Origin of the sequence: Idiomarina sp. 28-8, from assembly GCF_000320945.2 — a bacterium.
GTDB lineage: Bacteria > Pseudomonadota > Gammaproteobacteria > Enterobacterales > Alteromonadaceae > Idiomarina > Idiomarina loihiensis.
In genome coordinates this window covers 55,553-113,223 of the sequence record NZ_DF266793.1, presented here as the reverse complement: position 1 = coordinate 113,223, position 57,671 = coordinate 55,553, and the positions used below count along the sequence as shown (strand labels likewise).

The window sequence follows — 57,671 nt, the reverse complement described above, 5'->3', positions numbered from 1 at the left end:
TTGGTTAAACTTTGTGGTAACCGGTAAAGCCCGGGCTAAAATTCGCCAGTACCTGAAAAGTCAGGAAGCTGACGAAGCGCAACAGTTGGGTGAGCGCTTACTTCGCTCAGCACTCGGGCAGGTCAGTTACGATGAAATTCCAGAGTCGGAATTTAAGCGGGTATTGCAGGAAACAAAAATTGATAGCCGCGAGAATTTGCTGAAACAAATTGGGCTGGGCAATATGATGTCGGTGGCCATTGCGAAGCGGCTTTTAGGCGACTTACAGCCGATAAAAGATGACAACGCATCACAGAAAAGCCTCTCAATTAAAGGCGCAGAAGGTCTGCTGGTCAGTTTTGCCAAATGCTGTCGCCCCATTCCGGGCGACGATATCATTGCCCATGTGAGTCCGGGTAAAGGTTTGGTTATTCATCGTCGTGAGTGTAAAAACGTTCGTGGCCATGAAGATGACCCGGGGCGTTACTTCCCGGTTGAGTGGGATAACAAACCCGAAGCCGAGTTTATTTCTGAAATTCGCATTGAAATTGTCAATAATCAGGGCGTGCTGGCTAAGTTAACATCGGCTATTGCAACCACGGGCTGTAATATTGATGGTCTGCAGACCGAAGAAATTGATGCCAACATTTATTTCATTGATGTGGCTTTAACGATAAAAAACCGTAAGCATTTAGCGGATGTGATCCGTCATATTCGCAAGATGCCGGATGTTCAGCGCGTGACGCGCTTAAGGAAGTAATATGTCTAAAGTGATTATTTCAACGGATAAAGCGCCAGCAGCTATCGGCACTTATTCGCAGGCGGTAAAAATTGGTACGACAGTATACCTTTCCGGACAAATTCCTCTGGTTCCTGAAAGTATGGAGCTCGTTAGCGAAGACTTCACGGCCCAGGCCGAGCAGGTGTTTAAAAACCTGACGGCTGTTTGTGAGGCATCCGGCGGCGAACTGCAGGACATGATAAAGGTACAGATTTACCTGACCGATCTGGGGCAGTTTGCCATTGTAAATGAAGTCATGGCGAAGCATTTCAGAGAACCGTATCCGGCTCGCGCGGCTATCGGCGTAAAGCAGTTGCCGAAAGGCGCGCAAATCGAAATTGACGGCATTATGGAACTGCCCAGTACCTATTAATTAAGCTGTTTCTGGTGTCGGCTCTCTGTCTTCCAGAGGGCGGCGCCAGATGATAATGGCAATAGCCACGGCTGCCAGAATAAAGCAATACCCCGTATGCAGACTGACCGATAGTGGCGATATTTTAAAGCTGGCTCCCATCAACAGTGCCTGTGCCCCGTAAGGCAAAGCTCCCTGCACAACGCAGGCAAAAATATCCAATAAGCTGGCGCTTTGGCGCGGTGCTAAATTGCCCACTTTGGCCAGACGTTTACTAACTTCGCCGGCCAGTAAGATACTGACGGTGTTGTTGGCGACGCATAGATTTGTCAGAGCGGTCAGGGCCGCCACGCCAATAGCTGATGCCCGCTGCTTGTGTTTACTGACTTTATTCGCTGCGCTTTCGACAAAACCCGCTAAGAAAGCCAATCCCCCTTGCTGACGAATTAACGCCGACAAGCCGCCAATGAGCAGCGACAGCAGGAAGATTTCCTGCATACTGCCAAAACCTTCGTAGATATCCTGACTAAAAGCCACCCATTCGTAGTCGACAGTGAACATGCCAAAAGCGGCTGCTAATACAATGCCAAGCCCGAGTACGGCAAAAACATTAAGCCCCATAACCGCTAAAACAATAATGATGAAATAAGGTAATGACAGCCACAAGTTGGCTTCCGGAATTTCTAAAGGCACCTGGCTGGTGTCGTAAGTGACTAACCAAATTACGGTAAAGATAGCCGCGGGTATGGCAATTTTTAAGTTCGCGCGGAATTTGTCCCGCATGGTACAGCCCTGTGTACGAGTTGCTGCAATGGTGGTGTCTGAAATAATGGATAAGTTATCGCCAAACATGGCACCGCTAACAAGTACCCCGGCCAGCAGCGGCAAGCTAATATCGGTTGCTTCACCAATGCCCAGAACCACCGGAGCCAGCGCCGCCAGTGTGCCCATAGAGGTGCCCATAGCGGTAGAGATAACCCCGGCAATAATAAACAACCCGGGCAGCAGGAAAGAAGCCGGAATAACATTTAGCCCAAGCGCCACCATCGCGTCGACCCCACCGGTTGCCTCTGCCACCGTCGAAAACGCACCCGCCAGCAAGTAAATGAGACACATGGTAATAATGTTGTTGTCGCCAACGCCGCCAACGAAGGTTTCGATGCGCTCTTCAAATGCCTGCTTACTGAGTAAAATACCAAGGACTATGGCCGGCAGAATCGCAACCGGGCTGGGTAATTGGTAAAACGCGTATTCGACCCCTTCGCTTTGAAAATACAATCCGGTTCCTAAGAACAGGATCAAGAATAATGCGAGAGGTAATAGCGCTTTAGCGCTAGCCGGTTGTGGCGAAGCATTGGTCATGTGTCAGCCTTCTTATTTTTATTTGGACGTCCAGAAGTTTATACAGCTAATTATCCTGATGCAACCTTATTCCAATTACGTGTAGACTGTCGGTAAAGTTGTTTTAGATCAGGATAAAGATAATGAGCCCCGATGAACTGCATTTGCAAATACGAAATTTGCGGCTGGAAGATTACGAACAGTTAAAAGAATTAATGGATGCTGTCTACACAGACATAGGTGGCTCCTGGAGCCAGTTCACCATAGAAAAGCTGATAAAGGATTTTTCTGAAGGTCAGTTTTGTCTGGAGGATAATGGCCGCATTGTTGGTGTCGCCTTAACGGTTAAGGTGGCCTACACCAAGTTTTCCAACCCTCACGCCTATGACGATTTAATTGGCCACAGAGAGGCCATTCTTAACAATAAAAAAGGTGACGCGCTTTATGGGCTGGATGTCTTAATTCATCCGGAGTATCGCGGTTATCGTCTGGGGCGTCGCTTGTACGACGCACGTAAAGAGTTGTGCCGGCAGGCCAATCTGCGCGCCATTCTGGCTGGTGGTCGTATTGTCAATTACCACAAATATGCAAATGAGCTGACGCCAAGTCAGTATCTGGACAAAGTGCAGCGGCGTGAAATTTATGACCCCATTCTGACCTTTCAGCTGGCGAATGACTTTAGCGTAAAGCGCCTGTTGGGTAAGTATCTTCCGGAGGATAAAAAGTCACGCGGCTTTGCCACATTGCTGGAGTGGAATAACTTCCTGTACGAGCCTTCAGACAATATTCTGACAACTCGTATTCAGAACGTCCGTGTAGGCGCGGTGCAGTGGCAAATGCGCTCGGTGGAGTCGGTAGAAGAGTTGCTGAAGCAGGTGGAGTACTTTGTTGATGCGCTGTCGGGTTATCAAAGCGACTTTGCCGTCTTTCCGGAGTTTTTCAATGCGCCGTTAATGGGGCTAACTGACCAGAGTCAGCAAATGGACGCAATTCGTTTTCTGGCTGGGTACACCGATCTGTTTAAGCGTGAAATGTCGCAAATGGCAGTCAGCTATAACGTCAATATTATTACCGGGTCGATGCCGGTGCAGGACGGAGATAGTATTTATAACGTCTCGTATTTGTGTCGTCGCGATGGCTCGGTAGAAGAGCAGTACAAATTGCATATTACCCCGCACGAAAAGCGCGACTGGGTCATTGAAGGCGGCAACGAAGTTAAAGTGTTCGATACCGACGCCGGACGCATTGGCATTTTAATTTGCTATGACGTGGAGTTCCCTGAACTGGGCCGCATAATGGCGGACGAAGGATTAGAAATTCTGTTTGTACCGTTCTGGACCGATACCCGTAACGCCTACCTGCGTGTACGACATTGCGCTCAGGCCCGTGCGGTAGAGAACGAGTGTTATGTGGTGATTTGCGGTAGCGTGGGCAACTTGCCTGAAGTGGAAAGTCTGGATGTGCAATATGCGCAGTCGGCAGTATTCTCTCCTTCGGATTTCGCCTTCCCGCATGACGCGATCATGTCGGAGACCACGCCGAACACGGAAATGCTAATGTTCTCAGACTTAAATCTGGATGAGCTGCGTTATTTGCACCATGAAGGTTCAGTGACCAATAAAAAGGATCGTCGTACGGATATCTATGAAGTATCTCGTAAACGGATGAGCTAGGGCATTTAGAATAGGGCTAAACGGCACCACTGGCTGGCATCGATATAAAGCTGGCCAATATCGGTGCCGTTCAATTTTTGTTTTAGCGGGTGCTTATCCAGAGCTTTCCACTCGCCGCGCTCATAAAGCTCGGTCATTTGCAGCAGATACCCCCATACACCCTCGCGGTTTTTCAATGCTTTTGTAATTTCTGAAGACAACGGAAGCTGTCTAAGCACCTCCTGCATAGATACGCCCAAAATGATATCCAGTAATGACAGCATGCCTGTTAAAAAAGCACTGGAACGGTGCTTTTCGTTAAGAATTTCAACCGTAACCAATTCCATAAAGCGCGCTCGGGTGACCGATTTAATGGTCAACTCTTCAGGCTGCCCTGCTGACACATTAGCTAAAACAATCAGAGTGATAAAACGGCGAATTTCGGTAGTACCCAAATAGACCAGGGCATGCTGGATGTTTTCAATCTTCTTGCGGCCGCCGTATAGTGCGCTGTTGACCAGTTTAAGCAAGCTGTAAGTGAGTGATAAGTCCTGCTCAATGGCCTGTCGTATGGTATCTAAGTCGAGCTCTTTTTTATGCGCCTCAGACAACAATGTCAGCATACTAATGCGGTTAGGCGCGAGCGATTTTTGCTGGACTATTTGCGGCTTTTCGAAGAAAAAGCCCTGAAAATAATCAAAGCCTAACTCCAGGCAACGCTCGAACTCGTCCCGGGTTTCAACCCGCTCGGCGAGCAGTGGAACGCCCTTTTCTTTAAAGAAGCGAATTTTTTCATCAAGCTCTAAACCTTGCTCCTGGATATCAACTTTCACCATATTGATCATAGGAATGAGAGGTTCCCATTGCCCGGCAAAATCATGATCATCCAATGCAATTCGGTAACCTTTGGCGCGAGTGGCACTGCATGCTTCTAATAAAGGCGCATCAACCCCCACGGTTTCCAGAAGCTCTACCCACACGGTGCGGGCGTTGAGGAAAGAAGGGAAGTCATTTAGCAAAGTACGGGCATGAAAATTGATAAATGCCTGCTTTCCCATACAAAGCGTCTGAATGTCACCCAGTAAATGTTGCTGCAAAAGCAGTTTAGAGGTGGCCTCGTTAGGATCAATATTCGGAAAACTGTTTTCAGTACTGTTGCGGAACAGCAGTTCATAACCAAAAACTTTTTGGTCTCTGGTTAAAATAGGTTGCCGCGCAATGTAGGAGTACGACATTGTTATTCTTATTATCCTGAGTGGAGCATAGGGTTAGTTCTGACCGAATCTCTCGGGTATACTGCTTATATCTAGTCCTATTTTCATAAAAAAGCAATGAGTCCTGAACGATATCAACGAATTAACCAAATGTTGGACAAACGTCAGCCAGACCTTACCGTTGTCATGGAGAACGTGCATAAAAACCATAACTTGTCTGCGGTGGTTCGCTCAGCAGATGCGATAGGTGTACATGAAATGCACGCCATATGGCTGACCAAAAAGGCGCGTTTGTCGGGTGGTACTGCGCTTGGCAGTCAAAACTGGGTGAAAATACATAATCATAAAACGGTTGGTGAAGCGCTGGAGGCAACTCAAGGTCGGGGCATGCAAGTGGTGGTGACTCACCTTTCGGAACACTCGGTGGATTTTCGTGAAGTGGACTACACCAAACCAACCGCAATTCTGCTGGGGCAGGAAAAGTATGGCGTTACCGATGAAGCTTTGGATATTGCTGATTATCACGTAATGATTCCTATGGTAGGCATGGTACAGTCACTGAATGTCTCTGTTGCTGGCGCGGTGATGCTGTATGAAGCGCAGCGACAACGAGAGCAAGCTGGCTTATACGATAAAACACATATCAGCGCCGAAGAGCGGCACAGGGTGTTATTTGAAGGTGGTCATCCAATTTATGCAAAGGCGTGTAAACGTAAGAATATGCCTTACCCGGAGCTGGATGAAAATGGACAAATTGTCGCTGATGAAGCCTGGTGGCTGGCGATGCGCGCAAGATAAGGAGCAAAGGTGGCGGTAAAAGGACTGCAGCACATTCCACTGACGGTACTTAAAGGTGTGGGCGAAAAGGTTGCGGTTAAGCTGCGCAAGCTTGGCTTAGCCTCTGTCAGTGATGCACTGTTGCATCTGCCGTTGCGGTACGAGGATCGTACTCAGGTAACTGACGTTGCAAATTTACGTGCGGGTGTGGCGACCAATGTTTTGGTCACGGTGCGGCACGCCGATATCAAGTACGGTCGTAAGCGTATGCTGATTTGTCAGGCCAGCGACGAAACCGGCAGTATCAGTCTGCGGTTTTTTCAATTTAGCGCGGCTCAGCTAAAGCAATTCGCACAAGGCACGCAGTTACTAGCCTTTGGCGAAGTGCGTCGGGGCATGACCGGCTGGGAGATGGTTCACCCCGAGTACCGAATGGTCAAAGCTGGCGAGCCATTGAATATGCAGGAAACTCTGACGCCGGTCTACCCCATGACAGAAGGCGTGACTCAGGGAATTTTGCGCAAGATCATCGAGCAGGCACTGACGTACCTTCAGCCCGGCTCTTTACCTGAACTGCTGCCTGAAAATTTAAGACCCCATCAACTTTCTTTAGAGCAGGCTATTTTGACTCTGCACCGGCCGCCGGTGGATGTTCCCCTGGCACTGCTGGAGCAAGGCGAGCATCCCGCGCAGCAGCGCCTGGCATCGGAAGAACTTATTGCTCACCAGTTAAGTTTGCTGCAGTTACGCCAGGCTCGACAGGCTCAGGCGGGCTTTACCATAAAAGGCAATGGTGCGTTACAAGAGGCATTTTTAAAGCAGTTGCCGTTTTCACCCACTGGCGCGCAGACAAGAGTGGTGAAAGAAATTACCAGCGATATGGCGCAAGGTCAGCCAATGATGCGACTGGTGCAGGGTGATGTCGGCTCAGGCAAAACTCTGGTTGCTGCGCTCAGCGCTCTGGCAGCCATTGAAGCTGGATATCAGGTGGCTTTAATGGCGCCGACCGAGCTTTTGTCTGAACAGCACGCCATTACTTTTAGCCAGTGGCTGATGCCCCTGGGTATTAATGTCGCTTGGTTGAGCGGCAAATCCAAAGGTAAGTCCCGTCGGGAATTGCTGGCACAGTTAAAGCAGGGAGATATTCATTTACTGGTTGGTACCCACGCGTTGTTTCAGGCGGATGTTGAGTATCGGCGCCTGGCATTGGTGATTATTGACGAACAGCACCGTTTTGGTGTGCACCAGCGGTTACAATTACGCGAAAAAGGCGTTCAGGCCGGCGTGCATCCTCACCAGTTAATTATGACTGCAACACCCATCCCGCGAACTTTGGCTATGACAGCGTATGCGGATTTAGCCACATCAGTTATTGATGAATTGCCGCCCGGACGCACACCGGTAACCACGGTTGCCATTCCGGATACCCGTCGGGAACAAATTGTGGAGCGTGTGCGGGAGGTCTGTGCCACTGAAGGCCGTCAGGCGTATTGGGTTTGTACCCTTATTGAAGAGTCCGATGTACTTGAATGTCAGGCGGCAGAAGACACCGCCAATGACTTGCAGGAGCAATTGCCGGGCTTGAGTATTGGCCTGGTGCATGGCCGGCTTAAACATGAGCAGAAAGAACAGGTGATGCAGGCGTTTAAAGCGGGTGATATTGACTTATTGGTCGCAACGACGGTCATAGAGGTTGGGGTGGATGTTCCCAACGCGTCGCTCATGATTATTGAAAACCCGGAACGGCTGGGCTTAGCTCAGTTACACCAGTTGCGCGGCCGCGTTGGCCGGGGCTCTGTAGCCAGTCATTGCGTGCTGCTGTATCACAGTCCGTTATCGCAAACTGCACAGCAGAGGCTGGGCGTTTTACGCGAAAGTAACGACGGTTTTGTGATTGCACAGCGCGATCTGGAAATTCGTGGGCCGGGTGAATTGCTAGGCCACCGGCAGACAGGGTTAGCTGAATTAAAAGTGGCTGACTTAGAGCGCGATGAAGCGTTAATACCAGAAGCCCAAAATATTGCTCAGCACGTATTAGAGCATTATCCGCAAAGCGCAGAAGCGCTAATTGAGCGTTGGTTACCGCGTCGTGACCACTATGCTCAGGTGTGATCATCAAGTACACTAGTACAAAATCAGTTCGGGATAGTTGAATGAACGATAAAAACGAAGAATCCATTGATTTTGGGTATCAAAAAGTCGCCCGTAATCAGAAAAAAAACCTGGTCGCTGATGTCTTTCAGTCGGTAGCGGCAAAATATGATGTTATGAACGACTTAATGTCGTTTGGTATTCATCGTTTATGGAAGCGTTATACCATTGACTGCAGTGGTGTTCGCCGTGGTATGAAAGTATTGGATATTGCCGGCGGAACTGGCGACTTAACGGCTCAGTTCTCACGCCGTGTTGGTGCTGAGGGCGAAGTTGTGCTGGCCGATATTAACGACGCTATGCTGAAAGTGGGTCGTGACAAGCTGCGTGACAGAGGCATTATTGGCAATGTTCGTTACGTGCAGGCTGACGCGGAAGAACTTCCGTTTGATGACAATACCTTTGATGTTATTACCATTGCTTTTGGTTTGCGCAATGTCACCGACAAAGACAAAGCTCTTCGCTCTATGTTGCGGGTACTGAAACCTGGCGGTCGGGTATTAATTCTTGAATTTTCTAAGCCGGTATCGGCTACCTTGAATCAGGTGTACGACTTTTATTCGTTCAACATTTTGCCAAAAATGGGGCAGGTTGTTGCTAACGACTCTGACAGCTATCAGTATTTGGCGGAATCTATCCGTATGCACCCGGACCAGGAAACACTGAAGTCAATGATGGAAGCAGCTGGTTACGAAAAAGTCGACTACCAGAACATGACTGGTGGCGTGGTTGCACTGCACCGAGGGTATAAGTTCTGATGACGTTATTACCGCTTATTCCAATCTTGTTGGTCGAGAAGTTAGCAAACAATGTGCTGCACCGTGACCCGGAATCGGCGGAACGTTTGCGGCGGCTGGACGGTAAGCGCCTGCGTTTTCATCTGAAGGAACTGCCCTTTGAAGTCACTGTGAGTGTCGATGCCCATGGTGTTCAGCTTAGTACCTCTGATGACAGCGAAGTAGATTGCCGTATTGCAACAGAAATGGGTGTATTGCCGGAGTTGCAGGATACCGCTAACCTCACGCGGCTGATAAAAGCGGACTTACTGGATATTGATGGTGACCCCATGCTGGCGCAACAAGTGGTTAGCTTGTTTAAGTCGCTGAACGTTGACTGGGAAGCTGAGCTCGCGAAAACCGTTGGTGACGCGCCTGCCTACTGGCTGGGAAAGCTGTGGCGACGTAGCCGTGAGCAGGTAAAAACACATTGGCAACAGCAGCAGCGCTGGGTGCATGGTGTGTTGACCGAAGAGAAGAAATTATTACCGGTAAGAGCTGAATTTGACCAGTTTAAAACCGATTTACAACAGCTGCGGGCTCAAATCGAGCGCCTTGAACGCCAGTGTCGTGAGAAGAAGGGTTAATGATGCGGACGCGCCGCTTTTACAAAATCACCAAAACACTACTGAGTTACGGGTTAGATGATCTTATCCCTGCGGGTTGGTTGCCCTGGACTATCCGTTTAGGCCGCCATGCTTTTTTCTGGTTGCCTAATAAGCATAAAGACAAGCCTGCCGGTGTGCGTTTAAGACTGGCACTGGAAGAGCTGGGCCCGGTGTGGGTCAAGTTCGGGCAAATGCTCTCAACCCGCCGCGACTTATTACCGCCTGATATTGCAATTGAACTGGCACGCCTGCAGGACAAAGTTCCTCCTTTCGATGGTCATGCCGCACAGCGTATTATCGAAAAGTCCTTAGGCTTGCAGAGCATCCATGACTGTTTTTCAGATTTTGACACAACGCCTTTAGCGTCAGCGTCAATTGCTCAGGTGCACACCGGGAAACTGAAGACCAGAGACGGTGAGTTAACGGATATTGTCATAAAAGTTATTCGCCCGGATATTCGCGAGACCATTAATGCGGATTTAGAATTGATGGAAACCCTGGCTTCGGTAGCTGCACACCATTTGCCCGACGGGCGGCGTTTAAAACCTAAAGAAGTGGTTAAAGAGTATCGCAAAACCCTGCTGGATGAGCTGGACTTAATGCGCGAAGCCGGTAACGCGATACAGCTGAAGCGCAACTTTGAAAACTCCGACATGTTATACATTCCGGTGGTTTACAGCGACTACAGCCGCCACAACGTGATGGTAATGGAACGCATTGATGGCATTCCGGTGAGTGATATTGCCACCCTGAAAGCCCGCGGCGTAGATATGAAAAAACTGGCTGAGCGGGGTGTTGAAGTCTTTTTCACTCAGGTATTCCGCGACAGTTTTTTCCATGCCGATATGCACCCTGGCAACATTTTTGTGGCGAAAGATGACCCATTGAATCCGCGCTACATTGGTATTGATTTTGGTATTGTCGGAACTCTGAACCGCGACGACAAACGTTATTTAGCTGAAAACTTTTTGGCATTTTTTAACCGCGATTACCGCAAAGTTGCGGAGCTGCATGTTGATTCAGGCTGGGTACCCAAACACACCAATATTGAAGAGTTTGAGTCTGCCATAAGAACGGTTTGTGAACCTATTTTTGAGAAGCCGTTGGCGGAAATTTCATTCGGGCATGTGCTGATTAACTTATTTAATACGGCGCGACGCTTTGAGATGGAAGTTCAGCCGCAGCTGGTATTACTGCAGAAAACCCTGTTGTACATTGAAGGTTTGGGGCGTCAGTTGTACCCGGAGCTGGATTTATGGAAAACGGCAAAACCCTTCCTTGAACGCTGGATGAAGGAACAGCTGGGCTGGCGGGCGATTGTGCGGTCGGTAAAAGAGAACGCGCCGTACTGGGCGGAAAAACTGCCGGAAATGCCAATGATGTTGTATGAAAACCTTCGTCAACAACATAATATTGATGAGCGCGAGCGAGAGTTACGTAAGCAGCAGTTATTAACACAAAGACAAGCATCGACGTCGCTGTTCTGGACTGTGTTAACCGGCAGCGGCTTAATTTGTACGACTCTGCTCTGGAACCAGACTGAGCTTTCAGAAGTGACGATTGGAGCGGGTATTGTCACTGTACTGCTGGGCCTTATGGCCTGGCGCACTCGCCCGAAAACAAAGAATAGTGAATTTGTTTAACTTAAACGGTAGGAAATAACATGGGTGTATCACCTTGGCAGTTACTCATCTTGTTGGTCATTGTTGTATTGCTGTTTGGCACCAAGCGTCTGCGTAGCCTGGGTTCAGACTTAGGTAATGCGGTAAAAGGCTTTAAAAAGTCTATGGGCGACGAAGATGACAGCAAAGATAAAGACGACTCTTTGCAGCACAAAGAAGAACATGACGATAAGTCCAATTCGGATAAATCCGGGAAATCTTAAATGTTCGATATTGGTTTCTGGGAGTTATTGCTGATTGTGATAGTCGGCTTGCTGGTGCTTGGTCCCGAGCGCCTGCCTTCGGCTATTCGTGGCTTTCAGAGAACCTTGTCGAGTATTAAGCAGTACTCTCAAAAAGTACAGAATGAGCTTGACCATGAACTGCGTATTAAAGAGCTGCACGAACATTTGAAACAAGCTGAGAGTCAGGACCTTGAAAATTTAAGTCCGGAACTGCAACGCTCGCTAGTCGAATTAAGAAGTGCGGCAGAAGAGGTTCAGCGACCCTATTCTAAGCCAGATTCCGAACCCAAAGAAAAACCCGGAACCGATGTGGGTAAAGGTAATGAGTGACTCCCCTTTATTAAATCATTTGCTGGAGCTCAGAAGCCGACTATTACGCTCGGTATTGGTTATTCTGGTTGTGTTCGCTGCGCTCGCTTACTTTGCCAATGATATTTATCATTTTGTCGCCCAGCCCCTGCTGATGAACATGCCGGTTGGTTCGCAAATGATCGCCACAGACGTTGCGGCGCCGTTCTTTACCCCTTTTAAATTAACTTTGGTCGTGGCTCTGGCTCTTACCGTCCCTTATTTACTGTGGCAAATATGGGGCTTTATAGCGCCGGGCTTGTATGGTCGAGAGAAGCGCTTAGTAATTCCGCTTTTGGCTACCAGCACTTTGCTGTTTTATGCCGGTATTGCCTTTGCCTATTTTGTGGTTCTGCCTCTTGCCATGGCATTTTTCAGCAGTGCAGCGCCGGAGGGGGTCACGGTTGCCACCGACATCTCCCGTTATCTGGACTTTATTCTGGCTATTTTTGTTGCTTTTGGTATTGCCTTTGAAACGCCGGTTGCCATTATGCTGTTGATCTGGACCGGTACCTGTACCCGTGAGTCACTGGCTAAAAAACGGCCTTACATTATTGTTGGTGCGTTTGCTATTGGTATGTTGCTAACCCCACCCGATGTTATTTCCCAAACGTTATTGGCAATACCTATGTGGTTGTTGTTTGAGTTAGGCTTACAAGTTAGCCGTTGGTATACACCCACCCAGCAGGAAGACGACGATGTGGTTTGATGCCGGAGTGAATTTAACCAACAAAAGGTTGTTGAGCGATCTGGACGGGGTTATGGCTCGTGCAGAGCAGGACAATGTGAAAAAGCAGCTGATTATATCGACCTCTATTGAAGAGGCTGAGCAAGCCGTTAAATTGTGTCAGCAGTTTCCTGAGAAGTTGCTGATGACCGTGGGTATTCACCCACACGACGCCGGCGAGGCGCCAGCAAATTACAAAGAGCAGTTACGGGAATTGGCCGGGTTGCCTTATGTTGTGGCTATTGGCGAATGTGGTCTGGATTTCAACCGGAACTTTTCTCCCCGCGATGTTCAGGAAGAAGTATTCGTTGCTCAAATTGAGCTGGCTAACGAGCTAAGCCTTCCGCTGTATTTGCACGAACGCGATGCAATCGACCTTCAAATAGAGCTGTTAAACCAGTATTGTAATGACTCAACACCCTGCTTAACTCATTGCTTTACCGGTGGCGTTGAAGCTCTGAACCGTTATGCCGAGCGAGGCCATTGGTTTGGCATTACCGGTTGGGTATGTGATGAGCGACGTAACCAGGAACTGGTGTCAGCTTTGCCGTATTTGCCTCTGAACAGGTTGGTACTTGAAACGGATGCACCGTTTTTATTACCGCGGGGGCTGAAGCCGCGTCCTAAAATGAATGAGCCTGCGCTTTTACCAGTAGTTGGAGAAGCTCTGGCTCATTATCTTGACGTGTCGGTAAAGCATTTAGCCGAGCTGACCTATGCTAATACGGAACGGTTTTTCGGGCTGGGAGAGAACAGTGACTAAAACTTCCGGAGTAAGTGCACTGCTGTGGCTATTTTTAGCTCTAGTGGCTCTGCTTTTTTCTGCATCCGCTGCGGCAGCGCAAATACTTCCTGAGAGCCAGTCAGAACTGTCAATTGAATACACTAACAGTCAGCAAAAGCTGGACTTAGAAACCGCAAAAAGCTTACCTCCAACTGACTGGCGTAAGCTGGATACAGACCGGGCCTCCTTTGGTTACACCACGGATGAATATTGGTTTCGCTTTAAACTCGAGGCTAAGCCTTACGACCGTATTCTGCATATTGCCTACCCTTTGCTCGATGAGCTGACCATTTATATCATGAGTCCGGAAGGGGTAAGAACTTATCGAATGGGTGACACTTTGCCTTTCGACGAGCGTCCAATACCAACGTCAGAATTTGCGGTTCCTTTACCCAACGACATCGGCGGTGAAATCTATATCAAGACCAATACGCAAAGTTCAATGCGTTTGCCTATTGCCGTGCGTACCGAAGTTGGTTTTTTTGAGACACAAATGAATCGTCGTATTGCCGAAGGAATTTACTTTGGCGTACTGCTTTGTATGGCGGTTTATAACCTTTTCGGTTTTATTGCATCGCGCGAGCCCGAATTTGGTGTGTATTCGCTTTACACGTTATTTTTTGCCGGATTGATGCTGTCATTAGAGGGGCTTGGCTTTCATTATTTATGGCCTGACTCTCTGTATTTGCAGGATAAGGGAATTCCTATATTTGGTAGTCTAACCTTTCTGACCGCTGCCTTGTTTGCTTATCAGCTCCTTGAACTAAAACGTTATCGATACACTTGGGGCAGAGGGTTAATGGTGATGGCATTCCTTGCTGGTTTGAGTCTGCTAATTGCTATTTTTGCCAACTATCGAGTTAGCATTCATGTGTTGTTGAGTTTAGCTGTACCTGGTTGTTTATTCCTGCTGGTTGTGGGCGTATATATGTGGCGTAAGGGTTTTGTTTACGCCCGCATTTTCACCTTAGCCTGGTGTAGCTTGCTCGTTTCTGTAGTTGTGAATTCTCTCGGGTATCTGGGCATCATCGACAGCATGTTCATTCAGCGTCATGCCATTATGATAGGTTCAGGTATTGAAATTCTGCTGTTGTCCTGGGTTCTGGCCGTACGCTACAGCGAGCAACGTAAAGAGCGGCTGCAGGCCGAGCAACGTCATAACCGCGAGCTGGAAGAAAGTGTTGATGAACGTACGTTCGAGCTACAAGTTGCTCTGCGCGAGCTCCAGGACGTTAACACAGAGCTGGAACAGAAGAATACGGAAGATCCGTTGACCGGTTTGTATAACCGCCGTTATTTCCAACAGCATCTGGAACGTGAACTGCGGCGCACATTACGCCGCGAGTTACCGCTTGCATTACTGATGGTCGACGTCGACCATTTTAAACCAGTTAACGATACCTATGGTCATCTTGCCGGAGACCAGATTCTGCAGCAGTTGGCAAAATTGATGCAGCAGCACGCTAAACGAGCCGCTGATATTGTCTGCCGTTATGGTGGTGAAGAGTTTGCCATTATTTTGCCGGAAACCGACCTTCAGGAGGCTGAAGCTTTTGCCAGTCAGTTACTGGAAAAGGTTCGTAATACCGAATTTAAAACCGATGCTGGTTTGCTTAAGATCACGCTAAGTATTGGTGTGATCTCCACTAGCGTACGTATTTTTGATAATGTAGATGAGCTTTTTAAAGCCGCCGACGACGCGCTATATGCGGCTAAACATGAAGGCCGTGACAGATTAGCGGTGCAGTAATCAATCAGGAGTCAAGAATGACAAATCAGGGTGCTTTCCCGGGCAGACGCCTAAGACGTTTACGCCGCCATGACTTTAGCCGCCGGCTGGTGGCAGAAAACCAATTAAGCGTGGACGATTTAATTTACCCTATGTTTGTTCTCGAAGGTGAGAATCAGCGTGAGCAGGTCAGTTCAATGCCCGGCGTTGACCGTGTGAGCATTGACCTGTTGTTGCAAGAGTGCGCTCGGTTGGTTGAGTTAGGTATTCCTATGGTCGCTTTATTCCCGGTGACTCCTGCTTCGGCTAAGTCGGAGATGGCTGAGGCGGCTTATGACGATAACGGTCTGGCTCAGCGTGCAGTCAAAGCCATAAAAGCTGACTTTCCGGAGCTAGGAGTAATGACCGATGTTGCTTTGGATCCTTTTACCATCCATGGTCAGGACGGCATTCTTGATAACAGCGGGTATGTAGTCAATGACATTACCACTGAGGTTCTGGTAAAGCAGGCGGTGTCTCACGCGCGTGCCGGAGTAGATGTTGTGGCTCCGTCGGACATGATGGACGGGCGTATTGGCGCTATTCGTTCAGCACTGGAAGCCGAAGGCTTTATCAACACTCAAATTATGGCGTATTCGGCTAAATATGCCAGCGCGTTTTACGGCCCATTCCGCGACGCGGTCGGCTCTGCCGGCAATCTGAAGGGAGCTGACAAAAAGACCTATCAGATGGACCCGGCTAATTCAGACGAAGCTCTGCAGGAAATTGCACTGGATATTCAGGAGGGCGCTGACATGGTGATGGTGAAGCCGGGCATGCCTTATTTAGACATTGTGCGCCGTGCAAAAGATACCTTTGGCGTGCCGACTTTTGCGTACCAGGTCAGTGGTGAATACGCCATGCTCCAGGCGGCCATTAAAAATGGCTGGCTGGGTCAGGACGTTATTGAAGAAAGTTTGCTGGGTTTCAAGCGGGCAGGTGCTGACGGCATTCTTACCTACTTTGCAAAATCGGTAGCTGAACGTCTGGCAACGAAGAAAGGCTAAGCTGTTATTTCATTGGCAAGTTGCGCGAGTAGCCCCTCGCGTAACGCGCCTGTAGTCACCTCAAAATCGTCCACACTAAGTGCTTTCAGTGCCGCCAAAAGTATAGTGATTCCGCCCATTAGAACAGTGCGGCGGTCATCACGTAATCCGGCAAAATTCAGACACTCAACTTGCCCCTGCCGGATACAACGCTGAATCAGTTCACTTAACCAGATTTGAGTAAGCCCCGGTTGTTTCTCTGCCGCCGCTATTTCAGTAAGTGCACGAAAAGTACCTGAGGCGCCAAGAACTCGTAGCCATCCATGCTGCTGATAATCAGCGATGTAGGGCCTAATAAGTTTGGTAGCGGCCTGAATGGCCAGCTCTACATTATCCGGGTTAATTTCTCCACCTTTAAAGAAACGGTTTTGAAACACCACACAGCCCATATCCAGACTATGAAGCACATTGGCCTGAGTTCCATTACCGGCTACAACCTCAGTACTGGCACCACCAATATCAATAACCAGAACTTTATCCCGGCATTGTGACGCACTACAAACCCCGGCATAAATAAATTCAGCTTCACTCTCTCCGGTAATAACTTCAATGGGGAAGCCTAATGTCGACTCAAAGCGTGCAAGAAGTTCTTTCTGATTACTGGCTTTGCGCAGCGCCGCAGTTGCTACCGCTTTTACTGCAAAAGGCTGGAAGCGCTTAAGCTCTTCGGCAAACAGAGTAAGGCAATCTATGCCACGGGAAATGGCAGCGTCGTCTATGCTGTCATTGTCGTTCAAGCCGTCGGCTAAACGAACTTTCTGCTTATGCTGGGAAAGAATCCGGGGTTTAGGAAAGAACCCCGTCATTGAAACTTCTGCCATCAACAGGTGAAAACTGTTGGATCCCATGTCGATGGCAGCAAGTTTGCGCTTTTTGGCTGGCATATTATGACGCGTTGCGCGGAGGTCCCGAGCGACGGCCGCGAGGTTTGCCCTTGCCTCCGCCTGAGTTATGACGACGACGGCGCTGAATTGGACGCGGACGTCGTAAATCAGAAAGCAAAGCATCGCCATCGTATTTGGTGACCGGAATGGTGTGACCAATATAGTCTTCAATAGCCGGTAAGTTGTATACGTACTCTTCGCACGCCAGGCTTATTGCAGCGCCACTGGCGCCTGCGCGACCTGTGCGGCCTATACGGTGAACATAGTCTTCGCAGTCATCCGGTAAGTCGAAATTATATACATGGGTTACTTCAGGAATGTGCAGACCACGTGCTGCGACATCGGTAGCAACTAAAAAGTCGAGCTTTCCTTCGGCAAAGTCTTCCAAAATGCGTAAACGCTTTTTCTGCGGAACATCACCGGTTAACAGACCCGCACGGTGCTCGTTCGCGACCAGCCAGCCATGCACTTTCTCGCAACCGTGCTTGGTGTTGGCGAAAACAATGGCTTTATCCGGCCAGTCTTCTTCTATTAATGTCAGTAGCAACGGAAACTTTTCGGGTTTAGAAGGATAAAACAGTTCTTCAGTTACCCGTGTGGCCGTTTTTTGTAACGGTTCTACTTCGAGCTTGGTCGGTGCATTCATGTGTTCGTACGCCAGTTCCTGCACACGATAAGACAAGGTTGCAGAGAACAGCAGATTCAGACGTTTGGATGGATCCGGCATTTTCTGTAACAGGTAACGAATGTCATCAATAAAGCCCAGATCGAACATGCGGTCGGCTTCGTCCAGCACCACAACTTCAATATCTTTAAGGCTAAATAGATCCTGCTTATAAAAGTCTATAAGACGACCCGTGGTGCCGACCAGTATGTCTGGTTGTGCAGCCAGTTGTTCTTTTTGACCTTCGTAGCCTTCGCCGCCGTAAATTACGCCCATTTTCAAACCGCAATGCTCAATGAGGGCATCCGCGTCGTGAGCTATCTGAATAGCGAGCTCCCGAGTCGGTGCCATAATCAGCGCGCGTGGGCCCGATTCGGTTTTTTCGGACGATTCGTTCTGCATTAAGCGGTTGAAAGTAGCCAGCAGAAATGCCAAGGTTTTGCCTGTACCTGTCTGAGCCTGACCAGCAACATCGCGGTTAGACAGAGCAACGGGCAGACTTAACGCCTGAATTGGAGTACAATACTCAAATCCGGCACTGGATATTGCTTGCTGGATTTTGGGGTGAAGCGCCAAATCAGCAAAGCGAGTTTCTGTAAGATGTTTTTTAGTCATAAGTTATAAGCATATCAGTTTGCGCTTGTATTCAAAAACAGAAATAATACTATTCTAATATTTCCACGCGAAGAAAGTAGCGGAGAGTACCATGAGTGACGTAATAGTTCAGCTAAGTGATGACAGTTTTGATGCTGATGTCATAAATTCCGATAAACCCGTATTAGTCGACTTTTGGGCTGAGTGGTGTGGACCATGTAAAATGGTAGCGCCTATTCTTGATGACATTGCCAGCGAGTACGCTGATAAATTAGTTATTGGTAAGCTGAACGTCGACCATAATGAACAAACTCCACCTAAGTACAATATTCGTGGCATTCCAACGTTATTGTTGTTTAAAGGCGGCGAAGTTGTCGGAACGAAAGTGGGCGCATTATCACGTGCTCAATTGACTGAGTTTTTAGACCAGCATATTTAATGATTGTCAAAAAACGGCGTGTTATGCGCCGTTTTTGTTGAGAAAACTGGACGAATCGCTTTTTTGGTGATAACTTCTGCTCATTAACTGTTCATACGGGTTCACCAACTCCACCGGTTAACCTGTTTTTAAATGAAACGTCTGTTTCTGGTTTCGCACTTCGCGAATTCCGAATGTTCCAATTGTTTTACTTTCTAGAGTCAAATTAAAAAAAGGCTTTGTGTTCAATCGATAACTCGAAAACCCTCCTATGAATCTAACAGAACTTAAAGATAAACCCGTAAACGAGCTGGTTCAGCTCGCGGACTCAATGGGCCTTGAGAATATGGCCCGCCTACGTAAGCAAGACATCATTTTTGCTATCTTAAAAGCTCACGCTAAAAGCGGTGAAGACATTCACGGCGGTGGTGTGCTGGAAATTTTGCAGGATGGCTTTGGCTTCTTGCGTTCAGCCGACTCGTCTTACCTGGCTGGCCCGGACGACATTTACGTCTCGCCAAGCCAAATTCGTCGCTTTAACCTGCGTACGGGTGACACAATTGGCGGGAAAATTCGCCCACCGAAAGACAGCGAACGTTATTTTGCCCTGCTGAAAATTCGCGAAGTTAACTTCGACAAGCCTGAAAACTCCCGCAATAAAATCTTATTTGAAAACTTAACGCCGCTACACGCGGAAGAGCGTTTTCACTTAGAACGCGGCAATGGCAGTAAAGAAGATATCACTGCGCGGGTACTGGACTTATCAGCGCCAATAGGTAAAGGCCAGCGTGGTCTTATTGTTGCGCCACCAAAAGCGGGTAAAACCTTACTATTGCAGAATATTGCAACTTCTATTGCGGCGAATCACCCTGATGCTGAACTGATTGTTCTGTTGATTGATGAGCGTCCGGAAGAAGTCACCGAAATGCACCGTCTTGTACATGGCGAAGTGGTTGCTTCAACCTTTGATGAACCTGCCAGCCGTCACGTTCAGGTGGCCGAAATGGTTATTGAAAAAGCCAAGCGCCTGGTTGAGCACAAAAAAGACGTAGTGATTTTGCTGGACTCAATTACTCGCCTTGCCCGTGCTTATAACACCGTTATTCCAAGCTCCGGTAAAGTGTTAACCGGTGGTGTGGATGCTAACGCATTGCACAAACCTAAGCGTTTCTTTGGAGCTGCGCGTAATGTAGAAGAAGGCGGTAGTTTAACCATTATTGCAACCGCGCTTATTGATACCGGCTCGAAAATGGATGAAGTCATCTACGAAGAGTTTAAAGGTACCGGTAACATGGAGCTGCATCTGAACCGTAAGTTGGCTGAACGCCGTGTGTTCCCTGCCATCGACTTCAACCGTTCAGGTACGCGTCGCGAAGAGTTGCTGACTACGCCGGACGAGCTGCAAAAAATGTGGATCCTGCGCAAAATCATGCATCCAATGGGCGAAGTTGAGGCCATGGAATTCCTGATTGACCGTCTGCAGATGACCAAAACCAATGACGAATTCTTCGAATCGATGAAACGTCAACGCAACAGTTAAGTGGCGTATGAAATATCAAGATCTGCGTGACTTTATCGCGCTCCTCGAGGAGCGCGGTGAACTTAAGCGCATCCAACAAGAGATCGATCCCTACCTCGAAATTACCGAAATATCAGACCGTACGTTAAAAGCACAAGGCCCGGCCTTATTGTTTGAAAACGTGAAAGGCCATGATATGCCTGTATTGGCTAATTTGTTTGGCACACCCGACCGCGTGGCTTTAGGCATGGGTCAGGAGTCAGTAACCGCTTTACGGGATGTGGGCAAATTGCTGGCCTTTTTAAAAGAGCCTGAGCCTCCTAAAGGCTTTCGCGACGCGTTGAATTTACTGCCTAAGTACAAAAAAGTGCTGAGTATGTCGCCAAAAAGCATTAAAAAGGCACCGTGCCAGCAAGTGGTTATGAGCGGCGACGACGTTGACTTAACCAAGCTGCCTATTCAGCACTGCTGGCCGGGCGACGTTGCGCCTTTGGTGACCTGGGGTCTTACGGTAACTCGAGGTCCGCATAAAGAACGTCAGAACTTAGGCATTTATCGCCAGCAACTTTTGGGTCCGAATAAGCTTATTATGCGCTGGTTGTCGCATCGCGGCGGCGCGTTGGATTTCCAGGAATGGTGCCAGCAGCATCCGGGCGAAAAGTTCCCGGTGTCAGTTGCTTTGGGCGCAGACCCTGCGACTATTTTGGGTGCGGTAACCCCTGTGCCTGATAGCTTGTCGGAATACGCCTTTGCCGGTTTGTTGCGCGACAGCAAAACCGAAGTAACGCAGTGTCTCAGTAACGACTTACAAGTACCTGCGCACGCTGAAATCATTCTGGAAGGTTACATAGAGCCGGGTGAAATGGCGGCAGAAGGGCCTTATGGCGACCATACCGGCTACTATAACGAAGTGGATGAGTTTCCGGTGTTTACCGTGACTCATGTGACCCACCGCAAAGATCCTATTTACCACAGCACCTATACCGGACGTCCACCGGACGAACCTGCGGTGCTGGGCGTTGCTTTAAATGAAGTTTTTATTCCGTTGCTGCAAAAACAATTCCCAGAAATTGTCGATTTTTATTTGCCACCGGAAGGCTGTTCGTACCGTTTGGCCGTAGTCACTATGAAGAAGCAGTACCCGGGTCACGCGAAGCGTGTGATGATGGGTGTCTGGTCTTTCTTGCGTCAGTTTATGTACACCAAGTTCGTGATTGTGTGTGACGACGACGTAAATGCGCGTGACTGGAAAGATGTTATCTGGGCTATGACAACCCGGATGGATCCGGCACGTGATACGACCCTGGTCGAAAATACGCCAATAGATTACCTTGATTTTGCTTCACCGGTTTCCGGACTGGGCTCAAAGATGGGAATGGACGCCACCAATAAATGGCCGGGTGAAACCGACCGTGAGTGGGGCGAACCAATCGTCATGAGCGATGAGGTAAAACAGCGTGTTGACGAGCTGTGGGACGAACTGAATATTATGGAGTCGTGAATGAGTCAACAAATGACCTGTAAAGCTAAAATTTCGCGCCAGTTGGCGGATGCCGTGTGGGAAGTGCGTTTACAATTGCCGCAGCCGTTAGAGTTTAAAGCAGGCCAGTACCTTATGGTGGTGATGGGCGAACGCGATAAGCGGCCTTTCAGTATTGCGTCGTGCCCGTCCAATAAAAGTGAGTGGTTACTTCATGTTGGCGCTACGCCGGACAACAGCTATGCCATGGAAGTGTTGGATAAAGTGCGTGACGATGGGGAACTAGAAATTGATGCGCCGGACGGTATTGCGTTTTACCGTCAGGAAAACACTAAGCCGGCAGTGTTAATTGCTGGTGGCACCGGTTTCTCGTATACCTATTCTATTTTGCAGCAACATTTACGTGTGTCGCCAGAGCGGCCTCTGACACTTTACTGGGGTGCAAAAAGCTTAAGCGACCTGTATTTGCATGACGAACTGGAACGCTTAGCAAGCCAGTACGAGCACTTTGATTATCACCCGGTGGTCGAAGACGCGGATAACAACTGGGCTTATTCTATTGGTTTAGTGCACCACGCGGTTATGGCCCGTGAGCAAAGTCTGCCTGAGTGTGAAATTTACATGGCTGGCCGTTTTGAAATGATACGCGTTATTCGCGACGACTTTGTCGCTAAAGACGTACCGTTAGAAAACCTTTACGGCGACGCTCTGTCCTTTATTTAATTGCACTGAAAGTAAATTTGTTTAACTAACAAGCTGCGTTATACTGACGCCGCTTTACCAAGGGGTGCCGGCAACGGCTGAGATGCATTAGCGAACCCTTAAAACCTGATCCGGTTAATACTGGCGTAGGGATGGTAGAAAACCCGTCTAATACAGCCTTACCGGATCGTTTCTGACTTTGTTTTGAGGAAATGATCCATGAAAATAATCAATTCATACTTAGCAGCCAGCATTGCCGCTGCGTTATCCAGTGTTCCCGCTTTTGCCTTTGCAGCAGAGGACACACAAGATACAAAAGACATTGAAATTATTGAAGTGAGTGGTGACTTTCACCGCCGCACCTTAAATGAAACCACCAGCAGCGTTTCTATTATTGATAAAGATGCGATGCAACAGCGTCACTCACAGCATTTACAAGACACTCTGAACAGTTTGGCCAACGTGAATTTCTCGGGTGGTACTTCCACGGCTCGGTTTATTCAAATTCGTGGTATTGGCGAGCGCTCTCAGTTTGTTGATCCTGTAACGCCCTCGGTCGGTTTGATAATTGATGGTATTGATTACAGCGGATTAGGCAGTGCCGCATCGCTTTTCGATATTGATCACGTGGAAGTGTTTCGCGGTCCGCAAAGCGGACGTTTTGGCGTGAACGCTATGGCCGGTTTATTGTTGCTGGACAGCACCGCACCGAGCAGCGACTTTAACGGCCAGTTTCAGCTATCAGCAGGCAACTATTCCGAAGCCATGGGCGGCCTTGCTATGGGCGGAAACCTAGGGCTGTTAGGTAACGCCCGCTTCTCGGTCAGCCAGTTTCAGCAAGACGGTTACATTGAAAACACTTACCTTGAGCGTGATGACACGGAGCAGCGCGACGAACTCACTGCGCGCTTCAAGTTGGATACCGAGCTCAGTAAAGACTGGCTGCTGCAAACGGTTCTGCATTATAACGATGTCGACAATGGCTACGATGCGTTTAGTCTCGACAACACCCGCGAAACTTTGTCCGATGAACCGGGTTTTGACCGCTTAGAAAGTCAGGCATTGCGCTTGCAGCTCAGTTACCTGGGTTTTGACAACAGCCGTCTGGAAATGTCTGTTAACTACCTGGATGCAGACACCGGCTACGCTTACGACGAAGACTGGACCTATGAAGGTATCGCTCCGGGCTGGGAATACTCAGCTTTTGACGCGTACTTCCGCGACCGTGACGACAAAACCGCCGAAGTTCGCTGGGTATCCGACGAGCCCGAAAGCCTGTTTGGTATTGATAGCGAATGGGTTTTAGGTTTGTACTATTACGACAAATCGGTTCAGCTGACACGTGACTATTTTAACTGGGACTTAGGCCAGCCAAGCATTTTCAACAGCGACTATGATAGCAATCACGTTGCTATTTATGGTGAGCTAACTCAGCATTGGAGTGACCGGGTTAGTACTATAACTGGCTTGCGGGTAGAACGTTACGACAATGACTACCTCGACAGTCGCGGTATTACCGCTGAACCTGAAGACACCATGGTGGGTGGTAATTTCAGTGTCCGCTATCAGGCGTCTGACGACAGTTACCTGTACGCGACTCTGGCGCGCGGATACAAAGCCGGTGGCGTTAATGGTGAAGCTTTAGGAAAAGCTGAAGATCAGGGTCTGGAAGAATTAGAAAACTACTTGTTAGACAGCTCAACCTTTGCTCCGGAAACGCTCTGGAGTACCGAGTTTGGCGTAAAAGGCAGCAGTGCCGATGGGCGTTTAACCTCAAGAGTCAGCGCATTTTACCATTGGCGTGACGATGTGCAGCTCAAGGGCTGGGTAAACCGAGACCAGTCATTTGTGGGTTACATTGAGAACGCCGCTGAAGGCACAGGTTACGGTCTGGAAGCGGAAATTCGCAATCAGTTTACGGATTGGTTGGCGGTTTTCGCTTCGGCCAGCTGGTTAAAAACCGAAATTGAAGGTTTTGTTACCGAAGACGGCACCGATATGACCGGGCGGGAGCAAGCGCAAGCGCCTAATTATCAGTTGAATATTGGCTTTGAAGGTTGGTTAGGCGAGAACTTCCAGTGGGTGATTCAGGCCGACGCGAAAGACGAGTTCTACTTCTCTGACTCGCATAACCAAAAAGCGGACAGCATGGCAGTGTTGCACCTTGCGCTAAACTATCATTATCAGGATTGGCACTTTAGCTTATGGGGGCGTAATTTAACGGATGAAGACTACGAAACTCGCGGTTTTTACTTTGGTAATGACCCTCGTAAGGAGTATGTGCCGGAAACTTACGTCCAATACGGTGAACCGCGTCGCTTTGGTATCACTGTCAGAAAATCGTTTTAAGGGAGCTTAATATGCAAGTTTCAGTAGAAATGTCGCTGTATCCACTGGCTGAAAATTACCTGGATACCATTAAAGATTTTATTGAGCGCTTAAATCAGCATTCAGAACTAACGGTTCTGACCAACACCATGAGTACGCAAGTATTTGGTGAAATGCAGGACGTTATGCGCATTATGGGTGAAGAAATGGAGCTGCTTTTCCAGAATGTGCCTTCGAATGTTCTGGTTTGTAAATTTATTAACAAAGACTTAAGGCCGGATAATGCCTGAGTCTTTGCTCGAATCCTGGCTTGAGCAGTTGATGGTCAGTTCCCCCTGGGAGCTGACGGCTTTAGTCATGGCTTTGGGGTATTTAGTTCTGGCGGCACATCAGCGCCAGTGGTGCTGGGCTGCGGCGGCGGTCAGCTGTACTATATACGCTGTCTTGTTCTGGCAAGGTAAGTTGTATATGGAGTCTTTGCTGCAAACAATCTACATTGCGTTGGCAGGCTATGGTTGGTGGCAATGGCAGCGTCAGCAAAGCGCAGCAAAGGAGAGTCCTGATGGCGCGAAATACCCGTTTCGTTGGCACCTGCTGCAATGGGCGTGGTTGGTTCCTCTGGCTGCAGGCATTGCTTATTTACTCTCGGTTTATACCGACGCAGACGCAGTATGGCTCGATACTTACACCACAATATTCAGTTTGCTGGCCACCTGGCTGGTTACCAAAAAAGCGTATGAAACCTGGTGGTACTGGCTGGTTATCGACAGTGTTTACGTTTATTTGTACGCCAGCAAAGGCTTTGTCGCCACCGCCTTGTTGTTCGTGGTTTATCTGATACTGGTGATTTATGCCATGTGGCGCTGGCGCCATGACATTTCGCTGAAATCTGCGAGTGAAGCCGGGTGATTGGCCGGCCCTGCGAAATACAACTGCTTGCTTCCGGGCAGTCTAATCAGACGTTGCGACTGCGAACAGATACAGAAGATTATGTGTTAAAACGCTGGCGCTATGAACAGGTATTCGCGGTTGACCGTGAGCTGGAAGTATCTATACAAAAAGAGCTGGCGCAACAGGCTCTTGCCCCCGAAGTTTTAGCTTACGATGCTAAGCAAGGCTGGTTTTTACAGCCTTACTACCAGGCTCCGTCTTTACAGCAAGTTACGCTGTCGCCTTTGATTAAAGCCACTGTACTGGCTGAAACGCTGTCGAAAATCCACAATACACGAGTTGATATTCCGGCCTGGTCTATGTCTGAGCGGGTCGAGCATTATTTGCAGCAGTTGCGTTCGGTCAATTCGGCGGTTGCTGCTCAAATGAGCCAGAAATTGGTACCCATGCAACCCTTGTTAGAGGACTGGCTCAGTTATCCGGTGTTATGCCACAACGATTTATCTATGAATCATATTTTAATGGCCGATCCTATCCGGATTATTGACTGGGAGTACGCGGGTATTGGCCACCCCTTGTTTGATATTGCCAGTGCAATTGTCGTGAATGAACTCAGTGACCAAGCCTCGGTTCGCTTAATAACAGAGTACGAAAAAATAGCCCATTATCAAATTGATCGGCAGCGTTTAGCGCAATGGTTTGAGTTTGTGGAATGGTTGAATAAAGTATGGCAGCATCTATTTCGACACCTTTCTTAAAGTGAACACTTTGCCATGACTGATAAAAAACTGACTGAACGCGTTTACGGCTACTTAGCTGAAGACGAAGATGCTCGCGTTTGTAAAGATATTCCTGAGTCTGCCTGTAACGAGCAACCGCGTTCATTCGTTTTGATGTTGTTGTCGTTAACTCTGACAAAACTGGGTGACAGCTTAGTCAGCGCGCGCCTTGTATTGCCGTGGATGTTGAGCTCGCTGGGCGCTCCGGCGGTGTTTATTAGCGCTTTAGTGCCTTTAAGGGAATCTCTGGCTTTATTACCTCAGCTCTTTGTTGCTCAAAAGCTCCGTGAGCAGCCGGTACGCAAATGGTTCTGGGTTGCGGGCAGTGTCGGTCAGGCAGTCTCGTTGCTGGCTATGTTGTTTGCGGTAGCAACTTTAGATGAATCTGCACTGGGCTGGTCTGTGGTTGTTTTATTGGCAATATTTAGCTTGTCGCGAGGCATTTGTTCTGTGGCGAATAAGGATGTGACCGGTAAAACGGTATCTAAAACGCGCCGTGGACGAATGTCCGGTGTCGCAGCGTCCGCCGCCGGATTACTCACACTGTTAACCGCACTCGTTATTATATTTGCACCTGATATGGAAGGTCAGCGCTCATTATTTATTGGACTACTAGGTGCCGGTGTTGTGCTCTGGTTTGTTGCGGCTCTACTTTATGCGGGCATTCCTGAGGTTGCCGGTGCAACCGAGGGCGGTGGTAACGCGCTGACCGAAGCACTGAAATCAATGTCTTTGCTGTGGCAGGATCGTCAGTTTGGACACTTTGTCATTTCGCGGGCGTTACTAGTCGCCGCCGCTTTTGCTATTCCTTATATCGTGGTTCTAATTCAGCGCGAAGGCGAGTCCGAACTGACTAGTCTGGGCAGTTTAATGCTAGCGAGTGGGCTTGCCGGTTTGTTGGCGGGGCGCTTTTGGGGTCGTTGGTCCGATTCTGCCAGTCACCATGTGATGGCAGCAGCTTCCGTTATGTCGACTTTGGTAATATCGGCTGCGCTGGCACTTTATTACTGGATACCTGAGGCGCTGGGCGCGCAGTGGATTGCGGCATTACTTTTATTCAGTTCGGCGGTTGCGCATCATGGAGCACGAGTTGGCAGAAAAACCTATCTGGTTGATATGGCAACGCAAGATAACCGGGCGCAACTGACGGCGGTATCTAATACCGTGATGGGGGTAGTGCTTTTAGCTGGTTTATTACTGGGGTGGGTTGATGCTGCTTATGGCGTTGCTGCCGTTTTATGGGTACTGGGAGCTATTGGCTTACTTGCTACCCTTACAGCCTTAAGACTGCCAGACGTATCAGACGACACGTCTGGCTAACCACGTTTACTAGGTTACTTTCCGCGAATGACCGCGTAGAGACCAATAATAACTGCGGCAACACCACCAATTAAATACCAAATGGTGTTGTCAGTTGGTTCATTTGTAGCCACTTCTGATACGCTAGAGGCAATTGATTGTGAGGCCTCATATGAGAAATACAATAAAATAGCGCCAACAACTAATAGAACAATACCTACGATACGAGTCATAAAGTCTTCCTTTTGTTGTGTTTACAACTATCAATATAAAGCACTCTGTCAGATCCGCAAGTTTCCTTACAAATATTGATTTATATCATCTGGTATATTCCCAAGCCAATGAAATGGCTGTACTTGTTAAAAAGCTGGTCTCGTTTAAAACAAAAAAACAACAAAAGTAAGGCAGAACTATGAGCAGAGCATCTTTTAAACTTGGGTATTTGGCCATTTCAATGTCAGCAGCGTTAGCAATCCCGGGTACCGGTTTTGCGCAACAAGCGGATGCTAATGCAGAGTCTGACGAATCTATGGAGCGCATTGTCACCTTGGGTTCGCGGGTTAATGGCAGAACAGCGACAGAATCGGCTTCGCCAATTGATATTATTTCTGCAGAGCAACTCGTAAATACAGGAGCGACTGAACTCGGTAAAGCCCTGCAAATGAGTGCGCCTTCTTTTAACTTTTCCAGCACAACCATTTCTGACGGTTCTGACATCATTCGTCCGGCAACACTGCGCGGACTCAATCCGGATCAGGTTCTGGTTCTGGTTAACGGTAAACGCAGGCATCAACAAGCTCTGGTGAACGTCCAGGAGACCATTGGTAAAGGCTCGGCAGGCTACGACATTAACGCCATTCCAATTACCGCTGTTGCGCGCGTCGAAATTCTACGAGACGGTGCGGCGGCTCAATACGGGTCTGATGCCATTGCCGGGGTCATTAATATCACGCTGAAAGCTCCGAAGGCGGCAGTGTTTCCGCTGAAATAGGCCAAACTTACGAGGGTGATGGCGAAGTTAATACTGTTGGCGTTAATTTTGGTGTTGAGTCAGACAACGGCTTTTTCAACGGCACGTTGGAGTACCGTGACCGGGGAATGACGAACCGGGCGTCTCCAGCTGAAGCATCGCTCATAGGAGACTGGTCATCGCCCAGCGGCGACCCTGTGGTTCGTCTGCATATTGGTGATGCCGATTCGGAGAACTTATACGCCTGGTTTAATTCCGGTTATAACTTTAGTGAAACGACAGAGCTTTATGCTTTTGGTGGTATCTCCAGCCGTGACGGTGGCTCTTCAGGTTTCTTCCGCGGACGCGGACACCCGAGAACCATAGAAGCAATTTACCCCGATGGTTTTCTGCCGAAACTAGAGACCGAAGCGGATGATCAATCGTTGGCTGTTGGAATTCGCGGAGACCTGCCTAACGCCTGGTTGTGGGATGCCAGTGTGGTTTACGGTAAAAATGAATTTGGCTTTAACTCGTCAAACTCTGCAAATGTAAGTTGGTACTACGAACCAAGTCCGGACGGCGGTATTTACAGCGAAACACCAACAGAGGCTTTCGATGGCGAACTGGTCTTTGAGCAGACGACATTCAATTTAGATTTTAATGGTACGGTTGATATCGCAAATGAGCTGCTTTATCTGGCGGTGGGGTTAGAGATGCGCCGTGACGGCTATCAAATTAACCCTGGTGACCCGGTATCCTGGTCCTATGGCAGAGCTAATGATCCCAGCATTGAAATCCTAACCCCATCTGGTGACCCTGCTGAAGCCGGCATACAAGGTTTTCCGGGTTTTAGTCCGAGCCAGGCGGTAGATGCTGACCGTGACAGTTATGGTGCTTATGTCGATGCAGAATACTATGTAACGCCGGACTTCTTGTTAGCCGGGGCTTTACGCTACGAAGATTATGACATAGCCGGAGACAATATTTCCGGTAAACTGTCTGCCCGATATGATATCAACAGTGACCTCTCTGTGCGTGGCACAGTATCGACCGGATTCCGGGCTCCTGGTGTACAGCAAATTTATTACAGTCAGGTATCCACTAACATTGTTAATGGCACTCTGGTAGAAACCGGGACCATTGCTAATGATGACGAAGTCGCACGTCAGTTTGGTATTAACGAGCTGGAAGAAGAAACGTCTGAAAGCATAAGTATGGGTCTTATAAAGCGTTTCAACAACGGTTTCGATCTGACCATGGATTTTTATCAAATCAATATTGATGATCGCATTGTGTTATCGGAATCTCTGACGGCCGATGTTGGTGCGGAGTTTGGCCAAATTCTGGAGGATAATAACCTGGGCGCCGCTCAGTTTTTTACCAACTCTGTTGACACCAAAACCACAGGTCTGGATGTGATCGCGTCTTACCCGACTGAGTTTATGGACGGCAATTTGAATTTAACTGCCGCAATGAGCTTTATGAATACCGATGTAGAGCAGGTGAATTCGGTCTCTTCATTAATTCCGGGGGAACAGATCTTCAACGACACTCAAGTCCTGCGTCTTGAAGAGGGACAACCCAGTGAGAAAGCAACGTTAAGTGGTGACTGGACTCGTGATGCCTGGAATGTGAATTTAGCCTTTAATTACTTTGGGCCTGTTGAAGGGCAAGCCTTTACCGGTGTGCGTCATGAGTGGGGCGGTAAGTGGTTAACTGATCTTTCTATTGGTTACGACTTTACTGATAGTTTAAATGTTCGTATTGGTGCGAATAACCTGTTTGACACTTACCCCGACGAATGGGGCAGTGCTGGTTCACCATTTTCTGATGCGGGCTTTAAATATGGCTGGGAAACTTTCCCGTTCGGTATTAACGGTGGTTACTACTACGCTCGGTTGAATTACACTTTCTAGTCATTATCGACATAAAAAAACGCCCCGAATACCGGGGCGTTTTTATTGTTACTTCTCGGAGCGATTAATTGCCCATGTAAGACGTCAGCATCCAGGCTGTTTTTTCCTGCTCTTTGATGTAGTCACTCATCAACGCGTTGGTTCCTTCATCGCCTGCTTCATCAGAAATTTCAAGAATTTCACGCTGCAAACGAATGGTGGTCTGATAGCTATCCAGAATATTGGCTACACAGGCACGACCGTCGTGTACATCTTTAACTTCTTCAATTTCGCTGTTCTTGATGTAAGTTGAGTAAGCATGCTGAGGGCGCTGACCCAAAGTTAAAATACGCTCTGCAATTTCATCAATTTTAAGCAGTAAATCGTCGTAGGTCTCTTCGAATTTAGCGTGCAGTTCAAAAAAACGCTCGCCCTTAATGTTCCAGTGAAAACCGCGAACATTCATATAAAAAACTTGGTAATTTGAAAGTAGCTCATTGAGCTTGTCACCAAGTTGTTCTGCTTTTTTCTGGTCTAAACCAATAACGCTTAACTGTTTCATAAACCCTCCTTTATCATCGTTATGCCTTAACCATAGTTGAATCATAGGGTTAAAGAAAGCGATAAAAATCGATAACGCTGACAGTTAAACTCGATAACTGTCAGCTTATGCTTACATAGGGAGTATGGGGGCGCTGTGAGTTAAATCAACTCAGGCTTTCAAGTTTACCGTCGCGGATATGTTTTTCACCGCGGGCTTTAGCTAATTGAATTTGACGCTCACGTTCGGCAAATCGCTCTTTTTGCTCGGTTGAGGTCTTGTCATAGCAATGCGGGCAGCTGACACCTTTCTGGTAATGTTCTGACTGCATTTCTTCAGCAGTAATGGGCATGCGGCAGGCATAACACTGGTCGTATTCACCCTGCTCCAGACCGTGCTTAACGGTAACGCGTTGGTCAAAAACGAAGCACTCACCATTCCAGCGACTGTTGTCTTCCGGCATCATTTCCAGATATTTAAGAATTCCGCCTTTTAGATGGTAAACCTCATCAAAGCCCTGCTCTTTTAAATAAGCGGTCGACTTTTCGCAGCGGATACCACCGGTGCAGAACATAGCAACTTTCTTATGTTTTTCCGGATCCAGATGCTGCTTCACGTACTCCGGAAACTCGCGGAAAGTATCGGTCTTAGGGTTAATGGCGCCTTCAAAGGTTCCTACGGCGTATTCATATTCGTTGCGGGTATCAATAACCAGCACTTCCGGGTCGGCAATCAGGTCGTTCCATTTTTCCGGATCGACATAAGTACCGGCCGAGCTTTTAGGGTCAACCCAGTCAACGCCCAGGGTGACAATTTCTTTTTTCAGTTTTACCTTGGTGCGGTAAAAAGCTTGCTCGTCACTGGGGGATTCTTTGTGTTCAATGTCAGCAAAACGCTCATCGGAACGTAAGTAATTCAAAACGTTGTCAATGGCTTCGCGGGTACCGCAAATGGTGCCATTAATGCCTTCACGGGCTAACAGCAGAGTGCCTTTTACATCGTTTGCGATAAGCGTTTGATACAGAGGTTCGCGGAGCTCTTTATAGTCATTTAGCTCAACAAATTTATACAATGCCGCACAAATATACATATCATGTTACCTTCTTCAGCGGTCCGGAACGTAAATCCGGAGCCATTAATTAAATTGCGGATCAGTAAATCGCGCGGATTATACCGTTTTGATCCCGATCAGCGCAAATCAGGGACTCAGGGAGCAGTAAGAAAGCATGATTAACGAAGCCTTGTTTTATGGCCTGGTACTCTTATCAGCCGCAACCTCGTTATTAACAGCCGTGGCCGGTGCTGGCGGAGGCGCGGTATTGATTGGTGTAATGGCTCTGGTATTACCCGGTAGCGCGGTTATTCCGGTACATGGACTAGTGCAAATGGGGTCTAATATTGGACGAACCGGGTTGTCCTGGAAATACATTCATTGGCCTACCGTTGCCTGGTTTGTGCCCTTTGGTTTGTTAGGCACTTTTATCGGCAGTTTATTATTGGTTCAGCTTCCGACACATTTTCTGCAAATTACCATCGCACTATTTTTAATCTGGCTAACCTGGGGACCTAAGTTGCCACAGAGTTTCCGTGGGCGTGCTGGTCTAGTCGGTGGTGGCTTGGTTACCGGCTTTATTTCTCTTTTTGTTGGTGCGTCAGGGCCACTGGTTGCCGCTTTTGTAAAAGCCCGGTTTAGTCAGCGAATGCAAACCGTCGCGACGTTCTCCGCAGTAATGACCATGCAACACGCGCCTAAAGCGCTGGTGTTTGGCATGGCCGGGTTTGTATTTCAGGACTGGCTACCGCTGGTATTAGCAATGATAGCGGCCGGTTTTGCCGGTACCTGGATTGGTCTGCACTGGCTGAAAAAAATTACTGACCAGCGCTTTGACCAACTATTTCGCTTAATCATTACCTTGCTGGCTTTGCGTCTGCTTTGGGTCGCGCTTGAGCCGTTTGTCCCAGCGTTGACGGGCATAACGGCGTAAACTGGCAATGTTATCGGTTTCATCCATGATGGGGGTACCCAGTATGGTTTCGATAATATCTTCCAGCGTAATGAGTCCCAGCCAGCTGCCGTGTTCGTCATACACTAAAGCCATATGCTGACGCTCTTTAAGCAGGTGGCTCATTAGAGCCTCAACACTGACGGTTTCTGTGACGATCTCAACCGGTCGTACAATGTCTTTCAGCGAGTCTGATTCCTCAGCATCAAGAATATCACTACGAAAAACAATGCCTTGTGGCTCCTCGTCGGTATCAATGACCGGGTATCGGGAAAAAGGCAGCTTTCTAATCCTTTCGCTGACTTCCGGCATGCTTAAATCTGGTCGAATGGATTCACATACTGTTCTTGGAGTCATGACCTGACGTACCCGAATTTCATGTAAGTCGAGAATGTTCAGAATGACCCGACGTTCGTCGTCATCTAACGCTTTTTCTTCGTGCCCAATAGTGGCCATGGCCTTAATTTCGGAGCGAACGTCAATGTCCGCTTCTCCGCTACCGATACGTTTTGTGATTTGATCGGAAAGCCAGATAAACGGCTTAAGCGATAAAATTAAAAAATTTAGTACTGGAGGTAGCATAGGAGCTATCCCACGCCAGAATTTAGCACCTATGGTTTTCGGAATTATTTCTGATAGCACCAGAATAAGCAGCGTCATAACTGCTGAAGCAACTCCCAGATAACCGTCACCAAAGACGACCCCAACTTGTGCTCCAACCCCTGCGGCACCGGCTGTATGAGCTATAGTATTAAGCGTCAGAATAGCTGCCAGCGGCTTATCGATAGAATCTTTCAGCTTGCGCAATTGTTGATGGGTTTTAGGTCGGGACTCTTTTAGCTGTGCTATATAGCTTGGCGTAACCGACAAAATAGCGGCTTCTAAAACTGAACAAATAAATGAAACGCCAATGGCGATAAAAGCAAAAACAATGAGTAGGAACATTGGTACCTTAAATACTTACAAAAACTGCATTAGTAATAACATAGTTCCCGCGACGATGAGAATGGACCAACCGACGAGACCTGCGTATTTACCCCATAAGCGTTCAGTATAAGGCCCTAACCATAAAACGATAAGTGCTAATACATAATAACGTAAAGCTCTTGCGGCACCAGCCGCTAGCATAAATAGCCAAAGCGGATAATCACCAGCACCTGCGGCCAGCATGGCTACCTGGAAAGGAACGGGAGTAACGCCCACCAGAAAAATAGCAATAAAACCGTCTTGACTCAGAGTGTCCTGGAATTCTTTATAGTAGTCCTGAATGGACAGGTAGTTGATGAACCATTCTCCAGCGGTATCAAATAAGGCAAAGCCAATGTAGTAACCGACAATAGCCCCGGCCAAAAAACCCGCTAAAGCGACAGTCGAAACCAGCCATATGCGTTTGCGTTCTAGTACCATGTAAGGTACTAGGACCAACTCTAAGGCTATGGGAAGTATCGTTGCCTCCAGGGCAGACAGAAAAAATAGAAGTATCAACGCATGGGGGGAACTGGCCAGTTTCTGATACCATTGTTGCGTCTTCGAGTTTTCTGTCATTGGCGCGTCAACATATTATTTTCGATAGCATTCATCGGCCCAGTGTAGCGTGATTTTTTTGCAAATAGGGATCGAAGCCGTTAAAACTTACGTAAAATTTGCACTTACATCGTGTTGTTAAAAGGTAACTCAAAATGAAATATCAAGGAAGCCCGGGCTTTTCTCATGGGCAGGCGGACAAAATTGGTGTCTTGGTTACTAATCTGGGAACTCCAGAGGCTCCAACAAAAAAAGCGCTCAAGCCCTATCTAAAAGAGTTTTTATCCGACCCTAGAGTAGTGGAAGTTCCGCGCTTACTTTGGTTTTTGATTTTAAACGGCGTTATTTTGCGTTTTCGGCCTAAACGTTCAGCTGAAGCTTATAAAACTGTCTGGACTGATCGTGGCTCTCCCTTGTTATTTCACACGCAAGACCAGGCTTCGGCCATTGAGGCAAAACTGAAGCAAACCTGGGGTGACAACATTGTTGTGGATTTTGCCATGCGTTACGGGAACCCGGCTCTTAGCGAGGTGGTTGAGAAGATGATGCAAAAAGGCGTTCGCAAACTGCTGGTGTTGCCTTTGTATCCGCAGTACTCGGCATCGACCACGGCCTCAACCTTTGATGCGCTGGCCAAAGACTTTACCAAACGCCGCTGGTTACCTGAACTTCGTTTTATTACTCACTATCACGATTTTTCACCTTTTATCGAGGCCGCTGCTCAGCGCATTGAAAAACACTGGGACGCTCATGGACGGGCTGATAAGTTGCTGTTTTCCTACCATGGGATTCCACTGCGCTACCTGAAAAATGGTGACCCTTACCATTGCGAATGCTACAAAACATCGCGCTTACTGGCAGAACGATTAGGGCTTGGAAAAGACGAGTATCTGACGACTTTTCAGTCACGTTTTGGCCGCGAAGAATGGTTGCAGCCCTACACCGATATGACGATGAAAGCGCTTCCCGGTAAAGGAGTAAAGTCGGTTCAGGTCTTTTGTCCGGGATTTTCTTCTGACTGTTTGGAAACCGTAGAAGAAATTGGGGAAGAAAACCGTGAATACTTTATGGAAAGTGGCGGTGAGCGGTACGAGTACATTTCAGCTCTGAATGCCGAAAGCGGGCATATTGATGCGTTAAGTCAGCTTATTGAAAATAATTTGCAAGGCTGGTCAGTTGAAGACGTAACCGAACAGCGACAGCAAAGAGCTGACCAGGTAAAAAAGCAAAGTTTGCCCTATGATGATTAAAGGAGATTAACTTGGCGCGTACGACTTCTTTCGGCAAACCTTTTATGTTTATTGCCTGGGGGCTAGCCCTTGTCATGTTGGTCTGGTTTTTTGAAGACCAGTTGCAGCAACAGTTTAACCCGAACTCTCAGGTGCAAAGCCATGTTGATAACGGACAAGTCACCGTTTTGCTGGAGCAAAACCGGATGGGTCACTATGTGGCTCAGGGTAAAGTGAATGGTCAATCTGTGACATTCTTACTCGATACTGGGGCAACATTGGTTGCTGTTCCTGAAAACCTGGCCGCAGAACTGGGTTTACGAAAAGGCCGGCAAGGTATGTCTCAAACCGCGAACGGACGTGTTATAACTTATAGAACAGAAATTGACAGATTAGAACTGGGTGAAATTCAGCTAACGAATGTCGCGGCGTCTATCACTCCCGGAATGGATGGGGATGTCATACTTTTGGGCATGAGTGCTTTGAAGGAATTTGAGTTAACGCAAAAAGGCGATACTCTTACGTTACGTTATTAAATAAAACAAAACAGGAATGATGTATGTACAAAACATTACTAGGGGCAAGCTTATTGTTGGTGGCGGGCAGTGTTAATGCACAACAAGAGGCATTGCAGCAATGTGCAGGGATTGAAGACTCGCTGGAGCGACTGGTATGTTATGACAATATTGCTAAGCAGTCTCAGGGACAGGTGAAGCAAGCAGAAGGAAAAGCCAGAGGAAAAGTGCAGGCAGAAAAACAAAAATCAAAGGCTGAGCGCCGTGGTAACTCTTCTTTCGAGCGAACCTTTGGTATGGAGCATAAAGACAAAGAGGAAGGCCAGCTCGACCGAATTGAGGTTGAAGTCGCAGCGAAAGAGCAGGGACCTTATGACAAGTGGCGTATCGAACTGAGTAATGGCCAAATTTGGAAACAGACCGACAGCGGTGGTTATTTTCCCTGGGACGAAGACGATACCTATTATATTGAACGCGGCGCATTAAATTCATTTTTCTTTGGCCGTGAAGGTTCGAATCGCCGTATGCGAGTGCAGCGGGTTAAATAAAATAGGCGGTAAATATGCAGCGAGCCAATGCAGGATAGCCTCCCCGAATACAGCCTGTTGGCGACAGGCATAGCTATTGTTCTGATTGCTACGACAATTTTTGTCGTAGTGATCCGCAAAAGAGCGGAAAAGAAATACCAAGGCACAAATTACTTAATTCAGTCACATTATGAAGCGTTTAACTCGTTAGCCCGGCACCGGGATATTGAAAGCCGCCTGTTGGGCATCTGTCGGCTTATTGAGTCTCAAATTGATGGTGCCATGTGCTCCATTATGGCGGTTGATAAAAAAACACAAACCTTATCAACTGTCGCTTCTGTTTCCCTGCCTAAGTCCTATAACCGCGCCTTGGATGGCTTAGCCGTAGCAGACGGTGTTGGCGCTTGTGGTACAGCGGCAGCACTCGGTGAGCCCGTGCTGGTTGCTGATATGAGAAAGGACCAGCGCTTCAATGAGTTCCGGTCCCTCCTCGAGCAGCAAGGTTTAGTGGCGTGCTGGTCCCACCCTATTTTTGCAACCTCTGACAGTGACGTTATTGGAACTTTCGCAATTTACTTTTCAGAGCCGAGAGTGCCTTTAGGACCTGAACTTGAAATTATTGTCCGTAATCGTGATCTGGTGGCTCTCATCATTGAACAGGAGGAGCAAAGAAGGAAACAAGCTCGTCTTGAGCAAAGTCAAAGTTCACTCTTTACTCACAACCCCGATGCCGTGTTTATGCTCGACTTAGAAGGCAACTTTACGAGTGTTAATCGTTCAGTTTGTGAGCTTTTATTGCTTAAAGAAGAGGATTTACTGGGTAAACACTATGAGCTGGCAGTGCCTGAAAGTGACCAGAAACGAACCTCAGAGCATTTTGAAGCGGCTAAAGCCGGTATTCCACAGTCCTACGAGATAAAGGTAAAAGACCAGACCGGTCAGCTTCATGACTTAGCGATAACCAATATTCCTATTATTATCGATGGCGAAATTACCGGTGTTCACGGCATAGCTAAAGATATTACCGAACGAATTCAGCGAGAAGAAGCGTTAGAATTTTTCACTTCTCACGACAGCTTAACGCACCTGGTAAACCGCAGTGCAATGGAGCAGCGACTACAACAGCTGCAGGAAAACAAGAGTGACGCGGCAATATTCGTCCTCTTTATCGATTTAGATGGCTTTAAACCTATAAATGACAGCTTGGGACACTACCTTGGAGACGAGGTCTTAATTGAAACGGCGCAACGCTTGCAGCAGGTTGTTTCGGAACCTAACTTACTTTGCCGTTTTGGTGGCGATGAGTTTGTCGCCGTTATTCAGGATATGAGTGCTGTTGAGCAAGTTAATGCGTTATGCGCGGAAGTTTTAGCGGTATTCGAACAGCCTTTTCGGATTGGCGAAGTCGAGGTTTCTTTGTCGGCAGCAATTGGTGTTTCAGCAAATGATATTGAATTTAAACACCCGATGGAGCTTACTCAACGTGCCGATGTTGCTATGTATGAAGCGAAAAAACGCGGTGGTAACTCTGTTTACTGGTATTCCGCAAACCTTGATGAAGGCTTAGGTTACAAAGTGGCATTGCGGACTAAAATTCAGGAAGCGCTTGCGCAAGAACAGTTTGAGCTATTTTATCAACCCATTATGACCGACAAAGGTAAAGTTGCCGGAGCCGAAGCGCTCATTCGCTGGCAACATCCAACCAAAGGTTATGTTTCTCCCGCAGACTTTATTCCTGTTGCTGAGCGCACAGGGCAAATCATTCCAATTAGTGAATGGGTGCTAAAGCAGGCTTGTCGCGATCTGCAGCAGCTTAAGCGATATGGTATAAAATCTGTTTCGGTGAACTTTTCGCCTATCCAGTTTTATCGTGAAGATTTTGTCAGTAAAACGAAAGCGATACTCGAACAGTTTGATATTAAACCCGGCGAGATCACCGTCGAAATTACAGAGAATGTATTAGTTAATGATACTCAGCGTATTGCTGAGTTATTGCAGCAATTGCGAGATCTGGGTTTGGATGTGGCCATTGACGATTTTGGTAGTGGCTTTGCCAGCTTACGTTATTTAAATATGTTGCCGGTAAATAAGCTCAAAATTGATCGCAGCTTTATCGAAAATATTCATGAGAACTCGCATAACGCTGCTATTACCTGCGGTATTCTGAGCATGGTTGCAGGCATAGGTATCGAAACCGTTGCTGAAGGTGTAGAAAAAGAAGAAGAATGTGCTTATTTAGTGGAGCATGGTTGCCACTTTATGCAAGGGTTCTTATTCAGTAAGCCGAAGCCGCTGGGAGAACTGCTCAAATGGGCAGAACGCCAGCAATCTTTCGAAAACGAACGTTAGCGGATTCGGAACTGACGGAGCTCCTGTTGCAGGTTGGCAGATAGCTCCGCCAAATTTTCACTGGACTCTTTTACCTGCGCCGAACTTTGCGCGGACTGATCTGAAATACTACTAATAGTATTAATGTTCTGATTAATTTCCTCTGTAACTGAGCTTTGCTCATCAGCCGCGCTGGCAATATGACTGTTCATATCATTAATTTCTGCTACCGCCGAGGTTATTGCCTGGAGTGACTCATCAGCATTTCTTGCTCTTTCCACTGTGTGATCCGCCTCTTCCTTACCGGTGTTCATTGAGCGGACAGCTTCATGAGTTGCTGTTTGTAAACGCTCAATCATTTCCTGAATCTCCTGGGTTGATTTTTGTGTGCGGCTGGCTAAGGTTCTGACCTCGTCAGCAACAACAGAGAAGCCCCTTCCATGTTCCCCTGCACGCGCAGATTCAATAGCCGCGTTTAACGCAAGCAAGTTTGTTTGTTCAGCTATGCTACCAATAACGTCCAGTACCTTACCTATGTTGTCGCTATCTTCCGCTACCTTAGAAATAGTTTGAGATGTTTGATTCACGTGGTTAGCTAAACTCTGAATCGCATCAACTGTCGACTTAACGACATCGCGACCTTGCTTGGTATGATCGTCAGCTGTTTTCGCAGAAGTCGCTGCGTCATTAGCACTTTTGGCTATTTCGTCCACTGTGGTCGACATTTCATGGATAGCCGTTGCCACCTGCTCAACCGCTTCGTGTTGCTTCCTGATGCTTTCGTTAGACTCTTCTGAAATGCTGGAAAGCTCTTCTGACGATGTTGCCAGTTGTTCGGTCATTTCATTAATTTTGGTAATAATGCGCTGAAGCTTTTCGACAAAAGCATTAAATGCATCGGCTACTCGACCCAGTTCATCTGTTCTGTCCAGATTAACGCGTGCGGTTAAATCTCCTTCGCCTTTGGCCATATCTTCAAAACGCTCAAGCATTAAGTTCAATGGCCTGGTAATTAATGGTGGAAAGAATAATGCCAGCAATACGCAGATAGCTAAACCTATGGTCAGGACAACCATCTCTGTCCAGTTACTTTGACTGATGACTTCGTCAATAATGTCAGACTGACTGAGTGCTGCTTCTTCTTTGCGTTGCTCTAGCTGGTCAAGAACGTCCCGCATGGTCTCGAACTGAGGGCCGCTTTGCTGCTCACTTAAACTAATGGCTTCTTCAACCCTGTTTTGACCATGAAGCTCTATTACTCGCTTAGTGGTTGCGACCCAGGTCTCATTTTTTCGCTTGTAATCAGCAACCATTTGACGTTCTTCGGCACTTGAAGTGATAGCTAAAAATCGGTCCACCCGTTGAGAAGCTTGCTGTAGGTTCTCATTGACTGTGTCGACAAGTGCTTGTTTTTTTGACGAACCTGGTGGAACTGAAAGTAAGGTTCTTTCTGCTACCAGAGCCTGATGTAGGTCGCGATCCGCTTGCAATAAGTAATTAAGGCCGGGTAAGTGTTCACTGGCTATTTCATCAACGCTGTTAGCAACGGATTTAAAATTCACGGTACTGACGGTAGCAATACCAATAAGCACTAAAGCCAACAGTGCAATAGGAAGTATTAACTTGTACCGAAATGTAAGGTTGTTAAACCAGCTCATAATTTAACCTCTAAAGTAGCTCGCGACCGATGTCGTGTGACTTATTATCGGAAGCTAAAGAGGGTTACTTTAGGGGGGGATGAAAAAATGCTGAGTGTCATATAACACCCAGCATAATTGATTTTTAACTATTTAATATCAGTCAGTCGCAAATACGGACGTAAGGTTTTCCAGCCCTGCGGAAATTTCTCTTTTGCGTCTTCGTCGCTGACCGTTGGACGAATAATGACAGAATCTCCGGGCATCCAATCTGCCGGGCATGCCACTTCGTCACGGTCAGTCGTTTGCAGAGCATCAATAACCCGTAAAATCTCATTGAAGTTACGACCGACAGTCATTGGGTACGTCATAATTAAACGAACTTTTTGGTTCGGATCGATAATAAAAACCGAACGTACTGTGGCTGTGGCGCTTTCGTTTGGATGGATCATGTCGTAAAGCTGTGCGACTTCTAAATCTTTGTCGGCAACGATAGGAAACTCAAGTAGGGTATTTTGAGTGTCATTAACATCATTAATCCAGCCTTTGTGAGCTTCTACGGTATCGGTAGATAACCCCAGGGGTTTCACGTTGCGCTTTTCAAACTCTGGTGCCAGTTGCGCTGTACGCCCCATTTCCGTTGTGCAAACCGGTGTATAGTCTGCCGGGTGGCTGAAGAAAAATACCCACGAGCCTTTCGCCCAGTCGTGGAATTCTATCGAACCCTGTGTGGTATCAATGGTAAAATTCGGTGCAGTATCGCCAATACGTAATGTCATAGAGTGCCTCCTGAAGCAATTATTGATAAGCTTTGCTGGTAACCATTAAATGATAGCGTACTGAACACATTACAAGGCATTGGGCTTATAACCTTTTACTCTAATATAGATGCGTGGACTATTAGCAATGACTTTATTTATTGATGCCGATGCCTGCCCTGTGGCAATACGGGAAATTCTCTTTCGCGCGGCACAACGAAAACAACTGCACCTCTACTTAGTGGCTAATCAACGCATTCAAACACCTAAATCTAAATTTATTCATATGGTGCAGGTAGGTAGTGGTTTCGATGTCGCAGACCATGAAATAGTCCGGCGCTGTGAAGCGGACGACTTAATCATAACCAGTGACATTCCGCTGGCGTCTGAAGTGATAGACAAAGGCGCTAAGGCATTAAGCCCCCGGGGGGAGCTCTTCACCCCCGACAATATTCGCCAGCGCCTGAATATAAGAGACTTTATGGATACCATGCGCAGTAGTGGTATTCAGTCTGGTGGCCCGCCGCCGTTATCGAATGTGGATCGCAAAAACTTTGCGGATCATTTAGACCGTTTATTAGCAGGGAGTTGAACTTGACCTTTTTTGCGGCGTTACCGGCAATTATCTGGGCTCTCATGGTTTGGTTTTATCCCGAGTGGCTTGCGTCTGTCTCGCTTTCGGTTCCCGGAACCGTCTCAGCCGCACTAGGGGTGGTGTTCTTAGTTGCCGCTTTCTTTCGGCAGTGGCAATGGTTTTATTGGTGCGCCTGGGTTGGTGGTATCTATGCCACAGTTCAGCTCGGTTTACAGCAACCGCTGGCGCAGGAGGAGGTTTCCCAGCTGTACGATGCACTTCCTGTGTGGTTATCGCTTAGTGCCTTGCTCCTGACCTTCCTGAAAAAGCCAGTACTACTCACCGGAAAAGGCATACTGATATTTGTAGCTTTAGCGACATTGCCTTTATCGTTATTGCTGCCGCCAGTTGCCCAGGTTCTCGCTTTATTGAACCCCGCGGAGGTTTTGACTTTACCTGACTGGCAGCAAAGTTCGTTTGCTATTGGACTTCTCATTTGGACAGTCGCTATGGGGGGAATTTGGGCAACTTATTTGCTTTATAAAAGCGCTTCCGCTTTTGCCTGGAGTCATTGGGCGGCATGGCTTTCTCTTATGGTCTTTTTATTGGCTGTGCAGTACCAGCAAGCCTCTACCTGGGCCGCTTTGGCAGCCAGCGCAGGCTTATTGCTGGCGCTGGCCGACCAAATGTTGAAGCTGGCCTACATTGATGAACTAACCGGGCTACCGCAACGGCGTGCGTTGATGAGTCAGTTGCAACACTTACGCAAACGCAGTGCCGTTTGCATGCTCGACGTTGACCATTTTAAAAAGTTTAATGATCGCTACGGGCACGAGGTTGGTGATCAGGTGCTGCGGCTGTTAGGCCGTATTTTAAAAGAGCACGGCGGGTTTAAGGCGTACCGCTATGGCGGAGAAGAATTTACTTTAGTGTTTTTCCACAACGATGAAGAAAAGCTAAAAAATTTGCTGGAAAGCGTTCGTAGCCAGGTTGCTAATTACCCGCTTAAATTGAGAGAGCCTTCGCGGCCAGAGAGTAAGACAAAAGGAAAAGAAGCGCGAGGTAAAAAGGAGAAGAGTAAAACGGTAAAAGTCACGATAAGTTTAGGTGCAACTGTAAAAGAGCCTGATGATACAGCGGATAGCATTTTAAAACGTGCTGATGAGAATCTTTATTCTGCGAAGAAGGCTGGGCGTAATAAGGTGGTGCTGAAATAGAAGCGATCTAAAACCAACGATATACGTTAATAGTTATATTGTTTTAAATCGTGGACATGTCAATGAGCTACATAAAAGAAACCATCGAAAAGCTAAAGCAAACCAGTCCGGCTCAAGTTGAGTTCTATCAAGCGGTAGAGGATGTACTTGAATCGATAGAACCTTTGCTGGAAGAACGCCCTAAGTATCGGGAACACTCTATTATTGAGCGTCTGGTTGAGCCTGAGCGGCAAATTATGTTTCGTGTCCCCTGGATGGACGATGATGGTAAAATTCAGGTGAATAAAGGCTACAGAATAGAGTTTAACTCGGCGCTGGGGCCTTATAAAGGCGGGTTGCGTTTTCACCCAAGTGTTAATGCCGGTATTGTTAAGTTTCTTGGCTTTGAGCAAATATTTAAGAATGCGCTGACCGGTTTACCCATTGGCGGCGGCAAAGGTGGCGCCAACTTCGATCCTAAAGGCAAGTCGGACGCGGAAATTATGCGTTTTTGCCAGTCGTTTATGAGTGAACTGTATCGTCATATAGGGCCCCATACGGATGTTCCGGCGGGAGACATCGGTGTGGGAGCAAGGGAAATTGGCTACCTCTTTGGTCAATATAAGCGTCTGGCCAATCGTTTTGATGGTGTCCTAACCGGAAAAAGTGAACTATGGGGCGGCTCGCAAGTTAGAAAAGAAGCGACAGGGTATGGGGTTGTCTATTTCGCGCAATGCATGATGGATGACCAGGATGACTCTTTGGACGGAAAGCGTTGTTTGATTTCAGGCTCTGGTAATGTCGCTATTCATGCTATGGAAAAGCTGTATGAATTGGGGGCTAAACCGATAAGTTGCAGTGACTCCAGCGGAACCATTTACCATGACAGTGGTATTGATCTGGACTTGGTTAAGCGCATAAAAGAAGAACAGGGCGGGCGGCTTAAAGAGTACCTTGAAACTCATGATGACGCCGAATACACATCCAAAGACGACTATCCCGAAGAGGGACACAGCGTTTGGCGCTACGAAGCCGATATTGCTTTCCCCTGTGCGACTCAAAATGAATTGACCGAAAAAGATGCTCAGGCACTTTTGGAAAACGGATGCAAATACATAGTGGAAGGGGCAAATATGCCCACCACCCAGGCCGCGGTCGAGCTTTTCATTGAAAGTGGCGTTGGTTATGGTCCGGGCAAAGCATCAAACGCAGGCGGTGTCGCCACTAGCCAGTTAGAGATGGCTCAGAATGCCAGTATGTTGCGCTGGGATTTTGAGGAAGTGGATGAAAAACTCAAAGACATTATGAGTAATATATACCAGGATGCGAAGCGCACTGCCGAAGATTTCGGACACCCGTCAAACTTAGTTCTTGGCGCAAATATTGCCGGGTTCCGTAAGGTCGCCGACGCCATGCTGGAACAAGGTGTGGTTTGATTTAATTAAGCTCGTTTTTTCCTTTAAATTCAGACAAACGTTTGAAACAAACCATTGGTCGCAAAAGTGCTTTAGTGTTTTTAATAATAAAGGCATGCTCAGTTAATAAACAACTGGGGAGATAAAAATATGAAAAAAGCACTTTTGGCGACGGCCTTTGTCCCATTAATTATCGGCGGGTGTGCCGGCATTCAGCCAAAGGAAACTCTGACTGAAACCTTGGAAACTGGTGGCGCACTAAAACCAGAGCATCAGCACATTAATCTTGAAAAAGCGCATTTATTTTTCGATATAAACCCGGAAAAACGTGAAGTTAAAGGCAAAACTGAACTGGTGCTCTCTGTTACTGAGAAACAGTCAGACTTCCTTATCGATTTTGACAATAACTACCAAATCTCAGCACTCTCTATTAATAGTCTTAAAACAAATGACTACACTCACGAACTCGGTGAAATTCGTTTTAGCCTTGAACAACCAATAGCTGCTGGAGATAAGTTAACAGTCACGATTGAATATAAAGGACAACCTCATGTCGCAATAAACCCTCCCTGGGATGGCGGCTACGTGTGGGATGAGACTGAAAATGGTAAGCCCTGGATAGCCACAGCCGTACAGGGAGAGGGTTGTGATTTGATCTGGCCCTGTATTGACCACCCGACGTTTGAAGCTAAACAAACCGATATTGTTATCCGGGTGCCGAAAGGTCTGGTTGCAGCCAGTAACGGAAAGTTAATTGAAAGCAGTGAGGGCGAGGACTGGTCGCAGTACCACTGGCGTAGTGAGCAGCCACAGAATAACTATGGTATTGCATTAAATGTGGGTCCTTATGAGGTTCTTAAGGATACATACCAAAGCCGTTATGGACATGAGTACCCGTTGGTTTTTTACTATTTAGAAGGTAAAAAAGCTGAAGCGGAAAAGTTATTCAATGAGTTCTCTGAGCAGTTAGACTTTTACGAAGATGTCATTGGCCCCTACCCATTCTACGCTGAAAAAATGGGCGTTGTGGAAACGCCGCATTTGGGGATGGAGCATCAAACCATTAATGCGTATGGGCAAGAATACAAAGCTGGAAAATACAATTTCGACTGGTTACTTCATCATGAGCTGGCTCATGAGTGGTTTGGGAATCAAGTCACTAATACTGACTGGGACCACATGTGGCTACATGAAGGTTTTGGCGCTTATATGCAGCCATTATATGGGCAATATTTGCATGGAGACTTTGCCTATCACAGCATGATGTATGACTCACGTATAGGTATACGAAACGAGCATCCGGTTGTATCGAATAAACCAATGTCAGAAGATGACGTTTATAAAGCTGACAGAGGGCCGGGTAGCGATATCTATCAAAAAGGCGCATGGATACTGCATACTTTGAGAAACTTGATTGGCGACGATGATTTCTTTGCAGCAACGAGAAAACTGGTTTACCAAACTACTGACCCGAAACCTGGAAACTTTGAACCGCATTTTGCGGACTCACAAGACTTCATTGATGCTGTTAATGAGCAAACAGGCGAGGACTTTACATGGTTTTTTGAACACTACCTTTATACAGCGAAGTTACCAGAGTTGGTTGGTGAGCAAAAAGGGAGTCAGTTAAGCTTGCATTGGAAGACCTTTAACGAAGCAGCCTTTGAATTACCTGTAGAAGTGCAAGTTGGTGACACGATATCGACAGTTGTTGTGGGAAAGACTCCTGTTCAAGTTGAGTTACCTACAACCGATGCACATTATGTATTAGACCCGTTGCATAAGATTTTGAAGCAGGAAGATTATTTAGATGCTTACGCGAAAGAGCAACCTCAATAATGAGATTGCTCAATACCAGGCGTTATTACTGCTTTTCCATCTCCTGATGAAACTCTGCCAAATCGGAAATGATTTTCTGGTTTGGCAATTCAGCGTAGGGTTGTTCAGCAAACTTGGTACCTCGCAGCTGAACCGAAATACGTGCGGCATCTGGGTTTAACATGGTTTGCTGGTAAAACGTTTTGGCGTCTTCAAGGCTTACGTTTTCAACGGCATCAATTAACTGCTCTTTGCTGTCGAATTCAAAGCGCTGCAAGCTCAAATCAGCCAGGAATGGAGAAACTTCTTCCATCAAGTTCTTCGGCTGTTCGTTCAGTGTAATCAAGGTGCTTTGTTTGATTTGGTTGAACTCTTCCGGCGTCATTTCCTGTAAGTCTTCCCAGTACTCTTCTTTGAAACTATCAAAACGCTCCTGCATATCGGCAACGTTCTTAACCGGGGTTTGAATGTACAGGCCAAAACCTGCGTAATTATCAAGATTCGGTGCGAAAGAACCCACCGCATAGGCCAGTTGCTCTTCCGTACGCAGGGTATCAAAGGCTACGGTGCGGAAATGGCTTTGCAGAACCGTTCCTGCCGCTAGCGTGGCAAAACCTGGTTGAGGATGAATGTGTGCATCAACTATTGCCACGTCAGCTACATCCAGATCACGACGTAATACAATGGACTTGCCAGTTTCAGGCTTCCAGAATTGAGCCACTTTAAAGTCAGTGACCTTCCGGTCTTCGGGTAAGCTGGCCTGAATACGATCAACGGATTCTTCCAGGTTAGCCTTATCGTAATTACCAAAAGCAAACACGCGAATGGCGTTATTACCCATTAAGGTGTCGATAAAGTTAGACAAGTCAGCCGGAGTCAGGCTTTGCGCTGTTTCAATTAAGTCAGTTTGGTTAAACCCTCCTTCCCGAATCAACTGCCCGTATGCGTCAAAGCTTTGGTAAATTGGGAATTGCTGGCCTTTGTTTTCAAGCTCTCTGACATAGCGATCTACCGCTTGCTTAAAGGCTCGCTTTTCAACGTCAAACCTCAAGTTATCAATAGCGCGCTCAAGTAGCTGCGGTTGTTTATCGGTAAAGCCAGACACCGTCAGTGACAGGCCGGTGCCATCGTTAAGGTTCAGGTTCATACCCGCAATATTTGCTTCGGTATCCAGTGCGCTAACATTCATATTGTATAAATCGCGCCATAAAGCGGTTAAAACGTCGGCTTTTATACTTTTAATAGGTGCGTCGTTGTTTATTTGAATATAAAAAACGCCGCGCGGCTGGTCGCTGTATAATTGGCTTGGATACTGCCAGACCTGAATGCCTTCTTCTTCGATAATCACTTTGGGTTTATCGAATGCGTCGTTCTGCTTAATGGCAAAACTCTCTGGCAACAGGGTATTCACTTTAGGCAAATTAATTGCCATTTTAGGTTCGTTATCCCAGCTCGCTATTTCTTCTTGCGGAATATCAACAACCTTGTATTTACCTTCGTAGAAATCGAGTTCGCTGTCGTGTGGCTCATCCTGACTAATATACCAAACGCGAAGGTGCTCAGGTGTAAGCTGTGACAGAACTGAGCGGATGGCTTCAGGGTCAAACTCCTGATATTCATAAGGTGCACTAACTGCGTATTCCGCTGGATAATTCTGCATAGCTTCGGCAAGTGACGAGACGTAGCTGAATTCGTCCCCTTTTTCTAAGAAGCGGAAGTTGTTGCTCAGGCTGGTTCTTATTTCTTCAAAGTAACTTTCATCAACACCCTCAGCGCGAACTTTATCAATGTACTGCATAATAAGCGCGACAATTTCTTCACGCTGCTGCATGCCGGCATTAGTCAGTTCGAGGTCAATTGCCAGAACTCCATAGTTGCCGTAAAAAGTTGGCTGCGCTGATGCGTTCAAGCTAGCAATAAGGCCGGCATCTTTGAGTTGTTGTGCTGGTGTGCCCGGCATTTCTGAGCCAAGCAGGTAACTGACATAGCGGTTGGGCTTAACCGCAAACTGATCCTGATTGTCATTGATAATGAATTCCAGCTTCAACTGCTTAACGTCTTCATTTGGCACATAGTGGATGCGCTTTTTGCCTACATCGTCGAAGTTAATTTGAGCTGTGACTTCGGGCTCATCAATACCGTCGTCTTCAATACTGGCAAAGTGTTTGCGAGCTAAGGTTTCCATCTCTTCTAACGAGCGGTTGCTTATCATGGCAACTTTCATAATGTTGGCTGAGTAGAAGCGGTTGTAAAAATCGACGGTTTCTTTGTGCAGCTCGCTGTTCTCTTTGTCACTCAGGCTGTCCAGATTTCCAATAAGGAAACGATTGGAAGGGTGCTCTCCCAGCAATAAGCGTCCTAATTTGAACTGGCCAAAAAAGTCCATTTCACGGCGCATTGACCATTCGGCGTTCACTGCATTACGTTCTTTGTCTGCATACTCGGGGTACAGTTTTGGCGCTTTGAAAAAGTCAGAAAAGCGGTCTAAAGCCTCATCGTAGGCGCTGTTATTAATTTTAAACATATAGTTGGTGACATCCAGCCAGGTAGAGGCATTCTGACTACCACCGTTATTACTCATAAACTCGCTGTATTCGTTGGTATCGGGATACTTTTCAGTTCCCAGGAACAACATGTGCTCCAGATAATGTGCCAGCCCCTGTTGAGCTTCCGGGTCTTGCAATAAACCAACGCCAACGCTTAAAGCGGCAGCCGACTTATCTGTATTCGGATCAGAAACCAACATAATTTCAATATTGTTATCCAAAGTCACGACGCGATACTGGCGCTCATCGTTCGGGCTTTTAATGACTTCGCCGGCTACTGCCGGTTGTACCGTGCTGCTCTCCGTTGCTGGCTGGCTACAACCTGCAGCTAAAAGAGCGGAACTAATGGCACTTGCGAGTAATAACTTCTTCATAAAAATATCCCTTAAAAAATGACCACAATATAATAACGACGACTACCCTGCTTGTTGAGGGTAACCTTTAATTATTTGTTGACTAATTTGTAACAGATTGTGAGAGTTAAAGCATACTTTTGGTACAGGGATGTCAAAATGAAAGCAATTATTATAATAGCGGTGCTTTTTTTATTAGTTGGCTGCAGTTCACCCACCGTATTTCTCACAACAGAGCGGTTGCTACAGAAAGAGCGTCAGGAATTAATTTCTGCGTTGTCTGAAAATGGCTTCAAAGTCAAAACAACTTCAGGTGTGGCTGTACCGGAAGAATTTCCAGATGTGGTTGTGGCGACAAACCCCGCGAATGAAAGCCCTGAGTTTTTCGCTAAACTTGAACAGGTTATTCGGCAACAAAACCTTGCACCCGTAGCTTATCAAAAATTTTATCAGCAGAAGCACTATTATAAAGGACGTAATGTTGGATTATACGTGCGCGGTAACGCCCCTGAATTAAAGCTTCCACCGGTTCTTCGTGGTAACCATCAAACCTGTAATAATCAGCGTATGATCCTTGAGTTTAACAATAATAAGCGAGTAAATATTGACGTAGAGGAGGACGAGATCACCTCTTACAAAGGGAGCTATCAGTCGATATTACCTGACACTATTCATGCTAACTTCGAGAGTCTGGAAAGCCCCGTAACACTGAGGCTTTCTAAAGTGTCTGTAGAAACCTATGCGGGAATGAAAACCGCAGACAAAATAGTCGTTACGAACAGCGACAATAAAGTATTACCAGAAAATTGCGAGTTCATGATCATTCACTATTAGATCCGATAACGAGCAGAGGTTATTTTTCTGCAGTACATTCAGTGTAGACTTCAGAATAAGGCTGGTCGAAACAACGAATGAACTTATCAACAATATTCAAGTTTGGCGGCCATTGTATTTCAATAGGGTTTCCGTCTGCATCTGTCGGATTAAAACCTTCGGGCTTAGGAACTGCAGCCAGTTTTTCCCTTTGATTTTTTAGCTTTTCTCTATCTGACTGTAAAAAGGCGATAGTGGCGTCAACGTAATAGTTCCAGCCAGACATGTCTTTTTCGGGCGACTTGCGCGCTTGCTTCATTAAGCTAATAGCGCGTTGATACTGACCGACTTCGGCTCTAAGCTGACCCTCATGCCAGACAAAGGTTCTCATAGCCCCTTTGGAAATCTCGTTCTTTGTGTAATAGGTATGGATAAGGTCGGCTGCCGCTTCACGACAGGCTTCCGCTTTAGCTACTTCTCGCCAGCCTTTTTCCAGGTTTTGGTCAAACTCCCTGGGAGATAGCTTTAACATTTCAACTTCGTTATAAGAGCAAGTTTCACTCTCTGTATTTGTATCTTTGGCTACGGAAAACGGAGAGGCAATGGTTATTGAAAGAAAGCCGGTAACGAGTAATGCCCGCATAGTGAAACTGCTTGTAGTAGACTGCATAATGTCTTCTCCTGCTAAATAAAGGTGCTGAACATGTCTGTTTTGTTGATAGCCAAAACGCTAGGGCTTTTCTTTATTACTGCAATTGCCGAAATTATCGGATGCTATTTACCTTACCTGTGGTTGAAAAAAGATGGAAGTGCCTGGTTATTGATTCCTGCAGCTATCAGTTTGGCAGTATTTGCCTGGCTGCTTACATTGCATCCGGCTGAAAGTGGCAGGGTCTATGCGGCTTATGGGGGCGTTTACGTGGTAACTGCACTGCTGTGGTTAAAGGCTGTTGAAGGAGCTTCATTGTCGACTTACGATGCCGTAGGCGCTGCTTTCACTTTAACCGGAATGGCTATTATAGCGGTTGGCTGGAACCACTAAGGCAAAGGAATAAACTCATCTTCATCGCCAACAACTTTATCAAAGCGTTGATTCTGCCAATCTTTTCTTGCCTGCTCTATTAGTTCTTTATTAGAGGACACAAAATTCCAGTTAATAAACCGGTTGCCCAATGCATTACCGCCAATAATGACAATATGTGATGGTTTCTGAGCTGTAATAACGGGTTGCTCTTCAGTTTTTAATACAACCAATGTTCTTGCCGCTAGTTCTTTACCTTCTGAATTTAAGCGACCAGAAACGATATAAACAGCCAACTCTTCTGTTGTCGGTAACGTCAGTTCTTGGCCAGAGTCCAACTTGGCTTCTAGGTACAAAGTTTCAGACAAGGTAGGAACAGGTGACTTTACGCCATAAGCTTCACCTATCATGACGCGAACCGAAACCCCATTCACATTAGCCGACGGAATATCGGTTGACGGAATATGATAAAAGGCAGGCTCTGTCTGCTCGTACTGTTCGGGTATAGCTAACCAGAGTTGCAAGCCATGTAGCCTGTGAGCGCGGGCCGTAATTTCCGGGCGCTCTCTTTCTGAGTGCGTAACGCCTTTGCCTGCGACCATCAGGTTGATATCGCCGGGCATAATTATCTGATAACTGCCAATGGAGTCCCGGTGCAGCATTTCGCCATCGAATAAGTAAGTGACAGTGGATAACCCAATATGCGGGTGTGGTGCGACATTGACACCTTCTCCCTGTGGGAAGTCGGCTGGGCCCATTTCATCAAAGAAAATCCACGGTCCGACCATACGCTTTTGGCGAGTGGGTAATGCGCGGCGGACATAAAAGCCGCCTAAGTCGCTGTCGCGAGGTTCAATAATAACTTCTATTGCAGATGACGGTTGTTCGTGCGAGTCACAACCTTGTTCAGCATTGTTAAGAATATTGCTCATGGAATACTGGCTGCCTTCAAAGTTATCTAAGTTCGTTTGTTATCTTTTTTAAAGATTACCGCAAAGTGCTGGCGGCGCAAGTAAGAAACTCTCGAAATTTTGCTCAATATTTGCTCGTTACTGCCGATGGTTATAGTAAGTATCTCATACTAGAAAGAGACTAAAGGTGAAAATATCAATAACAAATCACTATTCAGCCTTAACCAAGCCGGTACCCTCTAAGCAGCCGATAACGGTGCTACAGAGCCATGTGGCGGAGCCTTTGGATACCCAGCCTGAAAATACCCAGGGCGTCTTCCTTAGTGAGCTAGATAAACTCTATTTTAATTTTAATAAATGGCTGGAAGAGCCAATACAATCAGAATTCTCGGCGGAGAAAATAGAAAAACTAAAAGATTTGTACTCAAAAATGTCTGAGGAAGATTTTATCCGGCTGGGTAGGCTAGGTATTATATCGAACGATGATTTCTTGTCTATGGTTGAAACCCTGGACAAAGAGCAACTTTCGCAGTTAACCGATATATTTTCTGGGTTGTCGGCTTCTGCAAACATGCTTTTTACCCATGTTAATGAATTTAATCCCTCCAGAACATACGAAGAAAAAGTAGAACAATTTATTGAAGTGCTATCAGACACTCAGCGAATTGCCCGGGATCAACTGATTGAAAAGGCGGCTGAATATGATGAAAAAATCAGTATTCACAAAGCTGAGCGTGAGAACAATGATACCTATGAATCTCTAGGAGGATATTTCGACGTTAAATCGAGCGCGAACGACCTGCAGAACTTTGTTTCGACCGTAATAGATACCAAATCGCCCGCTGATTTTGTTAACAAGCTCGATCAATACAGTCGGGAACAGCAAAGTAGCTTGTTAAATGTACTTGGAATGAGCCGGATTGAAGGTGAGCAACTGCTTGACGGTCTTCTGGATAAAAGTGATGAGGCCAGAACGAGCATATTGTCTTTTATTGGTAAAGTAGCACTTAAAACAAACCCTTTCTTTGAAATGAGCGCTTTTGGTGATTCGGAACATGTGGTGAGTATCAGCAAAGGGTTTGGCGATAACCTATTCGAGACAACGAAAAAAATGCTTGAGAATATGGGGGAGTTGCTGACAACCTATAATTTCAGTGACGAACAGCTCGTAGAAATGGGTGACCAACTTAACGACCTAAATAGAAAGGAACAAATCGGCTACCTGGAAGCTGCGGTCATCGGCCTCGATAATCTATTAGGTATACAAACGAGCAGCACCAATGAACTTATAGACATGAAAGCAGAGCCACAGGCGATGAATAAACTGCAGTCCGTTTTAAGTAGTAAAGATGCTTTGCAGGCTGTTTATGAAGCCCGCGAGGGTGAGGACCGGAGAAGCGGGCGTTCCTACGTGCCGAAGACCAAATGGGAATACCTGGAAGACTTGGAAAAAGTGGTGTCATCTTATATTCCGCCGGCGGAGTCTGACGAAAACGTTCGGGATCCTTGGGAATATGCCTCTGGCGCTAAAGCTTGACATGTTTATACTGTTGACAATAAGCCCCGCGAGAGAATTTGCGGGGCTTCCTGTACCCTTCTTATTTCAGAGTAACAAACTCTTCAGCACTGGTCGGATGCAGAGCCACAGTCGAATCTAAGTCAGCTTTAGTTGCCCCCATCTTCAAAGCAACGGCAAAGCCTTGTAATATCTCGTCCATACCTTCACCAATACCGTGAATGCCGACCACTTTTTCTTCTTTGCCGTGGCATACCAGCTTAAAATAACTAAGAGCTCGGTGCGGGGTAACGGCGTTGTACATGGCCGCGAACGATGACTTATACACGGTAATGTTGTCTTCGCCGAATTTGAGCTTAGCGTCTTCCTCGCTCAGACCAACGGTACCAATGGTCGGGTGGCTGAATACAACGGTCGGAATGTTTTCAAAGTCCATGTGCGCGTTTGGCATGTTGTTAAACAAACGCTCCGCCAGTAAGCGTCCTGCTTTTATAGCAACCGGTGTAAGTGCTGCGGCACCAGTATTATCGCCTACAGCGTAAATACCTTGTACGTTGGTATTCTGGAATTTATCGACGTTAATAAAGCCTTCGCTATCCAGTTCTACACCGGTGCATTCCAGGTTAATTTTATCGGTGGATGGCACGCGGCCTATAGCCCAGACTAAGCAGTCGAAGCCGTCCATTGTCTGACCACCTTCAAAGTGCAGCGTTAACGTACCGTCGTCTTGCTTAACCACTTCACGAACGGTGGTTTCTGTATGAAGTTCAGGGCCGTCCTGCTTCATGCGCTCCAGCAAACCATCGGTAATATCTTTATCAAAGGTACGCAACGGACGATCACGTCGCACCATTAAGTGCGTGTCAGTGCCTAATGCATGGAAGACACCGGCAATTTCAACGGCAATATAACCGGCTCCGATAACGGCTGCCTTTTTAGGCTGTTCCGTCAGGGCAAAGAAGCCGTCAGAGTCTATACCATGCTCAGCACCGGGAACTTCGGGGATCATGGGGCGCCCGCCGGTGGCAATGGTAATATGGTCAGCGGTAATCTTTTCTCCGTTAACTTCTACTGTTTTGTGGTCAACGAATTTCGCAAAGCCTTCTATAAACTCAACGCCATTACCTTGAAAGCCGCGATGGTAACCACCGTGAATGCGTTCAATATAGGCTTCGCGGTTTTTAACCATAGTCGCCCAGTCAAAACCTTTCTGTTCAAGCTCAAAGCCGTATGACGGCGAGTATTTTATGGCTTCAGCAATATGAGCGCCGTACCACATGACTTTCTTGGGAACACAGCCCACGTTTACGCAGGTGCCGCCAACGTGTTTCGCTTCAATAACGGCGGCTTTCGCGCCACGTATCGCTGCGCGGTTGGCTGAGGCTATGCCGCCACTACCTGCGCCTATCGCAAGATAGTCATAATGTCTGGTCATATTGCTTAACTCCTGTACTCAATTCAAAAACTGCGGATATCTTGAATAAAAACCCCGTATCTTGCAAATAAAGACACGGGGTTGTCATGCTTTTTATACCGATAGCGGTAATCGAAAGATCAGTTCATTACTCAGATGACGAGCGTTCGCCGGCTGGTAAGTTCTCTTTCACAAACTCGGTCATCATGGTGCGTAAATGAAGGGTTGTACCTTCACCTTCGTAAATACCATGAGAGCGGTTCGGGTAGGCAAAAAACTCAAACTGCTTACCGTGTTTAATGAGCTCATTGACCAGGCGCTCGCTGCCCTGAAAGTGAACGTTGTCGTCGCCTGTACCGTGTACTAACAGTAGGTCGCCTTCGAGGTTTTCAGCGTGAGTAATGGCTGAGGTTTCTTTATAACGCTCGGCTGACTCAGGCAGTAAGCCGGAGTAACGTTCCTGATAAATGGTGTCGTACAGCGTTAAATCAGGTACTGGTGCCAGCGCCATACCCATGTGGTAGCTGTCCGGGTAACGGAATAACGCATTCAGGGTTTGTGAACCGCCGCCGCTGTGTCCCCAAATGCCTACGCGGCTTTCATCAATGAAGTCCCAGCGTTCCAGCATTTGTTGCAGCGCATCGTATTGGTCGCGTACGGTAACAACGCCCAGGTTCTTGTAAATAGAACGGCGCCAGTCAAAGCCGCGTGGTGATTTGGTGCCGCGGTTATCAATAGACGCAACAATATAGCCCTGCTGTGTCAGCATGGTGTGCCATAAATACAGTGAACCGCCCCAGCGGTTGGCCACTGTCTGCCCCCAGGGTTCGCCGTAAACGTAGAACAAAATGGGGTATTCTTTGCTGGGGTCGAAGTCAGTCGGCTTCATAATGTAACCGTCCAGCTCTAACCCGTCACGAGCTTCCACCCGGAAAAATTCAACCGGTTGTTTCTGCACCTGCTCAACCGCTTGCTGTGCTTCTTTATTGTCAACCACGGTACGAATAACTTCATGATCCGGCAGTGAAATCATATTAGTAACCGGAACCTGGTTAACCGAACTAAAGGTATGTTCAGCGTATTTGGCATCTTGCGAAATGCTGTAACTGTGGGTGCCGTCCATGTCCGGGGTCAGACGTTCTAAGCGGCCGCTGCCGTCTAAGCTGGCGCGGAACAGATAACGCTCCAGAGGTGTTTCCGGTGAAGCAATAAAATAGACCCAGCCGTTTTCTTCGTTTACCCGCAGCACTTCAACCACGTCCCAGTTACCGCGGGTAATCGCTGTGGTTCTGCCGGTATCACGATGCACGCGATAGATATGGCGATAACCGCTGCGTTCGCTTAACCAGGTAAATTCGCGACCATCATTTAAAAAGTGAATGTCGTCGACATATTCGGCCCACGAGTCGGTGCTTTCGCGTAACAGCTCCTGACTGCGACCGGTTTCAATATCGCTGATAAAAGCGCGATTAATGTGCTGTTTGCGGGCCAGTTGCTGAATTAACAGTTTTTCGCTGTTGCCAGCCCAGTTCATGCGCACCAGGTAATGCTGGCGAGGGGCACCGGGAATATCCATCCATTTTGTCTGACCGCCACTGGCCGGCATAACGCCAATGCGCATAGCCGCGTTAGTTTCACCCACTTTCGGGTAAGGGAACTCTTTTAACGTTGGGTAGAGTTCGTCGGTGTTATTGATCATGGTGAATACCGGCGTGCCTTCGGTGTCCAGCTGCCAATAAGCAATGTGCTTGCCATTGGGGCTCCAGCGGAAACCGTCGCGCAGGAAAAACTCTTCTTCGTTAACCCAGTCGAAGGTACCGTTAACTATAGTGTCGCTGCCGTCGCTGGTCAGCGCGCTGACAGTGAAGCTGCTAAGATCCTGCACGTAAATGTTGTTCTGCATAACGAACGCGACTTTTGTACCTTGCGGATTAAACTTAGCAAACTGCAAAGTCGACTCGGGCGCATTACCACCCAGTTGGCGTAATTCGTTGTTGTTGCGGTTCAGCACCCAGTAATCGCCCAGAGTATGGGTGCGCCACGAACGCTTGGTATTGGTGAAAATAAGTACTTTCTCGCCATCGTCTGACCAGACGTAATCGGCAATATCCAGCGCTTTGTTTTTACCTTGCGGAGTTAGCTGTTTAGCGCTGACTAAAACCGTGCGCTCGTTGGTTTCAGGGTGGTAACGAACAATATCGCGGCCATCGGCTGAGTCGGACTGTTCTAAAGTCGTATAACCTGAGCCGTCTTCAAGCCAGCGAGTTGGAGCCGGGCGGTCAATATTGAAGGTATCACTGGCGAATATTTTCTCCGCTGTCAGCTGGCTAACACCTGTTACGTCAGCTTTATCGGAGTCCGCAGTGGATTGTCCACCCAGGTTACTACAGGCACTTAAGGTAATAATGGCCGTTAAT

The 57,671-nt window shown here is 47.3% G+C and carries 53 protein-coding genes and 1 riboswitch (1 of these 54 cut by a window edge); of the genes, 37 read left to right on the top strand and 16 right to left on the bottom strand.

The genetic code is table 11. The annotated features are described in order from the left end of the window. Nucleotides 1-739 carry the 3' end of a bifunctional GTP diphosphokinase/guanosine-3',5'-bis pyrophosphate 3'-pyrophosphohydrolase gene (spoT, locus tag RJ32_RS12615; protein ID WP_034822695.1) on the top strand. 1,367 nt of this gene lie to the left of the window's left edge, so only the last 739 of its 2,106 coding nucleotides appear in the window; its start codon lies beyond the left edge, outside the window; its stop codon occupies nt 737-739. A 1-nt stretch (nt 740) separates the two neighbouring features. Then, a complete protein-coding gene (locus RJ32_RS12610; protein WP_011235605.1) occupies nt 741-1,133 on the top strand; it encodes a RidA family protein in 393 nt (130 codons plus the stop codon). On the opposite strand, the gene RJ32_RS12605 is transcribed toward RJ32_RS12610, so the two are convergent. Further along, the gene (locus RJ32_RS12605; protein ID WP_034822693.1) at nt 1,134-2,474 is read right to left on the bottom strand and encodes a Na+/H+ antiporter NhaC family protein; all 1,341 of its coding nucleotides are present in this window, start codon (nt 2,472-2,474) and stop codon (nt 1,134-1,136) included. A gap of 122 nt (nt 2,475-2,596) precedes the next feature. Between RJ32_RS12605 and RJ32_RS12600 the strand changes: the two genes are divergently transcribed. Continuing rightward, a complete protein-coding gene (locus RJ32_RS12600) occupies nt 2,597-4,126 on the top strand; it encodes a bifunctional GNAT family N-acetyltransferase/carbon-nitrogen hydrolase family protein (RefSeq protein WP_011235603.1) in 1,530 nt (509 codons plus the stop codon). 5 nt (nt 4,127-4,131) lie between these two features. Here the strand turns inward: RJ32_RS12600 and RJ32_RS12595 are convergent, their stop codons facing one another. Then, nucleotides 4,132-5,340, bottom strand: a complete 1,209-nt coding sequence (locus RJ32_RS12595; RefSeq protein WP_034822691.1) for an EAL and HDOD domain-containing protein — start codon at nt 5,338-5,340, stop codon at nt 4,132-4,134. Between the two features lie 96 nt (nt 5,341-5,436). Between RJ32_RS12595 and trmH the strand changes: the two genes are divergently transcribed. From trmH to hemB, 11 genes are read left to right on the top strand one after another with little or no spacing between them, the layout of a single operon-like run. Continuing rightward, on the top strand, nt 5,437-6,117 hold the full coding sequence (gene trmH, locus RJ32_RS12590; protein WP_011235601.1) for a tRNA (guanosine(18)-2'-O)-methyltransferase TrmH: 681 nt from the start codon (nt 5,437-5,439) through the stop codon (nt 6,115-6,117). Between the two features lie 9 nt (nt 6,118-6,126). Then, nucleotides 6,127-8,208 (top strand): ATP-dependent DNA helicase RecG, encoded by a 2,082-nt coding sequence (gene recG, locus RJ32_RS12585; protein ID WP_011235600.1) that lies wholly within the window; start codon nt 6,127-6,129, stop codon nt 8,206-8,208. Nucleotides 8,209-8,249: 41 nt separating this feature from the next. Beyond that, a complete protein-coding gene (gene ubiE / locus RJ32_RS12580; protein ID WP_011235599.1) occupies nt 8,250-9,005 on the top strand; it encodes a bifunctional demethylmenaquinone methyltransferase/2-methoxy-6-polyprenyl-1,4-benzoquinol methylase UbiE in 756 nt (251 codons plus the stop codon). Next, on the top strand, nt 9,005-9,610 hold the full coding sequence (locus RJ32_RS12575) for an SCP2 domain-containing protein (protein ID WP_011235598.1): 606 nt from the start codon (nt 9,005-9,007) through the stop codon (nt 9,608-9,610). The genes ubiE and RJ32_RS12575 overlap by 1 nt, the downstream gene beginning before the upstream one ends. Before the next feature lie 2 nt (nt 9,611-9,612). After that, a complete protein-coding gene (gene ubiB, locus RJ32_RS12570) occupies nt 9,613-11,274 on the top strand; it encodes a ubiquinone biosynthesis regulatory protein kinase UbiB (RefSeq protein WP_201029220.1) in 1,662 nt (553 codons plus the stop codon). Between the two features lie 20 nt (nt 11,275-11,294). After that, the gene (gene tatA / locus RJ32_RS12565) at nt 11,295-11,516 is read left to right on the top strand and encodes a twin-arginine translocase TatA/TatE family subunit (protein WP_011235596.1); all 222 of its coding nucleotides are present in this window, start codon (nt 11,295-11,297) and stop codon (nt 11,514-11,516) included. Next, nucleotides 11,517-11,867, top strand: coding sequence for a Sec-independent protein translocase protein TatB (gene tatB / locus RJ32_RS12560; RefSeq protein WP_034822687.1), 351 nt, complete (start codon nt 11,517-11,519; stop codon nt 11,865-11,867). Beyond that, nucleotides 11,860-12,594, top strand: a complete 735-nt coding sequence (gene tatC / locus RJ32_RS12555; protein ID WP_082815468.1) for a twin-arginine translocase subunit TatC — start codon at nt 11,860-11,862, stop codon at nt 12,592-12,594. Before tatB ends, tatC begins: the two co-directional genes overlap by 8 nt. Beyond that, a complete protein-coding gene (locus RJ32_RS12550) occupies nt 12,584-13,375 on the top strand; it encodes a TatD family hydrolase (protein ID WP_034822683.1) in 792 nt (263 codons plus the stop codon). The genes tatC and RJ32_RS12550 overlap by 11 nt, the downstream gene beginning before the upstream one ends. Further along, nucleotides 13,368-15,146, top strand: coding sequence for a diguanylate cyclase (locus RJ32_RS12545; protein WP_011235592.1), 1,779 nt, complete (start codon nt 13,368-13,370; stop codon nt 15,144-15,146). The genes RJ32_RS12550 and RJ32_RS12545 overlap by 8 nt, the downstream gene beginning before the upstream one ends. 17 nt (nt 15,147-15,163) lie before the next feature. Beyond that, a complete protein-coding gene (gene hemB, locus RJ32_RS12540; RefSeq protein ID WP_011235591.1) occupies nt 15,164-16,171 on the top strand; it encodes a porphobilinogen synthase in 1,008 nt (335 codons plus the stop codon). On the opposite strand, the gene RJ32_RS12535 is transcribed toward hemB, so the two are convergent. Both RJ32_RS12535 and rhlB read right to left on the bottom strand, forming a co-directional pair. Beyond that, entirely contained in the window at nt 16,168-17,094 is a 927-nt protein-coding gene (locus RJ32_RS12535; RefSeq protein ID WP_011235590.1) for a Ppx/GppA family phosphatase, read from the bottom strand. The genes hemB and RJ32_RS12535 overlap by 4 nt on opposite strands. Before the next feature lies 1 nt (nt 17,095). Then, nucleotides 17,096-18,373 (bottom strand): ATP-dependent RNA helicase RhlB, encoded by a 1,278-nt coding sequence (rhlB, locus tag RJ32_RS12530; RefSeq protein WP_011235589.1) that lies wholly within the window; start codon nt 18,371-18,373, stop codon nt 17,096-17,098. Nucleotides 18,374-18,464: 91 nt separating this feature from the next. On the opposite strand from rhlB, the gene trxA reads away from it, so the two are divergent. From trxA to RJ32_RS12485, 9 genes are all read left to right on the top strand, one after another. After that, the gene (gene trxA / locus RJ32_RS12525) at nt 18,465-18,791 is read left to right on the top strand and encodes a thioredoxin TrxA (protein ID WP_011235588.1); all 327 of its coding nucleotides are present in this window, start codon (nt 18,465-18,467) and stop codon (nt 18,789-18,791) included. A gap of 250 nt (nt 18,792-19,041) precedes the next feature. Beyond that, nucleotides 19,042-20,310 carry a transcription termination factor Rho gene (rho, locus tag RJ32_RS12520; RefSeq protein WP_011235587.1) on the top strand — a complete coding sequence of 423 codons (1,269 nt, stop codon included), beginning with the start codon at nt 19,042-19,044 and terminating at the stop codon, nt 20,308-20,310. Nucleotides 20,311-20,317: 7 nt separating this feature from the next. After that, complete coding sequence (ubiD, locus tag RJ32_RS12515) at nt 20,318-21,790, top strand: 4-hydroxy-3-polyprenylbenzoate decarboxylase (protein WP_034822675.1); 1,473 nt, start codon at nt 20,318-20,320, stop codon at nt 21,788-21,790. Continuing rightward, a complete protein-coding gene (gene fre, locus RJ32_RS12510; RefSeq protein WP_034822674.1) occupies nt 21,791-22,492 on the top strand; it encodes an NAD(P)H-flavin reductase in 702 nt (233 codons plus the stop codon). A 50-nt stretch (nt 22,493-22,542) separates the two neighbouring features. After that, a riboswitch (TPP riboswitch) is annotated at nt 22,543-22,641 on the top strand. A 49-nt stretch (nt 22,642-22,690) separates the two neighbouring features. Beyond that, nucleotides 22,691-24,820 (top strand): TonB-dependent receptor, encoded by a 2,130-nt coding sequence (locus tag RJ32_RS12505; RefSeq protein ID WP_034822672.1) that lies wholly within the window; start codon nt 22,691-22,693, stop codon nt 24,818-24,820. Nucleotides 24,821-24,831: 11 nt separating this feature from the next. Further along, the gene (locus RJ32_RS12500; RefSeq protein WP_034822670.1) at nt 24,832-25,089 is read left to right on the top strand and encodes a YkoF family thiamine/hydroxymethylpyrimidine-binding protein; all 258 of its coding nucleotides are present in this window, start codon (nt 24,832-24,834) and stop codon (nt 25,087-25,089) included. Then, entirely contained in the window at nt 25,082-25,708 is a 627-nt protein-coding gene (gene pnuC / locus RJ32_RS12495; RefSeq protein ID WP_011235582.1) for a nicotinamide riboside transporter PnuC, read from the top strand. The genes RJ32_RS12500 and pnuC overlap by 8 nt, the downstream gene beginning before the upstream one ends. Further along, a complete protein-coding gene (locus RJ32_RS12490; RefSeq protein ID WP_034822669.1) occupies nt 25,705-26,448 on the top strand; it encodes a phosphotransferase in 744 nt (247 codons plus the stop codon). The genes pnuC and RJ32_RS12490 overlap by 4 nt, the downstream gene beginning before the upstream one ends. 15 nt (nt 26,449-26,463) lie before the next feature. After that, complete coding sequence (locus RJ32_RS12485) at nt 26,464-27,789, top strand: MFS transporter (protein ID WP_034822667.1); 1,326 nt, start codon at nt 26,464-26,466, stop codon at nt 27,787-27,789. A gap of 14 nt (nt 27,790-27,803) precedes the next feature. Here the strand turns inward: RJ32_RS12485 and RJ32_RS12480 are convergent, their stop codons facing one another. Continuing rightward, on the bottom strand, nt 27,804-28,001 hold the full coding sequence (locus RJ32_RS12480; protein ID WP_034822665.1) for a DUF3185 family protein: 198 nt from the start codon (nt 27,999-28,001) through the stop codon (nt 27,804-27,806). A 179-nt stretch (nt 28,002-28,180) separates the two neighbouring features. Here RJ32_RS12480 and RJ32_RS15250 point away from each other — a divergent pair, with 179 nt between their 5' ends. Both RJ32_RS15250 and RJ32_RS12475 read left to right on the top strand, forming a co-directional pair. Further along, on the top strand, nt 28,181-28,759 hold the full coding sequence (locus RJ32_RS15250) for a TonB-dependent siderophore receptor (RefSeq protein WP_235598960.1): 579 nt from the start codon (nt 28,181-28,183) through the stop codon (nt 28,757-28,759). 107 nt (nt 28,760-28,866) lie between these two features. Beyond that, complete coding sequence (locus RJ32_RS12475; RefSeq protein ID WP_235598959.1) at nt 28,867-30,636, top strand: TonB-dependent siderophore receptor; 1,770 nt, start codon at nt 28,867-28,869, stop codon at nt 30,634-30,636. A 64-nt stretch (nt 30,637-30,700) separates the two neighbouring features. Here the strand turns inward: RJ32_RS12475 and RJ32_RS12470 are convergent, their stop codons facing one another. Further along, nucleotides 30,701-31,177: a Dps family protein gene (locus RJ32_RS12470; RefSeq protein WP_011235578.1), complete on the bottom strand. Its 477-nt coding sequence runs from the start codon at nt 31,175-31,177 to the stop codon at nt 30,701-30,703. A 145-nt stretch (nt 31,178-31,322) separates the two neighbouring features. Further along, nucleotides 31,323-32,246, bottom strand: coding sequence for a rhodanese-related sulfurtransferase (locus RJ32_RS12465; RefSeq protein WP_034822663.1), 924 nt, complete (start codon nt 32,244-32,246; stop codon nt 31,323-31,325). 136 nt (nt 32,247-32,382) lie between these two features. Here RJ32_RS12465 and RJ32_RS12460 point away from each other — a divergent pair, with 136 nt between their 5' ends. Then, nucleotides 32,383-33,141 (top strand): sulfite exporter TauE/SafE family protein, encoded by a 759-nt coding sequence (locus RJ32_RS12460; protein WP_034822662.1) that lies wholly within the window; start codon nt 32,383-32,385, stop codon nt 33,139-33,141. On the opposite strand, the gene RJ32_RS12455 is transcribed toward RJ32_RS12460, so the two are convergent. Together RJ32_RS12455 and RJ32_RS12450 are read right to left on the bottom strand one after the other, a co-directional pair. After that, entirely contained in the window at nt 33,058-34,104 is a 1,047-nt protein-coding gene (locus tag RJ32_RS12455; RefSeq protein WP_034822661.1) for a CNNM domain-containing protein, read from the bottom strand. The genes RJ32_RS12460 and RJ32_RS12455 overlap by 84 nt on opposite strands. A gap of 15 nt (nt 34,105-34,119) precedes the next feature. Next, nucleotides 34,120-34,566 (bottom strand): YqaA family protein, encoded by a 447-nt coding sequence (locus RJ32_RS12450; RefSeq protein ID WP_235598958.1) that lies wholly within the window; start codon nt 34,564-34,566, stop codon nt 34,120-34,122. Between the two features lie 272 nt (nt 34,567-34,838). Here RJ32_RS12450 and hemH point away from each other — a divergent pair, with 272 nt between their 5' ends. The 4 genes from hemH to RJ32_RS12430 are packed head-to-tail and all read left to right on the top strand — an operon-like array spanning nt 34,839 to nt 39,303. Next, nucleotides 34,839-35,933 (top strand): ferrochelatase, encoded by a 1,095-nt coding sequence (hemH, locus tag RJ32_RS12445; RefSeq protein ID WP_011235573.1) that lies wholly within the window; start codon nt 34,839-34,841, stop codon nt 35,931-35,933. A gap of 11 nt (nt 35,934-35,944) precedes the next feature. Then, entirely contained in the window at nt 35,945-36,448 is a 504-nt protein-coding gene (locus RJ32_RS12440; protein ID WP_011235572.1) for a TIGR02281 family clan AA aspartic protease, read from the top strand. Nucleotides 36,449-36,471: 23 nt separating this feature from the next. Continuing rightward, nucleotides 36,472-36,975, top strand: a complete 504-nt coding sequence (locus tag RJ32_RS12435; RefSeq protein WP_034822659.1) for a hypothetical protein — start codon at nt 36,472-36,474, stop codon at nt 36,973-36,975. 27 nt (nt 36,976-37,002) lie between these two features. Further along, nucleotides 37,003-39,303 (top strand): bifunctional diguanylate cyclase/phosphodiesterase, encoded by a 2,301-nt coding sequence (locus RJ32_RS12430; protein ID WP_034822658.1) that lies wholly within the window; start codon nt 37,003-37,005, stop codon nt 39,301-39,303. Here the strand turns inward: RJ32_RS12430 and RJ32_RS12425 are convergent. Beyond that, a complete protein-coding gene (locus RJ32_RS12425) occupies nt 39,300-40,940 on the bottom strand; it encodes a methyl-accepting chemotaxis protein (protein ID WP_034822656.1) in 1,641 nt (546 codons plus the stop codon). The two genes, RJ32_RS12430 and RJ32_RS12425, sit on opposite strands and share 4 nt — an antisense overlap. Before the next feature lie 128 nt (nt 40,941-41,068). Further along, a complete protein-coding gene (locus tag RJ32_RS12420; protein ID WP_034822654.1) occupies nt 41,069-41,698 on the bottom strand; it encodes a peroxiredoxin in 630 nt (209 codons plus the stop codon). A gap of 127 nt (nt 41,699-41,825) precedes the next feature. Between RJ32_RS12420 and RJ32_RS12415 the strand changes: the two genes are divergently transcribed. From RJ32_RS12415 to RJ32_RS12400, 4 genes are all read left to right on the top strand, one after another. Beyond that, nucleotides 41,826-42,269 carry a YaiI/YqxD family protein gene (locus RJ32_RS12415; RefSeq protein ID WP_011235567.1) on the top strand — a complete coding sequence of 148 codons (444 nt, stop codon included), beginning with the start codon at nt 41,826-41,828 and terminating at the stop codon, nt 42,267-42,269. A gap of 2 nt (nt 42,270-42,271) precedes the next feature. Then, a complete protein-coding gene (locus tag RJ32_RS12410; protein WP_034822653.1) occupies nt 42,272-43,468 on the top strand; it encodes a GGDEF domain-containing protein in 1,197 nt (398 codons plus the stop codon). A 62-nt stretch (nt 43,469-43,530) separates the two neighbouring features. Beyond that, nucleotides 43,531-44,883: an NADP-specific glutamate dehydrogenase gene (gene gdhA / locus RJ32_RS12405; RefSeq protein WP_034822651.1), complete on the top strand. Its 1,353-nt coding sequence runs from the start codon at nt 43,531-43,533 to the stop codon at nt 44,881-44,883. A 129-nt stretch (nt 44,884-45,012) separates the two neighbouring features. Continuing rightward, complete coding sequence (locus RJ32_RS12400) at nt 45,013-46,701, top strand: M1 family metallopeptidase (RefSeq protein ID WP_034822649.1); 1,689 nt, start codon at nt 45,013-45,015, stop codon at nt 46,699-46,701. Nucleotides 46,702-46,726: 25 nt separating this feature from the next. Here the strand turns inward: RJ32_RS12400 and RJ32_RS12395 are convergent, their stop codons facing one another. Then, the gene (locus tag RJ32_RS12395; RefSeq protein WP_034822647.1) at nt 46,727-49,600 is read right to left on the bottom strand and encodes an insulinase family protein; all 2,874 of its coding nucleotides are present in this window, start codon (nt 49,598-49,600) and stop codon (nt 46,727-46,729) included. A gap of 138 nt (nt 49,601-49,738) precedes the next feature. On the opposite strand from RJ32_RS12395, the gene RJ32_RS12390 reads away from it, so the two are divergent. After that, the gene (locus tag RJ32_RS12390; RefSeq protein WP_034822644.1) at nt 49,739-50,413 is read left to right on the top strand and encodes a hypothetical protein; all 675 of its coding nucleotides are present in this window, start codon (nt 49,739-49,741) and stop codon (nt 50,411-50,413) included. Nucleotides 50,414-50,432: 19 nt separating this feature from the next. On the opposite strand, the gene RJ32_RS12385 is transcribed toward RJ32_RS12390, so the two are convergent. After that, on the bottom strand, nt 50,433-51,062 hold the full coding sequence (locus tag RJ32_RS12385) for a hypothetical protein (protein WP_051018793.1): 630 nt from the start codon (nt 51,060-51,062) through the stop codon (nt 50,433-50,435). 33 nt (nt 51,063-51,095) lie between these two features. Here RJ32_RS12385 and RJ32_RS12380 point away from each other — a divergent pair, with 33 nt between their 5' ends. After that, nucleotides 51,096-51,434, top strand: a complete 339-nt coding sequence (locus RJ32_RS12380; RefSeq protein WP_011235558.1) for a YnfA family protein — start codon at nt 51,096-51,098, stop codon at nt 51,432-51,434. On the opposite strand, the gene RJ32_RS12375 is transcribed toward RJ32_RS12380, so the two are convergent. Continuing rightward, on the bottom strand, nt 51,431-52,345 hold the full coding sequence (locus RJ32_RS12375) for a pirin family protein (protein WP_034822642.1): 915 nt from the start codon (nt 52,343-52,345) through the stop codon (nt 51,431-51,433). The two genes, RJ32_RS12380 and RJ32_RS12375, sit on opposite strands and share 4 nt — an antisense overlap. Nucleotides 52,346-52,607: 262 nt before the next feature. Here RJ32_RS12375 and RJ32_RS12370 point away from each other — a divergent pair, with 262 nt between their 5' ends. Then, nucleotides 52,608-53,861, top strand: a complete 1,254-nt coding sequence (locus RJ32_RS12370) for a hypothetical protein (RefSeq protein ID WP_235598957.1) — start codon at nt 52,608-52,610, stop codon at nt 53,859-53,861. A 61-nt stretch (nt 53,862-53,922) separates the two neighbouring features. Here the strand turns inward: RJ32_RS12370 and gorA are convergent, their stop codons facing one another. Both gorA and RJ32_RS12360 read right to left on the bottom strand, forming a co-directional pair. Further along, nucleotides 53,923-55,275 (bottom strand): glutathione-disulfide reductase, encoded by a 1,353-nt coding sequence (gorA, locus tag RJ32_RS12365; protein ID WP_034822639.1) that lies wholly within the window; start codon nt 55,273-55,275, stop codon nt 53,923-53,925. A 127-nt stretch (nt 55,276-55,402) separates the two neighbouring features. Further along, nucleotides 55,403-57,671 (bottom strand): S9 family peptidase (locus tag RJ32_RS12360; RefSeq protein ID WP_034822637.1); only part of this gene is annotated, 2,269 nt, incomplete at its 5' end.

Excerpts from the sequence above, each read along its gene's own strand:
- RJ32_RS12610 (WP_011235605.1), top strand. The coding sequence starts at position 741 with ATGTCTAAAGTGATTATTTCAACGGATAAAGCGCCAGCAGCTATCGGC.
- RJ32_RS12605 (WP_034822693.1), bottom strand. The coding sequence starts at position 2,474 with ATGACCAATGCTTCGCCACAACCGGCTAGCGCTAAAGCGCTATTACCT.
- RJ32_RS12600 (WP_011235603.1), top strand. The coding sequence starts at position 2,597 with ATGAGCCCCGATGAACTGCATTTGCAAATACGAAATTTGCGGCTGGAA.
- RJ32_RS12595 (WP_034822691.1), bottom strand. The coding sequence starts at position 5,340 with ATGTCGTACTCCTACATTGCGCGGCAACCTATTTTAACCAGAGACCAA.
- trmH (WP_011235601.1), top strand. The coding sequence starts at position 5,437 with ATGAGTCCTGAACGATATCAACGAATTAACCAAATGTTGGACAAACGT.
- ubiE (WP_011235599.1), top strand. The coding sequence starts at position 8,250 with ATGAACGATAAAAACGAAGAATCCATTGATTTTGGGTATCAAAAAGTC.
- RJ32_RS12575 (WP_011235598.1), top strand. The coding sequence starts at position 9,005 with ATGACGTTATTACCGCTTATTCCAATCTTGTTGGTCGAGAAGTTAGCA.
- ubiB (WP_201029220.1), top strand. The coding sequence starts at position 9,613 with ATGCGGACGCGCCGCTTTTACAAAATCACCAAAACACTACTGAGTTAC.
- tatA (WP_011235596.1), top strand. The coding sequence starts at position 11,295 with ATGGGTGTATCACCTTGGCAGTTACTCATCTTGTTGGTCATTGTTGTA.
- tatB (WP_034822687.1), top strand. The coding sequence starts at position 11,517 with ATGTTCGATATTGGTTTCTGGGAGTTATTGCTGATTGTGATAGTCGGC.
- tatC (WP_082815468.1), top strand. The coding sequence starts at position 11,860 with ATGAGTGACTCCCCTTTATTAAATCATTTGCTGGAGCTCAGAAGCCGA.
- RJ32_RS12550 (WP_034822683.1), top strand. The coding sequence starts at position 12,584 with ATGTGGTTTGATGCCGGAGTGAATTTAACCAACAAAAGGTTGTTGAGC.
- hemB (WP_011235591.1), top strand. The coding sequence starts at position 15,164 with ATGACAAATCAGGGTGCTTTCCCGGGCAGACGCCTAAGACGTTTACGC.
- RJ32_RS12535 (WP_011235590.1), bottom strand. The coding sequence starts at position 17,094 with ATGCCAGCCAAAAAGCGCAAACTTGCTGCCATCGACATGGGATCCAAC.
- rhlB (WP_011235589.1), bottom strand. The coding sequence starts at position 18,373 with ATGACTAAAAAACATCTTACAGAAACTCGCTTTGCTGATTTGGCGCTT.
- trxA (WP_011235588.1), top strand. The coding sequence starts at position 18,465 with ATGAGTGACGTAATAGTTCAGCTAAGTGATGACAGTTTTGATGCTGAT.
- rho (WP_011235587.1), top strand. The coding sequence starts at position 19,042 with ATGAATCTAACAGAACTTAAAGATAAACCCGTAAACGAGCTGGTTCAG.
- ubiD (WP_034822675.1), top strand. The coding sequence starts at position 20,318 with ATGAAATATCAAGATCTGCGTGACTTTATCGCGCTCCTCGAGGAGCGC.
- fre (WP_034822674.1), top strand. The coding sequence starts at position 21,791 with ATGAGTCAACAAATGACCTGTAAAGCTAAAATTTCGCGCCAGTTGGCG.
- RJ32_RS12505 (WP_034822672.1), top strand. The coding sequence starts at position 22,691 with ATGAAAATAATCAATTCATACTTAGCAGCCAGCATTGCCGCTGCGTTA.
- RJ32_RS12500 (WP_034822670.1), top strand. The coding sequence starts at position 24,832 with ATGCAAGTTTCAGTAGAAATGTCGCTGTATCCACTGGCTGAAAATTAC.
- pnuC (WP_011235582.1), top strand. The coding sequence starts at position 25,082 with ATGCCTGAGTCTTTGCTCGAATCCTGGCTTGAGCAGTTGATGGTCAGT.
- RJ32_RS12485 (WP_034822667.1), top strand. The coding sequence starts at position 26,464 with ATGACTGATAAAAAACTGACTGAACGCGTTTACGGCTACTTAGCTGAA.
- RJ32_RS12480 (WP_034822665.1), bottom strand. The coding sequence starts at position 28,001 with ATGACTCGTATCGTAGGTATTGTTCTATTAGTTGTTGGCGCTATTTTA.
- RJ32_RS15250 (WP_235598960.1), top strand. The coding sequence starts at position 28,181 with ATGAGCAGAGCATCTTTTAAACTTGGGTATTTGGCCATTTCAATGTCA.
- RJ32_RS12475 (WP_235598959.1), top strand. The coding sequence starts at position 28,867 with ATGACGAACCGGGCGTCTCCAGCTGAAGCATCGCTCATAGGAGACTGG.
- RJ32_RS12470 (WP_011235578.1), bottom strand. The coding sequence starts at position 31,177 with ATGAAACAGTTAAGCGTTATTGGTTTAGACCAGAAAAAAGCAGAACAA.
- RJ32_RS12465 (WP_034822663.1), bottom strand. The coding sequence starts at position 32,246 with ATGTATATTTGTGCGGCATTGTATAAATTTGTTGAGCTAAATGACTAT.
- RJ32_RS12460 (WP_034822662.1), top strand. The coding sequence starts at position 32,383 with ATGATTAACGAAGCCTTGTTTTATGGCCTGGTACTCTTATCAGCCGCA.
- RJ32_RS12455 (WP_034822661.1), bottom strand. The coding sequence starts at position 34,104 with ATGTTCCTACTCATTGTTTTTGCTTTTATCGCCATTGGCGTTTCATTT.
- RJ32_RS12450 (WP_235598958.1), bottom strand. The coding sequence starts at position 34,566 with ATGGTACTAGAACGCAAACGCATATGGCTGGTTTCGACTGTCGCTTTA.
- hemH (WP_011235573.1), top strand. The coding sequence starts at position 34,839 with ATGAAATATCAAGGAAGCCCGGGCTTTTCTCATGGGCAGGCGGACAAA.
- RJ32_RS12435 (WP_034822659.1), top strand. The coding sequence starts at position 36,472 with ATGTACAAAACATTACTAGGGGCAAGCTTATTGTTGGTGGCGGGCAGT.
- RJ32_RS12430 (WP_034822658.1), top strand. The coding sequence starts at position 37,003 with ATGCAGGATAGCCTCCCCGAATACAGCCTGTTGGCGACAGGCATAGCT.
- RJ32_RS12425 (WP_034822656.1), bottom strand. The coding sequence starts at position 40,940 with ATGAGCTGGTTTAACAACCTTACATTTCGGTACAAGTTAATACTTCCT.
- RJ32_RS12420 (WP_034822654.1), bottom strand. The coding sequence starts at position 41,698 with ATGACATTACGTATTGGCGATACTGCACCGAATTTTACCATTGATACC.
- RJ32_RS12415 (WP_011235567.1), top strand. The coding sequence starts at position 41,826 with ATGACTTTATTTATTGATGCCGATGCCTGCCCTGTGGCAATACGGGAA.
- gdhA (WP_034822651.1), top strand. The coding sequence starts at position 43,531 with ATGAGCTACATAAAAGAAACCATCGAAAAGCTAAAGCAAACCAGTCCG.
- RJ32_RS12400 (WP_034822649.1), top strand. The coding sequence starts at position 45,013 with ATGAAAAAAGCACTTTTGGCGACGGCCTTTGTCCCATTAATTATCGGC.
- RJ32_RS12395 (WP_034822647.1), bottom strand. The coding sequence starts at position 49,600 with ATGAAGAAGTTATTACTCGCAAGTGCCATTAGTTCCGCTCTTTTAGCT.
- RJ32_RS12390 (WP_034822644.1), top strand. The coding sequence starts at position 49,739 with ATGAAAGCAATTATTATAATAGCGGTGCTTTTTTTATTAGTTGGCTGC.
- RJ32_RS12385 (WP_051018793.1), bottom strand. The coding sequence starts at position 51,062 with ATGCAGTCTACTACAAGCAGTTTCACTATGCGGGCATTACTCGTTACC.
- RJ32_RS12380 (WP_011235558.1), top strand. The coding sequence starts at position 51,096 with ATGTCTGTTTTGTTGATAGCCAAAACGCTAGGGCTTTTCTTTATTACT.
- RJ32_RS12375 (WP_034822642.1), bottom strand. The coding sequence starts at position 52,345 with ATGAGCAATATTCTTAACAATGCTGAACAAGGTTGTGACTCGCACGAA.
- gorA (WP_034822639.1), bottom strand. The coding sequence starts at position 55,275 with ATGACCAGACATTATGACTATCTTGCGATAGGCGCAGGTAGTGGCGGC.